The sequence below is a fragment of the Faecalibacillus sp. MSK20_93 genome (assembly GCF_020589945.1).
GTDB lineage: Bacteria > Bacillota_I > Bacilli_A > Erysipelotrichales > Coprobacillaceae > Faecalibacillus > Faecalibacillus intestinalis.
Window position 1 is genome coordinate 56597 of record NZ_JAJDKA010000002.1, and the last position, 57234, is coordinate 113830.

The window sequence follows — 57234 nt, forward strand, 5'->3', positions numbered from 1 at the left end:
CGCCGACGCCCATAGGCGGGATTGTATTTCTGTTTCTTGCCTTCCTTCTTTCGCCGTATGGACTGCAAGCGGCGGCGGGCTCCCTTCTTTGGGCGCTGGACGGAGGCAAATCCGCTCTGTACCGGTTTCTGGCAAGTTAAGCAGCCTCGGGCCATACTGGCCCGAAGTCGGGGCAGTCTGAATGGGCCGCCCTTTTCTCATGGAAAGGAGGGATGATTTCTGGCTACCACAACTTTGTTACAGCGCCATGCGGGCGAAGGCGAAACGATTGCTGAGGCTATCCGGGATTGTCTGGATTATGGCAAGGACCCGGAGAAAACAGAAAGCGGAAAGTATATCTCCGCTTATGAATGTGATCCGGCCACCGTGGCAGACGAGTTCCTTTTGGCAAAGGCCAGCTATGCCGCTATGACGGGCCGGGAACAGAAAAAAGAAAATGATGTGCTGTGCTATCAGATACGACAATCCTTCTATCCGGGCGAGATCACCCCGAAGGAGGCGAACCGTATCGGCTATGAGCTGGCTATGCGCTGGACAAAGGGGCGGCACGCTTTTATCGTTACCACGCACACCGACAAGCAGCACATCCATTGTCACATTTATTACAACTCCACCACCCTTGACTGCGCCCGGAAATTCCGAAATTTTTGGGGCTCCAGCTTCGCCCTCCGTCGGCTCTCTGACAGGCTGTGTCTTGAAAACGGGCTGTCCATTGTGGAGAACCCGAAGCCCCGGAGCAAGGGTAAGTATCGGAATTATGGAGAATGGCAGAAAGACCGGAAGGGGCCGCTTTCCTATCAGGACAGGCTGCGCCTTGCCATTGATACTGCGCTGGCGGAACGCCCCGCCGATTTGGACGAATTTCTTGCCCTGATGAAACGGGCCGGATATGAAGTCAAGAAGGTTCGGGGAGGCGGTATCAGCTTCCGGCTAACCGGGCAGGGGCAGGAACGCTTCACCCGTCTGCGTGCCTCCACGCTGGGGGACGGCTACGACTTGCAAGATGTTTTGGCCGCCATTGAGGGCAAAGAAAAACGCCCCGGGCACTCGGAGCGGAAAATCAGTCTGGCGGTGGATATTCAAGCGAAGCTGGCTGCCGGTAAGGGGCCGGGATATGAACGCTGGGCGAAGGTATTTAACATTAAGCAGATGGCCGCCGCTCTTGCCTATATACAAGACAATGGACTGACCGATTATGAGCAGTTGGCGCAGAAAGCCACCGAGGCGGCAGACCGTTTCCATGCCATTTCCGAGCAGATCAAGCAGACGGAACAGGCCATGAAAACCAATGCCGGGTTAAAGGCAGCAACGGTTCAGTATGCCAAAACACGCCCGGTCTTTGAGCAGTATAAGGCGACGAAGTACAGCCGGAAATTCCTTGCGGAGCATGAGGCCGATCTTGAACTGTACCGGGGTGCACAAGCGGAAATGCGCTCTCTGCTGGGAGGGGCGAAGCTCCCTAAAATGGATGTGCTGAAGGAGGAAGGCCGCAAGCTCACAGCAAAGAAAAAACAGCTCTATGGAGAATACCAGAAGGCACGACGGGATATGCAGGAGATCGTCACGATCAAAGCGAACATTGACACTCTGATGGGCTACACCGAACCGGGAAGAAAGCAGGAAAAGGAGCGTTAAGGTTATGAAAACAAGGAGCAAAGCGACGCTGACACTTCGGGCCATGTTGGCCCGAAGATACGGGTTTGGGGCGAGCCCCAACAAGCCGCCTTTGTGCCACTTGTGGCCACAGAGGCATTGCTTGCCACTTAGCGACAGCCCCTAAAATGACGCAAAAAAACAGAGGCCCTTATTCTGGAACCTCCGTTTCTCTGGCTTTCTTAATGCCTTCGGCTGTGGCTTCTATCACGACAAGCTCTTTTTCATTCATGGAGTTTAGAAGTACATCAATGTGCTTTCTACAAGAGCTTGACCTTGCCCCTCCGTCCGCATGAATAAACTGGTCAACTGAAACGTCAAACATAGTAATGAGTTTAACAAAAAGGTCGAAGCTGGGATATTGACCTTTGTTCTCAATATTCATAATGGTACGGGAGTCACGGTCTACTAATTCCGCAACATAGGCTTGTGTCCAGCCCTTTTCTTCTCTGGCTCGTTTGAGAGCTGCCCCGAGGCCGTGAAAGTCAAACCTTCTTTCATCTTGGTTCATTCTCATATCACCCTATATCATTGTACATTTCTGGTCAGGTTATGAGAATGTAATCAAATTTGATGTAAGGTAGTATTTTGTTTCATTTCAAAAGTGGTTCTGCCTTGCTCTAATGCAACAGAGACGGTATAATTAAAATAATATGTGAGCTTTAATTCGGAAATCTGAGAAATGATAAGGAGATAATAGTATGGAAACTGGAACACACCCACATCTTCTGATTATTGAAGATGATGTGCTGCTCAATGATATGACGAAGCGGCTTTTGACCCAACATGGTTATTGCGTAACCTCTGCATATTCTGGAAGCGAGGCGCTTCTGTTGATTGAGAAAGGCACTTTTGACTTAATTTTACTTGATTTAATGCTGCCCGGCATACCGGGGGAAACAGTATTGGAAAAGATGAAAAGCACGATGGATATTCCGATTATCGGTGTGTCCGCTAAAACGGATATAGACAGCAAAGTGAACCTCATACGAAATGGTGCAGATGATTACATCACAAAGCCATTCGACAATCAAGAGCTGCTGGTGCGGATTGAAGCAGTGCTCCGGCGCTTTCAGAAGTCTACCACCCCCAACAATAGCAAAATACTTCGCTTTAAGGACTTGTCCCTTGATACAGAAGCTATGGAGGCTAAAATCAGGAATACCCCCATTACTTTGACACGGTATGAATACCTGATTTTGCAACTTCTGATGTCCTCGCCCTCAAAGGTATTCACAAAGAACAATATTTTTGAAAGCGTGTGGAATGAAAATTTTATCGGGGACGATAATGCAATCAATGTCCACATTGGAAATCTCCGCAAGAAGTTTGCCAAGGTCAATCCAGAGGAAAAGTATATTCAGACGGTTTGGGGCCTCGGTTTCAAAATGCAGGGCTAATCCTTAGAGAAATCTTATGAAGTTTGCACACCAGTCTGCTACAATAAGACAGCATGGAAAGGGGATGATTATTTTGGAGACTGCTTTGGAAACAGCCGGGTTGACCTATGTTTTCCCGGATGGAAATGGAATTAAAAATATCGCGTTTCAGGTAAAACGCGGAGAAATCTATGCACTGTATGGCGGCCATCACGCCGGGAAATCTGTACTGTTGCAAACCATTATAGGTACACTTAGACCTCAAGCTGGTACGCTCAAATTATTTGGCAATATAGACTATCAGAAGGAGCGCCGCCGGATTGGGTTTGTACCACAAAAGCCTGTGACAATCGGCTCTCTGTCACCTGCTGATATGCTGCGTTATTTTTCTTCCGTTTTTGGAACCACAGAAATCCATGTTTTAGATATACTGCATTTGAACCTGAAAGAGAAAAAGGCGGTACGGCGATTGCCATTATCTACCCAGCGTTTAGTGAATTTGGCTGTTGCCCTTTTGGGAAATCCAGATATGATAATTTTGGACGATCCTTTTTCCGGGCTAGATAAGGGAGAATGTGAACACCTGCTTTCTGTTCTGAACTATCTGCATGAAATCAACCATACCACACTTTTAATCTCTGGACAGGATTATACGCTGCTTTCCCGGCTTGCATCCAAATATGGCGTGATGGCAGATGGCAAGTTGCTTTGTGAGCTTACGGCTGGGGAATTGAAAGAGAGCTGCCAGCGGTGCATAAAGATAAGAACTCCACAATTAGAACGGGCTATTACGATTTTAAGCCAGCAGTTCCCGGATTTTGAAGTGTTGGGTCATGACCTGATTAGAATTTTTCATTGTAATGAGCAATCCGGGGAAATCAATACGCTGCTGGTTCATTCCGGGATAGAGGTATCAGAAATCTGGCTTGCCGGTATGGAGCCGACCGACTATCTTTTGAAAATGACAGGAGGTGCAAAGAGTGATTCAGACGATGCAAAGTGAGTTGTTCCGTATTCGCAAAAGCCGCCTGTTTTGGGCCTGCCTCGTATTGGCTGCGTTTTTTGTCTTTGCGCTTGCCCTGACCTTTTATCACAATTCGGTAAATGGTATGCTTCCGGTTATATCACTGGTTTCGTTCACGGAGTTTCTGTTTTCAGATTACAGTCTGATTTTTCCATTGACGCTCTTTTTGTGCCTATACTTTACAGAAGATTTTCATACCGGTACATACAGTATCACACTTTCTAAAGGGACAAGCAGAGTACACCTATTCTTTGGAAAACTGCTGGCCTCATGGGGTGGCGTTTTATTTTTTCTGTTTGTATGCTTTGGTGTTGCGTATTTGTCAATTCTGATGATGGGAGCATCCCGGTATGACATAGAGTATTCGTTTTCTGCAATCGGAGTCTTTCTTTTGTTTCAATGCCTGTGCTTTTTAGGTTACACTGCATTTCTCAATTTGTTAAGTTACCTGCTCCGGCATCGGATCATTGTTACGATTACCGCATTTTTTATGCTGGGGGTTTTGTATTTATATCTCACAAAGATAAGTACAGCACTGGATATGGATTATTCCCTCTACAAGTATTGGGTTGTAGGGCTATCTCATAGCTTGCAGATCAATGCCTTTGGGGAGGATTTAATACCTATTTGTTTGACACTGTTAGCATATCTGTTTTTACCAACAGCCATTTCGCTCTCCCTGTTTCTAAGGTTGGACTTGCGCGATTTGGAAAGGCGGTGATGGCTACATGATGGTGTTATGTATCTTGCTTGCAATGCTTTCCCTGTTTTTGTCCCTGAAACTGATTTATCAGCGAAAGTTGGTTCAGAAAGTAAAAAAACAGATTGACTTTCTGATTGACCGTGATACGCAAACCGAAATTATGGTGGAAAAAACGGATGGGACAATACAGGATTTGGCTGCAAGTATCAATCATCTTCTGAAAAAATATCGTAGCATGGGGCAGGAAATTGAACGGAGCGATACACTGTTCCGAGATACCATTACCAGTCTTTCCCATGACTTGCGAACGCCGCTGGCAACAGCAAATGGCTATATCCAGCTCTTACAGGAACAGGATTTAACAGGGGAGCAAAAAGAATATGCAACGATTGCGGGAGAAAGAATTTCCGCTGTAAAGCTGCTTCTCGACCAACTGTTTGAATTTGTAAGGATTGAGGCCGACGAACTGAAATTGAATTGTAGAAATACGGATATACACAGTGTACTTCGGGATGTTGTCGCCTCATACTACGGCGATTTTGAACAGAAAAAATGTGTCCCCTATATCGTTATCCCAAATCCACCAGCTATCATTTGGGGCGATCCAGATGCCTTGACCCGGATTTTCTCAAATGTGGTTTATAATGCACTTGTTCACGGGGAGGGAAATTATCAAATCACCGCAGCGATAGAAGAAGCTCAAACGGTCATAACCATTAAAAATGCGTCGAGCAGTATTCAGCAAGAAGATATTCCTCATTTGTTTGACCGTTTTTACACCACCGACCAGTCACGAACAAAAAAGACAACCGGGCTGGGATTGGCAATCGCTCAAAGACTTGTGACCCGCATGGGCGGGCAAATTGTCGCTTCCTTGCAAAACGGTATCTTTGCAATTCAAGTCGTGTTTCCCATTGTCAATTCCTAAAGGGCTGCTTCGGCGGCTCTTTTTTCATCCTTAGACTTTCCTTAGACTTTTCTCAAACAAATCTTAAACCTCTTTGGTAAAGTATGAGCCATAGGAGGTATAAACAAATGGTTAAAGTAGCTTTAGTGGTTTCTATCATCGCTTTGGCGGTGTGCCTGCTCACGGCCTTGCATGGCGTATTGAGCGATGGACTAAAAGGACTAAAACAGAGATCAAAACCCATTAGTATTTCATTTTTGATTTATGCTGTGGCCTTTTTGCTTTTCATCTTTTTTCAATAACGGAGGTATTTCATGCTGCAAATCAAAAATGTAAATTTGAATGTTGGAAATACCGCATTGCTGTCCAACATCAACTTGACTTTAGAGCAAGGAAAAATCTATGGTGTACTGGGGCCAAACGGAGCCGGTAAAACAACACTGTTTAAGTCCATGCTGGGTCTGACTGCCTTTTCGGGAGAAATCCTCTCTGATGGACAGCCCGTTTCCAGTAGATGTTTTGGAAGTTTGATTGAATACCCGGCTTTTTACCCCCGGCTCACCGTAGAGGAAAATTTGAAGCTCCACGCACAATATTTAGGTCTGAAAAGACCAAACATCGAAGTGGCGCTCAAACAAGTGAACTTGCTGGATGCCCGAAAAAAGCTGTTCTCTCAACTTTCTTTGGGGATGCGCCAACGACTGGGAATTGCTCGCGCCTTTTTAGGCGATGTTCAATATTTACTGCTGGACGAACCTACCAACGGTCTTGATCCGATGGGGATAAAGGAAATACGGCTGCTTCTGAAAGAACGCTTAAAATCTCCACAACACTGTATTTTGGTATCAAGCCATAATCTGACGGAGATTGCTGCTGTCACGGATGTTCTTATTTTCATTCGTGACGGAAAAATCATCAAGATTGTAGAAAACGACTATAACGAAAAGGAACTGGAAGCCCTGTATGAGGATATTATGACTTCCGGCCAGAGGGAGGAAGCATAATGGGAGTGTTGATTAAAAATGAGTTTTACAAGTTGAAGCGGGAATGGTTTATGGTATTTCTTCTGCTGTTGTCGCTTCTTCCCATCATTACCGGCGGAGCAGGAGCAATTTTCAACAGTAGCACAACATCACTTGCTGACCTGTTCTTCTTTATGAATAACCAGTTTTCCATGTTCTTCCCAATGGTGCTCTTCATTTTGATTGGTTCGCTGTTTTATCAGGAATACAAAAACAAAACTTACATCAACTGGATTACCTACGGGTTTTCAAAGAAGAAGCTCTTTCTATCGAAAGTTACTGTCAGCGTCGTTATCGGCATCTGTTTTGCGGCTGTCTTATTTATCGCATTTGGCCTATTGGTGGCGATACTCAATGGAGCTGGCAGGTTGACCGGCGGTATTTCCCTGTTCCTCAAGCTGGCAATCGGGTTTGGAATTGAAGCCGGTGTTGTCGTTTTTGTAACGACCTGTTTAGGGGCAATCGTTATCAATCTGAGCCGCAATATTATTGTAACAAGCGTTGTCGGAGTTATATATGGCTTTGTATCTTGCCTGTTCATCGGTTCAGAAAGAGGCTTTGTCATTCCGGGTAGCTTTGCATATCGTGTGTCTATGTTCTTCTCGGATAAATCCACTTACTATGAGGTGCCTATATCGGCCACCATTGGCGGATGTATTAGCATTGTATTTTGCTTTATTGTTCTGTTTCTGGTTGGATTGATTGTCTTTTCTCATAAGAAAAAAATAGAAAATTAACTGCCGGACGACGGCAAAAGAAAAAAAGCCGTCGTAAAGCAGACACATTCTCGCGCCTATGAAACGGCGGCTTTGAGAAATCAGAGCCGCCGTTTCTTTTCGCTCCCCCCTAAACCAACGACGACCTAACACCGTGTAAATCCACGGCGGCATATAGGAGGATTGCCGCCGTGTCTATTTTTGCCTTTTTTCACAGTCCCCATGACCTGCACCAGCTAAAAAAAGCGTAGCTCCCCCTCCGGGGTATTCCGGCTATGTATGCGAAATTTGTTGGAACCTTAACTATTATGTCATTTCATGCGTCCGTGTGGCTTCATGCCGCCCGGGCGCTTTTGCGTTCTTATGGGTTAGCTTCGGGTCATGTTGGCCCGAAGTCATTCCCCGGTGCCGCTCCCCGCCGCCTTCGTTTCGGTCACTCGTCAACCAACAACCGAAACGGAGGTCAATATGGCTATTATCAATTTGCGGGACTATTACCCATTCTATACATCGGATTGCTTCATGGAAGTATCGGAAGAAGTTGCAGAAATGTTCAAAGAGTTTGATCGTAAAGAGGCTGCTTATCGGCTGCGTACATACCGCCACAAAGCCTACTATTCCCTTGATCGGGATGACGGGCTGGAGCATGAAGCTGTCTTTGTTGCCTTATCTCCCCATGAACTGTATGAGCGGAAAGTGACGATGCAGGAGCTTCACGCAGCGATTTCCAGTCTGCCGGACAAACAGGCAAAACGGATTTATGCTCATTTCATTCTAGGCATGACCAAACAGGACATTGCTCGGGCAGAGGGCGTCCATGAAAAAGTGGTTCGTGTCGCAATCGAGCGAGGTCTGCGGCGCTTAGAAAAAATTTTGAAAAATTCTTTGTAAGGCGTACCGATTTAGACCGGAAAATGAAATGGCTTATGAGAGGCAAAACAGTTCGGGTCACAGTGACCCGAGGTTCAGACAAGCCTCATGCAGATTGAAAATTGAATAAAAAGACACCCGGATACGAAGGGGAACGCGCTGTGTGACAGACCCGCCATGACCTCGGATTTCAGAGAATACAGTCTTTGTAAAACTGAGCGAGCGAACAGGTCCATGCCATAGGTGGGGCAAGGCTGGCTCCACCGGAACAGGCGCAGAACCCGGATACTTGCGTTTAGTCACAGTCCGAGCGTTGAAGCGGCCTTGCAAGCCGTGAGCCGTCGCAGGCAATGAGAACGCCTTGCCATCAGAATGGGGAGAGTTGAAATACTATGGGGCATGAAGCCTATGTCCGTCCGATGTGTCTGAAATGAAGTGAAAACCTATGGGGAGTCCCCGGCAATGCTGTCTGATGATAGGCCAACCGATCCGGCGTGGCTCCCCATCTTTTCAAAAAAGGAGCATTTTATGGGAAATGCGTTTGGAATGATCCCCGGCTTGGAAACGGACGAATGGAGCAATGACGCCTGCCGCGGCTATGTCATTATGGCAATGGAGGACTGCGGATTTTCAAAGAAGGATATACGGCGTGTTGTGGGACAGCTTTATGAAGTATTTGACCTCAACAGCGTGGAGGACGCCAAAGAAAAGTACCATTCCAGTCCTTACTGACCTCGGTCCATATCGCCCCGAAGTGGAGAAAGCTCAAAGGGCGGCACCTGCTGGGTGCCGTCTTTTGACATTTCCCCACAGGACAAGCGGGAAAGGCAGGCATATACACGCACTTTCGCAAAGGAGGTTTTCAATGACGCAAGCTGTCACTTATGAACGAGAAACAAAGTCTGTCGCATTTCAAGGGAAGATCATTGTGCTGGAAAGCCTCACGCCGGTACTTCCCCCGAAGGAGAAAGAACAGCGCAAAAAAGAAATTGAGCGTTGTCTTTATGATGTGTTCAGCAAATATGGGGACAGATTTCCCTAATCATTCGCAACATTGTTGTCCGGGGCTGCTGATGGTATAATATAGTTGTAAGGTTGGTAGCTCCATTCCAACAAGGAAAGGAGCCCAATATGGAATTTATCAGAGAAGATTGTATTTACGCAAGACAGTCAGTAGACCGCAAGGACAGTATCAGCATTGAAAGTCAGATTGACTTTTGCAAGTATGAATTGAAAGGTGGGAGCTGCCGGGTATTCAAGGACAAAGGCTATTCCGGTAAAAATACGGATAGGCCGGAGTTTCAAAAGCTGTTGGGCGAGATCCGCAAGGGAAAGGTCAGGCGGGTCATCGTGTATAAACTGGACCGTATAAGCCGCTCTATTCTGGACTTTGCAACGATGATGGAGCTGTTTCAAGAGTACGATGTGGAGTTTGTATCCTCCACGGAAAAGTTTGATACTTCGACCCCGATGGGCCGGGCCATGCTGAATATCTGCATTGTATTCGCCCAGCTTGAACGTGAGACAATTCAGAAGCGTGTCACAGACGCCTACTATTCCCGGTGCCTGAAAGGCTTTCACATGAGCGGACAGGCACCATACGGTTATCAGTTAGAGCCTACTGTGGTAGAAGGTATCCGCACAAAGAAAATGGTTGCCGACCCCGTAGCCGCCGACCATGTTCGGCTGATGTTTGAAATGTACGCTGAACCGGAAACCTCCTTCGGAGATATTACCCGATACTTCGAGGAACATGACATAAAAATTTATGGCAAATCCATGTTCCGTACATTTCTTTCCCAGCTTTTAAGAAACCCCGTTTACGCACAGGCCGACTTGGAGCTGTACGAATTTTTCAAGAGTCAGGGCGCAGCGATTGTCAATGACGCTTCTGACTTTGCCGGAACAAACGGCTGCTATCTCTATCAGGGACGGGATGTGAAGGAGGACAAGGACAGGTGCTTAAAAGACCAGATACTTGTTATCGCTCCTCATGAAGCACTCATTTCCTCTGACACATGGCTGAAATGTCGGAAAAAACTTATGGCAAATACCACCTTCCAGCAGGGACGAAAACCGAAGAACACTTGGATGGCTGGAAAAATCAAGTGCGGTCATTGTGGGTATGCTCTGAAAGCCACCCATGTACCAAACAGCACCGGGTATTTCCGCTGTACCAAACGGACGGAAAATAAAGGCTGTCCGGGCTGCGGGAAAATCCGCAAAGAAGAATTTGAGCAATTCATTTTCTCGGCCATGCAGGAAAAGTTCAAAGATTTTCAGATACTCCACGGCAGGGAGGAAAAAGTCAATCCGAAACTGACAGCCTATCAAGTGGAACTGGCACAGGTGGAGGCAGAAATTGAAAAGCTGCTGGATACGCTGACCGGAGCCAATGCGACCTTGCTTGCCTACGCCAACAAAAAAATTGAAGAACTGGACACCCGACGCCAGACCATTTCAAAGGCAATCGCCGAATTGAGTGTTGAAACCATATCTCCCCAGCAGATAAAGAAGTTATCCTATTATCTCGACAACTGGGACAGCATAGATTTTGACGACAAAAGAAAAGCCGCTGATGGCTTGATTTCTACGATCAAGGCCACCAGCGACCGTGTTCAGATAGAGTGGAAAATCTGACATTTCCGCTCTATCACCCCTCATTTCTATTTTATCTTGTTTGTACCCCTTGTACACCGATGTTTGGAATTGTTTTTGGAGAATTACAAGCACATTGTCAAAGCAAACGTGTACAAGCAATAGAATCATTATTTGAAAATACAGGAATCCACTTTCGTGCAAGTGAATATATTCAAGAAGAAATTTGGAGTAAATTTCGTTTAAATGTTTGTAATAATTTACCTCAAGCTATTTTAGGTGCAGGAGTAGGATGTTATCGAGATAGTGAACATATGAAATTTATTCAAGATGGTTTACGTCATGAACTTGAAACTATTGCACACGCTAAAGGAATTGATTTAAGTAAAGCTGATTCTTCTTCGTCGCGAGGAAGTGCTGTGCCAGCAAGTGCTCGTTATTCAACATTGCAAGATTTAGATGCTAAACGTCATAGTGAAATTGATATGTTTTCTGGAGCGTTGATTAAAATGGGGAAGGAGCTTCATATTCCTACACCTTATAATGAATATACTTATCATATGATTAAAGCACTTGAAGAAAAGAATGATGGTTTGTTTGATTATGATCAAGAAAATCAAAGAAATATGTGTTCTAAATAAGAAGATACCAAATGTTATCTTCTTTTTTTATAAAATCAATCTTTTTATTATGTAAAAAATGATTTTTTTCTTTAAAAGTTTGAACATTATGATAAAATGAACAAGGTGGAGGTGGTAATAATGATAGTAGACCCGTTATCCGGTGGACACAATGGTAATAGTGAGGATCATTTACCACCGTCGGTAAAGTTCCTCTTTAAATAAGAGGGGGAAAATAAATGATAAAACAAATGACTTCTGAAGAATTAAAAAATTTAATTCTTCATGGGAATAAAGAAATAATTAAAGAAGTTTTAGAAAATATTCACCCGGCAGATATCCTTGATATTTTACATGAAGATGAAGATTCATCAAAAGAAATTTTAGAACATTTACCAAATGAAGTTATTGGTGATATTTTAGATGAAGAAGATGATGAAGAACTTATCTTAGAATGGTTGAATTTATTTTCAAAATACAAACAAAAACAAATCTTAGATGAAGTAAGTCATGACGTTATTACGGATGTTATCGGATCAATCGAAGATGAAGATGAAAAAAATGCTTTTTTAGAGTTATTGGAAGATGACGATAAAGAAGATGTCAAACAGTTATTACAATATAACCCAGAAACTGCTGGGGGAATCATGACAACTGAATATTTAGATATTCATGCAAATAATACAGTCAAAGAAACATTGTTATTTTTGCAAACAACGGAAGAAGAACCTAGACATTATCTTTATGTTGTAGATAAAGATAATGTATTAAAGGGGGTTGTTTCTTTAGGTGATATCGTTACAAGTACCTTTGATACACAAATGCTCGAGATTACAAATCAAAATGTTAAAGCTGTTTATTATTATGAAGACCAAGAAGAAGTTGCGAAGACTTTTAGTAAATATGGATATATTTTGATGCCTGTTATAGATGAACAACATCATTTATTAGGTGTTATTGATATCGATGATGTTATGGATGTCATCGAAGAAGAAACAACAGAAGATATGAACTTATTAGGAGGTGTTGGTTCTGAAGAACGTTTAGATTCAACACTTGTAGAATCTTTTAAAAACCGTATTCCTTGGTTGATTGTCAATCTTTTTACAGCAATTATGGCTTCAAGTGTTGTTAGTGTTTTTGAAGGAACAATTGCGAAAGTTGTTGCTCTTGCAACGATTAGCCCGATTATTACAGGAATGGGTGGTAATGCCGGAACACAAACTTTAACTATTGTTGTTCGTGGTTTATCACTAGGAGAATTAGATAAAGAAAATGCTCGCAAAGTTTTATTAAAAGAAATTGGACTTGGTATTTTAAATGGTGTTATCATTGGGGCATTAGTTTCAGCAGGGGCTTGGTTCTTTGCTGGTAATCCATGGTTTGGTGTTGTAGCTGGACTCGCCATGATTTGTAACATGATCGTTGCCACACTTGCAGGTTATTTTGTACCGGTTATTTTAGATAGATTTCATGTTGATCCAGCCCTTGCCAGTGGGGTTTTTGTAACAACATGTACAGATATGTTTGGCTTCTTTGCATTTTTAGGACTTGCAACCATTTTAATGTCACATTTACTCTAATAAAAAAACATTGGAAAAAAAGCCAATGTTTTTTTATATAAGTTGATATTTTTTCATGGTTTTATAAATACCATCTTCAGCAATATCATCACATACTTCATCAGCAATTGCTTTTAAACCTTCTTTAGCGTTACCAACAGCGATACCGATATGGCAATACTCTAACATATCAGCGTCATTCATGCCATCGCCAAAGGCAAAAGTATTTTCTTGAGGAATATTTAAATGATTGATAAGTGCTTCAATGGCGCTTGCCTTGTTAACACCAACAACGGATAATTCTCCTGAGTCATCTCCAAAAGAAGGAACGGTACAATGAATAACATTGAATGCATCAGAAAAGTTATCTATAATTGTTTGAAAAGGAATATCTTTATTTTCTAAAAAACAAATTTTATTGACATCACTACGATACATACTTTCTCCCTCTATTAAAGATGTAATAAAGTGACTTGGTTGTTCAGCTTTTTTCTTTCTAGCCTTTTCGTCATTTTCTAAATCGCCATAAGTAATCATTTCTAAGCGAGATACTAAATTTTCACTAGCAAATAATCCACCATTACTTTCAAGATAGTAGTCATAATCATTTTCTTCAAAGAAATCAACGACACGATGTACATCTTTGTTAGATACTTTTTTATGATAAAGCATTTCATCACCAATGGTTACAAAGCCACCACCAGCACCAATGATGCCATCAAAACCGACATCTAAAATATGTGGGTAGATTTCAGCAAGTGATCTTCCTGTACATAAAAAACATAAATTTCCTTTTTTTCTTGTTTCTCTTACTGCTTTGATTGTTGATTCTGGTACATATTCTCTTGCAGGTCTAACATCAACGAGAGTACCATCAACATCAAAAAAGATAATTTTTTTATTCATAACTAACCTCCAACTTAATTTTATTATAGCGAAAAGAATGTATTGAAATTATTTTTTTTCATTTCGTGCAAATATTTTTGTTTTCAATAAAATAAGAGTAAAATTATAAATGGAAGGTGAATGTATGAAAGGAAATACACAGGATTTAACAAAAGGAAGTATTGTCAAAGCAATTATTTTGTTTTCAATTCCTTTATTAATAGGTAACTTATTTCAACAACTTTATAATGCAGTCGATTCTTATGTTGTAGGAAATTATGTTGGAAAAGTTGCTTTAGCGGCAGTTGGTGCAAGTACACCAATTATTAATATGTTGATTGGTTTTTTTATGGGCATTTCAACAGGGGCAGGAGTTGTCATTGCTCAATTCTTTGGAGCTGGTAATACTTGTAAAATGAAAAGAGCAATTCATAATAGTATCGCTTTAACTCTTGTTATGGGAGTTGTTTTAACGATTGTTGGTTTATTATTTAATGATCCAATTTTAAAAGCAATTGGTGTTCCTAGTGAAGTGTTTTCTGAAGCTTCAACGTATTTATCTATTTATTTTTGGAGTCTTATTTTTGTAATGGTCTATAATATGGGATCAGGTATCTTACGTTCGGTGGGAGATTCTAAAAGACCGCTTTATTTTTTGATTTTTTCAAGTGTTGTTAATATTATCCTAGACTTTTTATTTGTTAAATATTTTCATTTTGGTGTAGCTGGTGCAGGATATGCGACTTTAATTGCTCAAGCTATTTCAGCAATTATGGTCATGTATGTTTTAATGAAAACAGAGGATGATTATAAAGTTATTTTAAAGGAAATTGGTTTTGACAAAGAAATTTTATTAAAAATTATAAAAATTGGTTTACCTACAGGTTTTCAACAAAGTATTGTTTCTTTATCAAATGTCATTGTTCAATCTTATATTAATGTTTATGGAGCCTCTGTTATAGCAGGTTATTCTGTAACGATTAAAATAGATGGTTTTGTTAACTTACCTTTACAAGCTTTTAATATGGCTATTACAACTTTTGTTGGTCAAAATATAGGAGCTAAACAGTATGACCGTGTAAAAAAAGGAGCTTATATTACAACAGCATTAGCAACACTTACCATTGCTTGTTTTGTAGTAATTATGTATTTCTTTGGTCGTGATTTTATTGCTTTATTTAATCAAGAAAAAGATGTGATTGATGCTGGAAGATTGATGCAGTTAACATTCTTACCATTCTATATTGTTTTACCAATCAATCAAGTTATCAATGGAGTTTTACGTGGAGCTGGACGTTCAGCTGTTCCAATGTATGTGATGATATTCTCTTTTGTTTTCTTGAGACAAATTTATCTTTTCTTAATTACAAAAGTAACAAGTGATATTGTTTATGTCTTTTTAGGATGGCCTACAACATGGGTCGTATGTAGTTTGATTTTTATCATTTATTTTTTCAAAGTCCAATGGTTACCACAAGAAAAAGATGTCTGAACCCAATGTCATTAAGTTAATACGACATAAATTCAATCAGAAGGAATATCAATCAGATAGATTCTTCTGATTTTTATTTTGCTGTAGTTAAAAAAGAGGTCTACATTTTTATGTAAACCTCCTATAGTCACCAAGCCTTAACTTAATGACATTGCTAACTTGGCTTTTTTATTTAGCTTTTTATAAGTATTCCATTTTGTATAATATTCTTATACTTTAGATACAAAATAAAGTTTGTAATTAGAACAACACAAACAAATAATAAGGAACTTGATGCTAATAAATTAGTAAAATGAAATATAAAACCTGTGTTAATTAATTCAATGAGAAGAATGATTAAAGAAAGTTTTGTATTTTTCAAAAGATTTATCGGTACTTTATTTTTTAACTTTAATAAAATAAATAAAATATATAAAATCATAATTGCAAAAAATAAATAATAAGAAAATATTGAAATATCCAAATAAATTTTCATATTACCAAAGATTGGTTTACCTGATTCTGAAACATGTATTGTATGGGTACTTTCATAATTATTAAATATTCTTGCTGAAAAAAGATAAATCAATTCTACAACATAACTAAAATATAGTAAATATACATCCAATTTTCTTTTCATAATCTCACCGCCTCTTCGTGTAAGTAGCTATAGATAAATCGTTACTGTACCTTTTGCACTTTGTAGTCCAAATTGATAAACTGTAACTTCTACCTTGATCGTATTTCCTTTAATAACAAATCCTACTGCTGGAGTTGTTTTAACTTCATTAACATGTACATTATCCCATTTACTATTAAAGTGTTTATCATAATCTTTACTATAAACCATTTTCTTACCTGTAGTCATATTATGTTTAATTGTTAATTAAATCTTTGAATATCCATAATCATCGCAACCTACTACATAATCTTTTGTATATGTTTCAATTGCTCTTGGAGTAATACTATTATTTTCTAAAGTATTTACATTTGAATTTCCTCCAAAAACAGTTAAAAGCATCATAAACAGTACAGATAAACAATTAAATTCTTTCTTAAATAATATTATTCACCTCATATTTTCGGGTAAGCGCTTTCCTTAATTACAGTGTAGCATAAATATTTCATATGTCAACTAATACTTATTTTATATAGGTATTGAATTAAATATGCTATATATTTATAATTTTAGTAGGTGATACGATATGGCAAAAAATACAAAAGGATTTTTTAAAATGGAAATGTTGCTATTAAAAATAATTAGCGAAGGTGACTGTTATGGTTATCAAATAGTACAAACTCTAGATAAAATATCCAATGGAACAATACATATAGCCGAAGGTACAATGTACCCTATTTTATATAGATTGTTAGACGAAGGTCTAATAAGTGATGAAAAAAGGCTTGTTGGTAAAAGACAGACAAGAATTTATTATCATATCGAAGATAAGGGCATTGTACATATGCAGAAGCTATATGAAGAGTATTTAGCAATGATTAATAGTATTGAAAGAATTATGGAGAATAAATATGAAAGTGAATAGGAATGTCAATAAATATATCAAAGATTGTAAACATTTTTTTCCGTTTTTATCAAAAAATGAAAAAACCTTTTTAAAGAGATTAAAAACAAATATTATTGAAAATATTGATTTGGATAATGTAACTTATGATGATTTATGCAATGAATTTGGTTATCCTTCTGATATTATTGTTTCCTATTTTGAAGAGCAGGATGCTAATTATTTAATCAAACAATCTCGAATAAGAAATATTTTAAAAAAAGCAATCATTATATGTACTGTAGCAATCCTAGTATGCTGTTTATGGCGTGGAATACTTATTTATAAAAGCTATCGTGATTCAGAAAATTCAAAAGTCAAATATATAGAATATACAATTGAAGAGGTGGATTAATTATGAAAAAAATTTTTACATTTATAACAACAATGATTCTAACTCGATAATGGGTAAATAATAAATTAAAAGACTTCAATCTTATAGTGATTATCTATAATATATGAAGTCTTTTATTTGAATAGTACCCTAAAGTAAGAAAGAATCTAAAAATTTAATAGTTGCTAAAATGATTAAATAAAGAATAATTAAATATTCTATGTAAACCTCTTATAGTCATCAAGCCCTAACTTAATGACATTGGATCTAAGCATCTTTTTGGTTTAATATTTTATTTTTATCAATGATAGGTTTTTGATATGTTTTAGAATCATTGATATCAAATTGTTTTAAATAATCAATTACTTGATTTGTAAGATATGTTGGTGTAGAAGCTCCTGAGCTTACAGCAGCATATCTTTTATTTTTTAACCATTCAATTTCTAAATCTTCAATACTTTCAATCATATAAACGTCACATGTATGATAATCATGAGCAATACTTGCAAGTTTTCTTGTGTTGTTTGAATGAGGATCACCCACAATAAAGATAATATCAACATCATCTTCAATGTTTTTAATAGCTTCTTGACGTATTTTAGTAGCTGTGCATGTTTCTTTTTCAATTTCTACAAAAGGTAAAATTTCTTTTGCTTTTTCGCATAAATCATAAACATCATAAAGAGACATTGTTGTTTGATTAGTCATAACATATTTTTTAGTAGGATCTATTGTTTTTAAATCATCTATATTTGTTATTAAATGAATTCTTTTTTCATCAATTGAAATTGCGCCTTCTGCTTCAGGATGTCCCTTTTTACCAATATACAAAATTTCATAACCTTCATTTAATTTATCTTGAATAAGGTCATGAGTTTTAATTACATCTAAACAAGAGGCATCAATTACTTCTAAACCTTTTTCTTTCGCTTTATCAAATACTTTTTGACTTGCTCCATGAGCAGTAATAATGACTTTTCCTTCATTGATTTCATCTAATAGTTCTAATCGTGTTTTTCCTTTGATATCAATTGTTTGAATTCCTAAATCTTCTAAAGCATTTACAATATATTGATTATGTACAATCATTCCTAGAATATAAACAGGTGTTGTTTGGTGTGCTTGTTTTTTAGCTATTTCAATTGCACGAACAACGCCTTTACAATAACCTCTAGGAACAATACCTTTTACTAACATCTTTTATCACCTCAAAGATGATTATAACATATTTTCAAATATTTCATTGTTTTCTTTAGAAATTGGTTTTAATTCCTTTTCTATTTCATCAAAATCTATGTCATTTAAATGATTCATTGCTTTTAATAAAGTCAAACCTTGTTTGGTATTATCAATTAATGGTTTTACTTGATAGATAATAGGAATAACTTGATTTGCGATTTGAATACCTCGTATCGTTGTATGAAGAGTATGTTGTAAATTGAATTTTTTAGGCATTCTTTGAAAATAAGGATACATCTGAGGTTGATAGTAATAATAATTGGGGTTTTGATAAGGATACATAAAATCACCTACTATAAAATATGATGAAAAGGTAAAAAAGTGAAACTTAAAAAGATAAGAAAAAAATTACAAAGAAAAATAAAAGCCCTTACATTGAAATGGATGGTATGTTATACTAACAAATAGTGAGGTGTTTAAATGATTAGAATATTATTATGTTGTGGTGGGGGCTTTTCTTCAAGTGCTATTGCAACAAGGATGGAAAAAGAAATTAAAGAAAAAAATTTAGAAGATAAATACAGTATTGAATTTTTACCATTTGGTTTAGGATTAAAAGAATTAGACCGTTTTGATGTTGTTATTTTATGTCCACATTTGAAGGTAGAATTAGATAGAGCTTTAAAAAATCAAACAATTGATAAACCACTTTATTTACTTCCACCTAAAATGTATGGACTCATGAAATTTGATGAAATCATTGTCGATATTGAAGATGTAATGAAAATGTATCAAGAAAATCCAGTTGTACCTGTGAAATTTCCTGGAGAAGATAATTTATTACGTATTACTAGAGGTGTTGCTTATCGCCACGCACATCCCTTAAAATAGGGAAAGTTGTCGATCAATATAAGAAACCTGTTTTGCTTCTTTAATAATATCGTCTTTTTGAAAGTCTCCAATTAAAAAAGGGGACTTTTTATTATGCATTTTAACATTTTTTAAAACAGTTACACGATCGTAATTGGCATAACAATAAAGGCAACCATGTAAACACGTATTATAAACGCCAATATCATTATTTAATAAACAACGGCATCCTTGTCTAGCTTCATTTATTTTAGGTAGTTTTAATGAATGACCTAGAGCTCTTTCAATAATTTGTTGATTCATACACCCACTTGTATGAACACCTGTTGTTTTTAAAAATTCATTTTCGTGACATGAATAGATTTCAATGTTATATTTTTTTCCAATTTCTACAAATTTCTGACAAAGATAGATTTGATTTTTTTGACTTACTTCTTGAACTTCTTTAAAATTCTTTTTTGTTTTTTGATATAAATCGATAAAACTAATGACACATTGATGAGTATATCCAGTTAGTTTTTGACACATTTTTTCAAAGATTCGAAGATGATATTCAATGGTATAATAATCATTTAAAAAGATAGGGTCATAACGCCAACCAATACAATGACTTCCTATTTTTTTAGATAGTTCAATGAAGCTACGAATAATTTCGTTTTTATTGGGAACATAGGGTTCAATCGTTTGATTGTAAGGGGTGATTGTTACAAACCAGAATTGTTTATAGTCTTTGATTAAATCTAGACGTGAAAGCATTGGTTTAGGATTTTTAGTACAAAAACAAATAATATCAATGACTTGAGGATCTAAAATATATTTTGTGACTTGATGAGGGAAATAGGGATTACGAACACAGACAAAACCTTCTTGAATACGATTAAAAAACCAGTCACTAAAAAAGGCAGGAATATCTGTACGATTACCAGTATTTAAGATCATCTAATCACCTCCAACAAGAATATTATAGAATAATTATAAAAATCCATCCATAATATTTGTTGAAATGTATCAAAAATATGGTATAATAACGTGACTAAAAAAGAAAAAAGGAGGATTTTATGGCAACTTTTCAAGATTTTAAATTACAAGAATATTGTAATCAAGTAATTAAAGAGTTAGGTTTTAAAAAGCCAACCCCAATACAAGAAAAAGTCATTCCCCTTGTATTAAAAAATAGAGATATTATCGGGATTTCACAAACAGGGACAGGTAAATCACATGCTTTTTTATTACCAATCATGTCTCGTATTGATGTCAATAAAGATTGTGTGCAAGCTGTTATTACAGCACCAACAAGAGAACTTGCTTCTCAATTATTTAATAACGCTAAAACATTTACAAAATATTTACCAGAATTACGTGTTTCATTAATTGTTGGAGGAAGTGACCGTCAAAGAGCTGTTAATAAACTTTCAATACAACCACACGTGGTTATTGGAACACCAGGACGTATCAAAGATTTATCTTTAGATGCGCAAGCTTTACAAATTACAACAGCAAAAACTTTTGTAGTCGATGAAGCAGATATGACATTAGAATTTGGTTATTTAGAAGATATTGATGCTGTGGCAGGAAAAATGGCTGATGATCTACAAATGATGGTTTTCTCAGCAACGATTCCACAAAATCTAAGACCATTTTTAAAGAAATATATGCAAAGTCCAATTACTATTGAAATCGATAGTAAACTTGCTACAACAGCCAATGTTGAACATATTTTACTCGCAACAAAGCATCAAGATCGTTATGATGTTTTAAAGAAGATCATGGCAACAATTGATCCTTATATTTGTATTATTTTCGCGAATAAAAGAACAGAAGTATCAAAGATTACGCGACAATTAAGAGAAGATGGTTATAAAGTTGGAGAAATCCACGGAGATTTAGAACCTCGTGAAAGAAAGAAAATGATGCGACAAATCAATAACAATGAATATCAATACATTGTTGCGACAGATATTGCTGCACGTGGAATTGATATTGATGGTGTTTCTCATGTCATTAATATGCAATTTCCAACAGAACCTGATTTTTATATTCATCGAAGTGGACGTTCAGGGCGTGGAAACTATACAGGTATTTGTTATAGTATGTATGATACAACAGATGAAAAAAATATTGCAATTCTTGAAAGAAAAGGAATTGAATTTAAGAATATGCAACTTAAAAACGGACAATTTGTGGATTTAGGACAAAGAGAAAAACGTAAAAAACGTATTCGTCAACAAACTGAACTTGAAAAACAAGTTCAAATGATTATCCGTAAACCTAAAAAAGTAAAACCAGGATATAAAAAGAAACGTAAATATCAAGTTGAACAAGTTGTACGTAAACAAAAACGTGCGATGATTCGTGATGATATCCGTCGTCAAAAGAAAGAACGTGCCCGTCAAGCACAAATCGCTAAACGTATGGAGGAAGGCAATGATAATTGGTAGTCATGTCTCAATGTCTGGAAAAGACATGCTTTTAGGTTCAGTAAAAGAAGCTTTATCTTATGGTGCTAATACGTTTATGTTTTATACAGGCGCACCACAAAATACGAGAAGAAAAGCCATTAGTGAATTAAAGGTGGAAGAGGCAAAAGCTTTAATGAAGGAAAATAACATTGATTTAAAAAATGTTGTTGTTCATGCACCTTATATCATTAATCTTGCTAATACGGTTAAAGAAGAAACTTTTGAATTAGCTGTTAACTTCTTAAAACAAGAACTCCAAAGATGTCAAGATATTGGGACATCGATTCTTGTTTTACATCCTGGAAGTCATGTAAAAGCTGGAGAAGAAGTAGGTCTTCAACAAATCATTAAAGGTTTAAATGAAGTATTAAAAGATACACCTTATCAAGGAAAGATTGCTTTAGAAACAATGGCAGGAAAAGGCAGTGAGTTAGGAAAGACATTTGAAGAAATCAATTATTTGATTTCTCATTGTGATTATCCTGAAAAATTAGGTGTTTGTTTAGATACGTGTCATATTCATGACGCAGGATACGATTTATCAAATTTTGATGCAATTTTAGATGAATTTGATCGTATTATTGATTTAGATCGTTTACTTGTTGTTCATTTGAATGATTCTAAAAATGTTCAAGGAGCTCATAAAGATCGTCATGCAAATCTTGGCTTAGGTGAGATTGGTTTTGATATTTTAAATGGGATTGCTCATAATGAAAGAATAAAAGATGTTCCTAAGATTTTAGAAACACCTTATATTGATGGTAAAGCTCCTTATAAAGAAGAAATAGATATGTTGAAAAATCAAGAATTTAGAAATATTGAATGATGATTTTGAAACAAAGATTTCAATTTTAAACTAGTGGCAACACTAGTTTTTTTCATAATTGATTGAAATAGAATAGGTAAATAATGTTCACTACAGAGTAAAAAACGGTTTTGATCTATCACTTGATAGATTGCCTTCAAATCTTCTTCATTTAGCTCTAATGCTTGTATTTCCTTATTGCTTCTAAAATCTTCATACGATAAAAAATGTTCAATGAATAAATTTTCCATAGTTTTACGCCTCCATAGTTATATATATGAAAAAAAGATGGTTATTATGAATTAACCATCTTTAAAATTTCATCTTTGAGCGTTTGTACCATATCTTCTTGTTTAACTTTTTTAATAATTTTTCCTTTTTTGATCAATAATCCTTCTTTAACACCACCGGCAATACCAATATCGGCATTTTTTGCTTCACCTGGACCGTTAACTGCACAACCCATAATGGCTACGGTAATATCTTGATGGATATTATTTAAGAAATCTTCAATTTCTTTAGCGACTGGAATCAAATCATATTGAATTCTTCCACAAGTTGGACAAGATACAAGGGTAGGAACATTTTTAATTAACCCCAATTCTTTAAGCAATGTTTTTGCTACTTTAATTTCTTCTACAGGATGATCACTTAAAGAAACACGAATCGTATTTCCAATTCCTTGATATAATAAAGTACCAATACCTAAAGAAGATTTAATTGTTCCTCCAAGTTTTGTTCCTGCTTCTGTAACCCCTAAATGAAGGGGACAGTCAAAGGTTTCACTAGCAAGTGTATAGGCTTCAATTGTAAGCATTGTATCGGAAGATTTTAAAGAAATACAATAATCATGGAAATCTAGACTTTCCAAAATATCAATATGTTTCTTAGCACTTTCAATCATTCCTTTAGCAGTAGGACGACCATATTTTTCTAAGATATCTTTTTCTAAAGAACCACTATTGACACCAATACGAATAGGAATATGATGTTCTTTACAAGATTCAACAACGGCTTTTACCTTTTCAATACTTCCAATATTTCCAGGATTGATACGAATTTTATCAATTCCTGATTCAATCGCAATCAAAGCTAAACGATAGTCAAAATGAATATCGGCAACTAAAGGAATATGCACTTGTTTTTTAATATCTGCTATCGCATATGCATCTTCTTTGTCAAAAACAGCCATTCTAACCATTTCACAACCGGCATCTTCCAATTCTTGAATTTGTTTAACGGTTGCTTCTACATTTTTAGTTTTGGTATTTGTCATGGATTGAATAATGACATGATTATTACCACCTAATGTTAAATTTCCTACTTGAAACGCTCTTGTTTGTTCTCTTTTCATTTCTATCACCTAATACTATTATAAATTATTTTACCAGCTTTTCAAATTCATTTAACAAATCTTCAAAATAATGGAAAGCATCATCATAAAGAGCGTCATCTAAAGGATCAACACCCGCATGACTTAATAAGTCAACAGGAGATTCTTTTCCACCTGATTTTAAGAAGTTTAAATAACGTTCAACTTGTTGCGTGTCACCATTTAATATACGTTTAACGATAGCTAAAGCAACAGTCATTCCTAAAGTATATTTATAAACATAATAATCATAATAGAAATGAGGAACATAATAACAAGACCAACCTACAAGTTCATCCATTTTTACATCTTCACCAAAGTATTCTTGATTCAATTTTGCATAAAGATCAGTCATGATTTTAGAAGACATGGGTTCATTGTTTTTAGCCATTTCATGAAGACGGTGTTCAAAGTCCGCAAACATTGGTTGTCTAAAAATAAGACCAACACAATTTTCTAATTGTTCATAAATATAATAAGCTTTTTCTTCTTTAGATGAAGCATGATCCATCGTATAGTTGATAAGTAAAGTTTCATTAACGGTTGAAGCGACTTCAGCGACAAAGATACGATAATTACTATTAATATAATCTTGATTATGGCTTGATAAATACGTATGCACACTATGACCTAATTCATGGATCATAGTTGATAAAGAATTATAATCGCCAATGAAATTCATTAAAATATAAGGTTGTGTTAGGTAACTTCCGCTACTATAAGCGCCACCACGTTTACCAACAGTAGGATAGTAATCGATCCATCTTTCCTCTTTAGCACGATTAATAATAGCTAAATAATCTTTACCAAAAGGTGCTAAAGCTTGATTAATGATGTCAAAACATTCTTCAATTGTAAATTTCTTAGAAACACTTTTTACAAGAGGAACTGATAAATCATAATTATAAAGTTCATCTAGCCCAAGAATTTCTTTTTTTAAATGATTATAGCGATGGAATAAATAGCGATATTCATTATTTGCTTTATCTAAAATTTTAAAGAATAAATCCGTAGGGACATCATCATTAAAAACACTTGCTGCAAGTGGTGAATCAAAATGACGGATATCACTATAAAAAGCATCTTTTTTCATAACCCCTGAAAGCGTAGAAGCAAAAGTATTTTCAAAACGCTGATATTCTTTAAAGAAATGATGGTAGGCTTGTTTTCTAACGTCTCTATTTTTATTCTTTAAAAATTCATTAAGTGTCGCTTGATTTAATGTTTTCTTTTGACCATTGACTTCAACATCTTCAAATTCTAGGCGTAAAGAATCAAAAACTTGTTCTGCTAATTCAGAGATATTGTCTACTTTTGCAACCAATTCTTCTTGTTCTTTATCTAATAAATGAGATTTAAATGCTAAAGTATTTTCTAAAGAATACCGATAAGATTTTAAACGTTTATCTTTTAAATATTCTCTTACTGTTTCATCATTTTCAACGATTTCATTATCAACAAAAACAAGTTTAACACTTGATTGTTGAATGAGTGACATCACTGTTGCCAACATCTTTTGATATTCTTGATTTTTAGGTTCTACATCGCAGTTTAAATGCGCAAAGCAATAGGCTTTACTTACAAGCATGGACATTTCGTCACGCTTTGATAAAAAACGTAGAAACGTTTCAATGCTTTCTGTAAGCTTTCCTTGAAATGAAATCAATTCATCAAGTAATTGTTGACTGACTTCTATATCATGATAAAACTCTTGAGGATCTTGATAAATTTTAGAAAGATCCCAAGTATATTTTTCTTCTATATCTTTTCTTTCCATAAATACATCTCCTTGTAATGTAAAAATATTTTACTCTTATTTTATTTCAAAGTCTATTAACATTATAATCAAGAAAAGAAAGAATAAACAAAAAAACCAGACATTTGTCTGGTTTCAATGATTAGATTGAGTTAACTAATTTAGCTAATTTAGATTTTTGTCTAATAGCGTAGTTTTTATGATGGATTCCTTTGTTTACATAAGAATCTAATTTGCTAGAAGCGATTACTAATGCTTTTTCAGCAGCTTCTTTATTTCCAGCTTCAACTTCAGCTCTTACGTTTTTGATTGCAGTTTTTAAAGCTGATTTATAAGAAGCGTTTTTAGCTCTTTTTTTGTTATCGTTTTTATAACGTTTAATTTGTTGTTTCATATTTGCCATGATCTTTCACCTCGCTTTGCAATTTACCATTTCATTATATATAAAAAGTCAAGTAATTGCAACAATTTTGTGTAATTTGTTGGAAATAAGGTAATAATTTTTAAGGTGAGAATATGAATAAGTACAATACACATAGTGATTTGGCGAAAGAATCTTTAGAATTATTAAAGGAAGGAAAACATTATAAGCGCTTTATTGAAAAAATGGATAATTTTTCAATAGAAACCTATGAATTTTTAGAAGATACGGATTATTTGAAAAAGGGAAAGTATATCGAAATTTTTTTTAAAGAATCTTTTATGTCAATTAGTCAACATGTGACTCGACTTTTAAAAGAGATGATAGATCAAAATGATTATCCCCGTATTTTAATTATTGGACTAGGAAATCCTTATTTAACCAGTGATGCCATTGGACCACGTACCTTAAGAGACATTCGTGTGACTCATTATTTAGATGATGGTCTTAAGTTAGAAAATCATTATTATGATATTTTATCATTGACACCAGGTGTGATGTATCAAACAGGAGTTGAGACAGTTGAAGTGATTCAAGCAATGGTTGATCAGTTTCAAATTGATTTAGTGATCGCTATTGATGCTTTATGTGCAAGAGATTATCAAAAATTAGGACGTGTGATTCAAATTAATAATGTTGGGATTCATCCAGGGAGTGGTATTGGTAATCATCGTCAGGCCATTCAAGAAGAAACTTTAGGATGTCCTGTCATCGCAATTGGTGTTCCTACAGTGATTTATGCCAGTTCCATTGTAAGAGATGTTTTTCAATTAATGAAAGACTATTTTGGGGATGCTTTGGATATAAAAAATAAATTAAAGATTGGTAAAAGAAAGAAATATGAAGGAGAGCTTTCTGTAAGTCAACAACAGTATTTATTAGGGCATGTAGGAAGTCTTGAACAAGAAGAATTAGAATCGTTGCTTTATGAAATACTGACACCAGTTGATCGTAATTTTGTGATGTCTGATAAACAAATTGACGAAACGGTAGAAAAGGTAAGTGCCATTCTTTCAAAGGCTTTAAATGACTTAAGGTATAATTCTTGATTTATTTCATATATTTGAATACATACAAGGAGAGCGCCTATGAAAATAAAAGTATCTATTCAAATTATTTTCAAAATAATGATCATTGTTTTAATGATTATCTATTTACCTTCTTATAGTCATCAAAATGTGAAAGTTTTTAAAGCAATTTCAACAACGGAAGCCTTGCAGACAAGCGTACCAGTTACCTCAAGTAAGAAAATTCATCTATATAATACACATCAAGGAGAAGAATATGTTGGATATAATGTAAAAGAGGGAGCAAGTTATTTAAAGGATTGTTTAACAAAAGAAGGTTATTTTTGTGATGTTGAACAAAATGATTTTGAAAACTATAAAAATATACATCGAATTGCATATAATCAATCTTATGTTGTTTCAAAGATGTATTTAGAAAATTCTTTAAGAGAAAATGGGCAATATGATTTAGTCATTGATTTTCATCGAGATAGCCTTGATAAAAAATATTCTACACTGGTTTATAATCAAAAAAGTTATGCTAAGATTTTGTTTGTCGTAGGAAAAAGTAGTGGAAAATTTGATATGGTTAATCAATTATCTACAGAACTTTCTAACAGGGCAAATGAGAAAGTGCCAGGATTATCTAAAGGAATTATGGTAAAGAAAAATCATTATAATCAAGGGATTTGTGATCATACGATTTTAATTGAATTTGGAGGACAAAATAATACGAAAGAAGAAGTCCAAAATACAATCGAAGTGATGTCTCAAGTAATTAAGGAGTATTTACAATGAAAGAACTTTTAATTGATTTTACAATGGTCGGTTTATTATTATTTTGTATGAATGGTTTGTTGAATAATCATTATATTCAAAATGAAATGGTTTCTAAAAATATTGTTGCTTTTGAACAAAATGTACAAAAACAAAAAGAAGTTAATTCCGATGAAGGTCTCTATGATAATCAAAAAGATAATACACTTTCTTTAATTGTTAAAAAGATAAGTCAAATTTGTATCCAAATAATTCAAACAATTGTCTTGCTTATCTCTCAATTTATTAGTAATATCTTATAGAAGGAAGTGAAAAGAATGAATCAATTAAAAATCGTATTTATGGGAACAGCAACTTTCTCTGAAGCTGTTTTAAAAAACTTAATTCAACATGATTACAACATCGTCCAAGTTGTTTCACAACCAGACCGTCGTGTTGGAAGAAAAAAAGAACTTAAAATGCCTGAAGTTAAAGTTGTGGCCTTAGAACATGATATACCCGTATTTCAACCACAACGTATCAAAGATGATTATCAAGCCATTATAGATATGCAACCTGATTTAATTATTACAGCTGCTTATGGACAAATGATTCCACAAGAAGTTTTAGATTGCCCACGTCTTGGATGTATTAACGTTCATGCGTCATTACTTCCAAAATATCGTGGAGGAGCACCTGTTCATTATGCCATTTTAAATGGAGATGAAAAAACAGGAGTAACAATTATGTATATGGTAAAAAAGATGGATGCAGGAAATATCATTTATCAAAAAGAAACGCCTATTTCTAATGATGAAACAGTAGGAGAACTTTATGATCGTTTATCTATTTTAGGAGCTGAAGCGATTATTGAAGCAATGCCTGCTATTATTGAGGGGACAAATGAATCCATTCCTCAAGATGAATCAAAAGTAACATATTCTCCTGTTATTTCTAGAGAACAAGAAAAAATTGATTTCAATAAGCCAGCGGTAGAAGTTTATAACCATGTAAGAGGATTAAATCCTTGGCCTGGAGCTTATACAACGTATCAAGGAAAAACAGTAAAAATCTATCAAGGGCTTGTACATAATTGTCCAAATGCTATGACACATCACGCACACCAAGAACCTGGAACAATCGTGAAGATTTTTAAAGATGCTATTGGTGTAAAGGTACAAGATGGGGTTTATATTATTACTGAATTCCAATTAGAAGGTAAGAAACGTATGCTGGTAAAAGATTATCTTAACGGGCATAATATTTTTGAAGTTGATCAAAAGTTTGAATAGCGCTGAGGCGCTATTTTTTATATGTGACAACTTTTCGATAACCTGTTTGAAAATCAACTTCATTTTCTAAAGTTTCATGATTTTTTAAATGTTCAATATTTCTAATAACAAGCTCTGTATAATAATTACGAACACTTTGCCAAACAAAACCACCTGAACTATGAGGAGTAATTAAAACACGATCATAGCTCCATAAAGGTGAAGTTGCAGGTAAAGGTTCTTCTTCCACAACATCTAAACCAACACCATAAAGATGCCCTTGATTTAATACTTCTATTAAATCTTTATTACTGATGGCACTTCCACGACCAACATTGATTAAGACAGCATCTTTTTTCATTTTTAATAATTTATCTCTGTTAAAAATATGAATTGTTTCTTTGCTTTGTGGAAGTGATAAAATCACAAAATCGCTTTGTGGTAAAATTGTATCTAAATCATTGATTGTTGCGACTTCATCAACATAAGGAAGCTCCTTTTGGACTCTTCTTTTAATAGCGGTAATATGACAATCAAAGGCTTTTAGTCTTTTCGCAATTTCATAGCCAATATCACCATAGCCAACAATACAAACACGACTATGATAAATTTCTTTTCCTTGTTTTGAAGGAAGCCAATTTCCTTCTTTCATTTGTAAAGCATACGTTTTTAAGTTTTTACAGAAAGTAATCATCATACCAATAACATGTTCACTAATGGCAATCCCATAACTTCCACTGGCATTAGTAAGTTTAGTGGTTTTATTTAAAGTACCTTCTTTAATATATTGATCGCTTCCTGCACTATTAAGTAAGAGAGCTTGTAAATGTTCTTGATTTAAATTTAAATCAAGATGTGGATTTCCCACAATGACATCAACTTGATCAATATCTTCTTGAGTTGGTCTTCTTTTAATAAGAACAGTATCATTTATAAAATATTCTTGGATTTTTTTACTTTCGGCCTCTTGTAATGGGGCACATACTAAGATTTTCATAAATCCACCTCCAAGTACATTTTATCAAAAATTATTTTTTTCGCCAATTGGCACTAAAAGACTTGTTTTTACTTTCTTCAATACCACGATGTCCATAAGCTTCCGCCGTATCAAAAAAGTACAATCAAATTGATAAGCTTCTTGAATAGCTTCAATACCTAACTTTCTTTTGGTTGGTACTATGTCAAGATTTTTTATTATCGCTTGAATGTTAGATGAATGTCCATCCTTCTTTAAAAGAAGACTATTTTTTACCTTATGGGATTGTCTGTAAGAGAAATTCTTCTCAAAAAATGGAAGAATTTCTTTCTATGATTGAAAAGATTCTCTCGAAGTTATGAAAGTGTTTTCAAAATAAAATAAATTATAGTAAAATAAGATTAGATTGAAATAAAGGGGAAATGGCAATGAGAATGGTTGATTTAATAGAATATAAAAAGAATAATGGAGAATTCAATCAGCAACAAATTCAATTTATTATAGATGGTTATGTTGATGGAAGTATTCCTGATTATCAAATGTCAGCATTATTAATGGCAATTTGTTTTCAAGGACTTACTGCAAAAGAAACGGCAATGCTTACACAAGCGATGGAATATAGTGGAGATATTATCGATTTATCTAAAATTGAAGGTGTTAAAGTAGATAAACATTCTACCGGGGGTGTTGGTGATAAAACATCTCTTGTCTTAGGACCTATCGTTGCGGCTTGCGGTGGTAAAGTAGCTAAAATGTCAGGAAGAGGTTTAGGACATACCGGTGGAACATTGGATAAATTAGAATCGATACCAGGTTTTAATATTTATGTATCAGAAGAAGATTTTATCAAACAAGTCAATGATATTGGTTTAGCCATTATTGGACAAAGTGCCACACTTGTACCCGCTGATAAAAAAATTTATGCTTTACGTGATGTTACTGGAACGGTTTCATGTATTCCTTTAATTGCTTCATCCATTATGTCTAAAAAACTTGCCAGCGGGGCAGATACGATTTTATTAGATGTCAAATATGGAAATGGTGCTTTTATGCAAACGTTAGAAGATGCTAAAAAGCTTGCTCAAACAATGATCGACATTGGAAAACATTGTCATAAAGATACACGTGCAACTATTTCAAGTATGTCACAACCTTTAGGAAAGGCAATTGGTAATAGTTTAGAAGTCATTGAAGCAATTGAAACGCTTAAAGGAAATGGACCTCAAGATTTAGAGGAACTATGTTTAAAAGCAGGAAGTACAATGCTTGTTCAAGCAAAACTTTATCAAGATGAAAAAGAGGCGTATAAAGCATTACAAGAGGTAATTTCTAATGGAAAGGCTTTAGAAAAACTCAAAGAAATGGTTCAAAGACAGGGTGGAGATGTTTCATATATAGAAAATCCTGAACTATTTGAAAAACCAAGTGTTATAATGGAAATAACTTCAAAGGAAACAGGTTATGTCAAAGCATTAGAAGCAAAGAATTTAGGAATTGTTTCAATGAAATTAGGTGGTGGTCGCATGACTAAAGATGAAGATGTTGATCATGCTGTAGGACTTGTTTTAAATAAAAAAATAGGGGATCATGTAGAAATCGGTGAAACGTTATTGACTGTTTATGCAAGAAATAAAGTGAGTCAAGAAATCATAGAAGAAATTTATCAAAGTTATACAATTGTGGATGAATTTGTTGAAAAACCTATTTTGATTGAAGAAATCATGAAGTAAGAGGTAAGAAAAATGAAGTATGTATTTTTTGATATTGATGGAACAATTCGTGGGAAAAGTAGAGAAATTACAAAAAGAAATAAAGAAGCTATTTGTAAGTTAAGAGAAAATGGACATAAGGCTTTCTTATGTACAGGAAGAGCACCTGTTTCGATTACACAAGATATTTTAGATGTAGGTTTTGATGGTGTTATTTCAGCAGCGGGAAGCTTTATTCAAATTGATGGTGAGTATATCTATGAAAACTTTTTAGATAGTAAGCTTTTACAACAAGCTATTGTTTTATTTTCTAATGCACAAGTTGGCTTTACTCTTGAAACGAAAGATGAACTTTTTCAATCAGGTTATGCTAGAGAGTATATGGAAAGAAGACAAATCAAAGATACACAAGCCAATCCAGAATTAGCTCGTTTCTTTGAAAAACGTAATCAAGCCTTCAAACCAATTACTGAATATGATCCTGGTAAAGATAAAGTGACTAAAATTGTTTTTATTGCATATGATAAATATGCATTGCTTGATACAGTGCCTCATTTAAGTAAAGATTTTAATGTCGTTGTTTTTTCTAAACCAGAAGATGATTTTATTAATGGGGAAATTATTTCAAAGAACTGTACGAAGGCAGATGCCATTGAAAGAGTGATGGATTACTATCATGCAAATATGGAAGATACAATTGCTTTTGGAGATAGTATGAATGATTATCAAATGCTTGAAAAAGCAAATCAAGGAATTGTTTTTGAAGGAGCAAAGGAAAAGTTATTAGATATTGCTTATGATACTTTCAAAGATCCTGATCAAGATGGAATTGCCTTAAGCTTAGAAAAACTAGGCTTAATATAGAAAGGAAAGGTACGTATGGGAAATGTACTACTTGCAAGAATACTTGAATACTTTAATGGAACTCTTTTTTTAGATGATAATTATCGTTTTTGTGTATTCTTTATTGAAAATTATATAGATTTTTATAAAATGACATTAGAAGAAGTGGTTGAAAAATCAAAGATTTCTAAAGAAGCAATTTTAAATTTTTTAAGTCATTTGGGATTTGATGATTATGCTTCTTTCCAAGATAAGCTTTATGCCGATGTTATTTTAAGACAAGATCAAATTCGTTCAAGAATGCTTGGTTTAAAAATGGATGATCTTTTTAAACAAGTGCATTTATGTGATGATAAAGAAAAATTTATTGAAGATCTCGATCATATTTGTCATGATATTTCAACGTCTAAAAGAGTGGTTATTATTGGAGCACTTTATCCAATTTCTATTGCCGTTGAATTTCAAACAGATTTGATTACTTTTGGAAAGCCTGTTTTCCAATATCATTCTTTTGATACACAATTGGATCTCAATAAAGATGATTATGTTATATTTGTTTCGGCCACAGGAAGAGCTTATGATGCTTTCATGAATGATCATCAAGATTTTGATATCAATAGATCTCAATTCTTACTCATTACACAAAATAAAAAATATAAGAGTCAAATTGGGGATGAACGTGTGATCTATGTTGCAAGTTCAAGACATGATAGTATTGATTTTAACTATCGTTTGATGACAATCTTTGATATTATGCGAGTAACGTATTATAAAAAATATCATTTTATTTAAAGGGGAGGATGTTATGAATATACTACTTTCAAGAATTTTAAAATATTTAAATGGTACATTGTTTCTTGATGATGCGTATCGTTTTTGTGTATTCTTTATCCTTCATTATCAAAACTTTGGAGATTATTCGTTAGAAGAAGTTGCAAATGAATTAAAGACAACACCAGAAAGTATTTTAAACTTTTTAAAATATTTAGGTTTCTATGATTATCAAACATTTGTAGAAACTTATTATAAACATAAACGAATACGTCTTGAACAGATTGAAGAACGTATGGAAAATCTCAATATTTGTACGTATGTTGAACGCATTAAAGTTTCTAATGATAATAAAGAATTTTTAAAGAAAATAGAAGAAGTCTGTACAAAAATCCATGAATCAAAACGAGTAATTCTTGTAGGGGCTCTTTATCCTATGTCTATTGCGGTAGAATTTCAAACAGATTTAATTTCTTTTGGGAAAACAGTTTTACAATATCATACGTATGATAAAGATATGATTTTTAATGAAAATGATTATGTTATTTTTACTTCTTCTTCAGGAAGGTCTTTAGAAGGCTTTATGTATACAAGAACAAATCTTTCATTACAAAATACGACATCTTTGCTTATTACCCAAAATCCAACCTATGCAAGAAGAAAATTAACTACAGATACGATTCAAGTACCAGGAAGATTTGATGGTATTAACTTTAACTATCAAATTATGACGATCTTTGATTTAATTCGTGTGATGTATTATCAAAAATATATTGAAAAACAGGGATAACCTGTTTTTTTAAGGAGAAGCAATGAAACAAAAACTACTCAATTATCAACCTTTTAATGAACAAGAAGAAAAAGATAAAGAACTTTTACTTAAAGTGATTGAACAAAAAGATGTTCTCACATGTAAAAATACAATAGGACACTTCACTGTTTCTTGTTGGGTTTTAAATCAAAGTCATGATAAGGTTTTAATGTGTTATCATAAAATTTATAATTCTTGGTGTTGGCTTGGAGGACATGTTGATGGGCAAAAAGATTTTAAAAAAGTGGCATTAAAAGAATTTCAAGAAGAAAGTGGTTTAAAACATGTTCAGTTTTTAAAGGATGACCCTTTTTCAATTGAAGTTTTAACTGTTAATGGACATATTAAAAATGGAGTTTATGTATCCAGTCATCTCCATTACAATATTACCTATTTAATGGAAGCTGATGATCAAGAAAGATTAATTATTAAAGAAGATGAAAATAAAGGATTACAATGGTTTGACTTTGAAGAAGCTCTAAAAGCTTCTACAGAACCATGGTTGGTCGAAAATGTTTATAAAAAATTAAATAAAAAAATAGAAAAAGGTTATCATTAAACGATAGCCTTTTTCAAATTTTCTAAATCTTCTTCATTTGGATGATTTAGTGCCTCATAGTAGTTTTCAATAAGTAAATCAATATTTTTTGGTGCCTTGTCACTTTCTTTTAAAGAAAGATAACGTTGAAGAACAGAGTCAGGCATCTTTCCTTGACACATAAAACTTCCAACAACTTCATTGGTTGAATCAATGCTTTCTTTCACTTTATTTATAATACGTTTAAAATATTCTTCGCTTTTTCCGAAACCAGCAGTTCCAAAGAGAAAGATTTTTTGATGATGCAATGTTTTTAAATAATCTAAAGCTTCTTGATTGGCGTTTCCTTTATCTGTCCAAAAACCAACATAGATTGTTTTTGAATCATTGATATTGTCTTTTAAAAAATCTCCAAGGAGTTTGGTGTTTCCTGTTTGACTAAAATAATGAATCATCTTTTACAACTCCTGCAACTTTTGTAATAGGCATTGCAAAGGCAATCCCTGTATTATGTTTTTTTAAACCGCCCAAAGCTTTATCAATTGTATCAAAAACAAGATCTGTTTGTTCATCGTTAATAATGAAAAACATTGTTTTACTATCAGGACGTGCTTGTTCAAGGAAAAGTCTTAAAGAACCTAAGATATAACTTTCATCACTTTCTTGAATATAAGAAATCATTCCCTGAGAATCAAGAATCGTTCCACCACTTACTCCTGCTTTTTTTAAACTTGTTAATAAATTTTGTAAAAGTTCTGTTTTATGTAAAACAACAAATACTACTTGCATAATTGTCACCTCTCAATGTTATTGTACACTGATTTTAGTTTTTAAAAAAGATATTTCTCAAAGAGAAAATTATTTAAAAGTTTGAATGTGTTGGTAAAGAGCACCAATTAAATTAGCGTCATTTCTAAATTTACAAGGAACAATTTCAGGATGATAAACATCAAAGTGTAAATTATCAAAAATTTCATTCATATTTTTATTAATGAGTTCAATAAGTAATGGTTGGGCAGATATACCACCACCAATAGCCACTTTTTCACAATCAAAAATAATGTGTACATTAAAGATTTGAGTTGCGACTTCCTTGGCAAAAGCATCGATTCCTGCAATGACTTTTTCATTACCCTTATTAGCCATTTCAAAGATTTCAATTCCAGTATATTCTTTGTCTGTTTCAAGTGCCTCTTGAACACGTTGTAATAACCCAGAAATACCATTTCTCGTACACCAAGCATGATTCCAAGTAAAAGGATCTAAGTTGTTTGTTTTAATAAAAGAAAATTCACCCGCTGAAAAATGTTTTCCTGTATGAACTTTATGATCTTTAATCAAACATCCACCAATTCCTGTTCCTAAAATAACCACAGCGCCATCTTGAATATCTTGGAGATTTCCAAAACCAATTTCCGCATTGGCGGCACATTTAGCGTCATTACCAATTGTAATGTTTGTTGGACAACGCTTCTTTAAAACTTCTACAGTTTCTAATTTATCAATATAACGTAAAGCACCACCAGTATATTGATAGCCTCTTTCAGGATCAATGATACCAGGCATAGAAAGAGCCATACCATCTATCTGATCTTGAAATTGATCATAGATTTTTCCAATTGTTTCAATAAAGTTTTCAAGGGTGTCCATAGGAGTTGGTACACTTGATTTTTCTAAAATAGTTAAATCTTCTTGCAATAGCGCATATTTGATGGCACTGCCACCAACATCTAATGTTAAATATGTTTTCATAAACTTCCTCCCATACATTATTATATAATAGAAGAAATGAAATAGGTATCATTTTTGTTTATTCATATCTTTTAAACAAGGCCCTTCTATAAGTTTTCCATAACAATCAAAAACAGATTGATGACAGGGACAATGCCATATTTGATTTTTTTCATCAAAAGAAAGTAGACCTTTTAAATGAGGACAGTAGGGAGAAAAATAATGATAAATGCCTTGCTTATCTAAATAAACAGCATAGAGTTTATGATTGATTTTCATTAATCCTCCTTGACCTCTTTGTAAATTTTTCTTGGTACGAAAATGAAATTTGACATAACCAAGATAAAGGTGATGAAGCATTTGTTTCAAATATATTTTAGAATAGCTTAAAGAATAATAATGACAAGAAAATAAGGAAAGATAGGCATTATCGTTATTTAAATAAAGATCTTTAATGATTTTAGACGCTAAAAAAGAATTTGTCATACCCCATTTTTGAAAACCATAAATAAAATATTCATGTTCTTTATAACGCCCCATATAAGGAATACCTCTTAAAGGAATCGTATCTTGTGCAAACCAGTCCTTACTCTTAGAATTAATAACTAAAGCATGATTTTTTAAAGGACGATAACTTTCTGTAAAATCAATAGAGAGGGTACATTGATTTCCTGTTCTTTGTTTTAAATCAACACTTTCTAAAGATTGAAACATTTTTAAAAAGTAGAAACCTTTTTTTATAAAAGGATAACGCGAGGCATGAATGAGATCTTGACAGATAATACGATGTCCTTGTACATAGACAAGAAAATCGTTTTTTCTTTTTATGATTTTATCAACACGACTATGTTCATAAAATTGAACATTTTTCTTTTGACAACATTTCACAAGATGATAGAGATATTTTAAAGGATGAAAGATATATTGATGATGCAAACTGATTGTTTTTAAATGTTTTTGATTGTCAAAAACAGTTTCACCAAAGAGGTGTAAATAATGTTGTTCTTTTTCAAGCATTCCAACATTTTTTAAATCATCGGTATATAAAGACATCGTACATTCTTTTAAACAACAATCGATTTTTTCTTTTTCAATTAAATCTTTAATACCTTTCATTGCTTCTTTTTGACTTTGATAGTAGAGATAAGCTGTTTCAATATTATAATGTTTTACAAGTTTTTGATAAATAAGATCTTGTAAAAGAGTAATTTTAGCCGTTGTATGTCCACTGGTATGACTACCTAAAAGATTCTTTTCAACAATAGTTATTTGTTTACCTGTTTCTTTTAATTGATAAGCGCATGAAATGCCGGATAGACCACCGCCAATAATAAGAATATCGGTTTTTATATCTTTATTTAATTGTTTAAAACAAGGATGTTGACTTGTCTTTTGCCAATAAGATTCATTCATAAAATCACCTGCTTTATTATGAAACAAAAACGCATTTTTTATACAGAAAATGATATAATAATCAAAAGGATAAAAAAGATTTATAAATTTTGGAGGTATACATGAATATAACAGTTTATTTAGGGGCAAGTAATGGAAATGATCAAAATCTTATTTTAGCAGCAAGAAAACTTGGAAAGTGGATTGGCGAAAATGGACATACACTTGTTTATGGAGGCTCTAAATGTGGTTTAATGGGAGAATTGGCGGAAAGTGTATTAAAGGCAAAAGGAAAAGTCATAGGTGTGGAACCACAATTTTTCATTGATGCCGGTTTTGATTATCCTAAAATAACACAATTAATTGTGACACAAGATATGAGTGAAAGAAAAACAAAAATGATTGAATTAGGGGATGCTTTTATTGCTTTTCCAGGAGGAACAGGAACTTTAGAAGAAATTACAGAAGTCATGTCTAAAGTCTCATTGAAACATTTAAAGACACCTTGTATGCTTTATAATTTAAATGGATATTATGATGATTTAAAGAAACTTTTAGATAAGATGATTACTTTTGATTTATCCTCTAAAGAAAAACAAGAAGGTATTTATTTTGTGGAAAATTTAGAGGAGATAAAAGAAATATTAAAATAAGAAAATCGATGAAAATGATTTTCTTTTTTTACAAAATCAACTACAATAAAGGCATTGGAGGATTATTATGAAAGTACTAGCAAGTGATTATGATGGAACATTATTATTTAATGAAAAATTTAAAGAAGGAGATTTAAAGAAAATCAAAGAGTTTCAAAAAGCGGGTAATTTATTTGGTTTATGTAGTGGAAGACCTTTTAAAGGCATCTATGAATTTTGTAAGCCTTATATTGATTTTGATTTCTATATTCTATGTACAGGAGCACTTGTACTTAATAAAGAAAGAGAAGTTATTTATAAAAGTACGATTTCTAAACATTTATTACATGAATTTTATGATCGTTATCAAAAAGATTATGATATTTTTATTCAAGCCAATATGCAAATCTATACATTTTTAAAAGAAGACTTAGGTTCAATGGTTAGACAAGTTATTACTTCTTTAGATGAAGTAGAAGGAGATATTTATGGTTTATCCATGAATGCAAAAACAGATGAAAACGCTAAAAAAGTGTGTCTTGATATTGAAGAACATTTTCCTGAATTAACTGCACATCAAAATAAAGAATATATTGATATTACTGAAAAAGGATGTTCTAAAGGTTTAGGAATTTTAAAATTAAAAGAATTAATGCATTTAGAGGAAGTTGCCGGAATTGGGGATTCGTATAATGACATTCCTATGTTAGAAACCGTGGATCATTCTTTTACTTTTCCAACATCACCAGAAAGTTTAACATCGATTGTTGATGATGTAGTTGATAGTGTGGAAGAAGCGCTTGATATTTTAATGAAAGAATAATGAAAATATTACAACAACTTAAAGAAAATCATTATACCGAATCAGAACAACAAGTCATTGATTATTTATTAGATCATTTAGAAGATTTAACTTTACTTCCAATCAATGATCTGGCAAAAAAGAGCTATACTTCAAATGCCACGATTATTCGTTTATGTCATAAAGTAGGCTATCAAGGGTATCGACAATTTAAATTGGCTTTATTACAGGAACTTGAAGCTAATAAATATATGATAAGTCAAGTAGACTATACAATCCCATTTCAAGTCAATGAAACAAGTGAACAAATCATTCAAAACATGTTTTCTCTTTATCAAGAAAGTATTCAACAAGTCTATCATCATTTATCTATTGAGACCTTAAATAAAATAGCAACATTGATGGTACAAAAGAAAAGAGTTTTTATTTATGGCTATGGCGATAGCCAAATAACAGCAGCAAACTTTATTAATAAACTTGCAAAGCTTAACTTATTTCCTGTCTTAGCAACTCAATATGGGGAAGAAATCTATATTTCCAAACAATTACAGCCAGGAGATTTTGCTTTGTTTATCTCTTATAGTGGAGAAAATACATCCCTTTTAGAATGTATGAAAATCTTAAATCAAAAAGGAATTCAAACAGCTTTGGTTACTGCTAATCTTCAAAGTCCACTTGTTGTTTATAGTCAATATCAGATTATGATTCCTGACTATGAAAAACAAAACAAAATTGCAACCTTTTATTCTCAACTTGCTTTTATGTACATCTTAAATAATTTACATGCCCTTATTTATCATCTTAAAAATAAGTGAACCAAAAGTTCAGTTTAACTGAGCTTTTTTTCATTTACCTTGAACCTTATTTCCATAATGAGATGCATCTCTTAAAAAGAGAAAGAAGGTATGTTATAACAAAATTGAGGTGAAATAGATGACAAAAGAAGAAGTCTTACAATTAGAAAAAGAACTTTCTTTTCAAGAATTCAATAATCATGATGCCTATCAATTAGGACAAATCATTGTAGATCATATTGAAAAAAATCATTTAAAAAATGTTAGAATCCGTATTGTTTTAGATGGAGATATTGTTTTTCAATATTTGATGGATGGTAAAAAAGGAGTCATTTGGCTTGATCGTAAACAAAAAACAGTTGAAAAATATGGACATAGTAGTTATTACATCTATTTAGAAAATGAAGAAAATAAAACGTATCAAGAAGATGAAAAAGATGAAAGTCTTGTTATTTGTGGAGGAGGTTTTCCTTTAATTATTCATGATGAATTAAGAGGAAGTATTCTTGTTTCAGGGCTCGTCCATGATGAAGATCATCAAGTCATCGTTGATTGTTTAAGGAAACTAAAAGATGAAGGCACTTGCAAGTGATATAGATGGCACACTTGTTTTTAATCAACAAATAAAAAAACAAGATAAAGAGGCTATTGAAAAGTATCAAAAAAAACATCTTTTTGGAGTATGTAGTGGAAGACCTCGATGTGCCCTATTTGATTTAGAAAAGCTAAAATTAGATTTCTATATTCTTTCTTCAGGAGCAATGATCTTAGATAAAGGTTTCAATATCATTCAAGATTTTTCAATGAAAAAAGAAATCGTTCAACAAATCTTTAATGAATATAAAAAGAAAGCACATATCATTTTACAAACAGGAAATGCAGATGTCTTTTATGCAACCCTTAAAGAAGATTATAATCCTAAATTAAAAGTCATTTCTTCTTTTAAAGAAGTAGAGCATGAAATAATTTATGGCATATCTCTTGTTTTTAAAGATGACAAAATAACCAAGAAAGCATGTCTTGAAATTAATCAAAAATATCAAGAAGTTGAAGGTTTTCAAAATAGAAATTCAATTGATATTGTAAGAAAAGGCTGTTCAAAAGGAACAGGGATCAAAATCATTAAAGATTATTATCACTTAGAAAAGGTAGCAGGAATAGGGGATTCCTATAATGACTTACCGATGTTAAAAGTCGTAGATACAGCCTTTACTTTTAAAACATCCCCTCAAGAAATACAAAAACAAGTACATTATTGTGTTAATGATATTGCTGAAGCAATAGCGTTATTGGAGGTAGAAAAATGAATTTTGGAATTATAGGTTATGGAAACATAGCGCGTAAGTTTGTTAAAAGTATTACTTATACTAGTGGGGGAAAAGTGCATGCCATTGCCTCACATTCTTTAGATGAAAACGACAGTTACTTACAAAGTCATCCTTTAGTTAAACTTTATCGTGATTATGAGGAACTTTTAAAAGCTGAAGATATTGAGGCCGTTTATATTGCAGTTCCTCACTATGAACATAAAAAATGGATTATAGAAGCCATTAAACATCATAAAGCGGTTTTATGTGAAAAACCACTTGTCTTAAAAAGTGAAGATATTGATGAAATTAATCAATATGTTAAAGAATATCAAGGCTATTGTTTAGAAGCTTTTAAAACAAAATTTAATGTAGGTTTTGATTATTTAAAAGAAGATTTAAAGTTGATTGGAAAATTAAAATCAATTGAAGCAAACTTTTGTTTTGATGGGACAGATAAAAAAGATTCTTACTTGTTTGATCCAAAACAAGGTGGGGCTTTAAATGATGTAGGAAGTTATGTCGTTGGTTTTGTCCTTGCTTTAGTGGATGCACCAGTTGAAAGTGTTGAATCTCATATTGAAAAAGAAAATGAGATTGAAATGAATTTTAAAGCAACTTTAAATTTTAAAAATGAAGTTCAAGGAAAAGTAGAAGGTTCAATTAATTATAATAAAGAACGTTATGCTTTAATTAAAGGGGATAAGGGAGAAATCTATGTCCCAATGTTTAACCGTGTGGTTGAATACACAATTCATTTAGAAAATGAAGTCATTCAAAAAACATATCCAATTGAAGGAGATGACATGACTTTAGAAATACAAGCTTTAATTAATCATAATCAATCAACACATACTTTACAAGATTCAAAAAAATTACAAGAAACAATTGAAAGAATTAGAGAGGAAGCAAAATAATGAAACTAGGAATTTTAGGAACAGGAATGATCGTTAAAGATGTTCTTACCATGTATCATGAACTTGGCGTTGAAAAGACTTATCTTTTTTCAACAAAAAAATCAAAATCACAAGCATTAGAACTAATTGAAAAATATCATTTAGATAAAGTTTACACAGATTATGATGAATTACTTCAAAGTGATGTTGATACAATTTATTGTGCTTTACCTAATCATCTACATTATGAATTTTCAAAAAAAGCTTTAGAAAATGGTAAAAATGTAATTATTGAAAAACCAATTACAGCGAATAGTAAAGAATTAGAAGATTTAATTGAAACCGCCAATAAAAAGAATCTCATGATTTTTGAAGCTATGAATTTACATTACACACCTGCTTTTCTTTCATTAAAAGAAGATTTAAAGAAATTAGGAGATATTAAAATTGTTTCATTTAACTATTCGCAATATTCATCAAGATATAATGCTTTTAAAGAAGGAACAATTTTACCAGCTTTTGATTTTCATAAAGCTGGTGGAGCTTTAATGGATTTAAATGTTTATAACATTCATGCTTTAATCGATTTGTTTGGGAAACCTGTTTATCATAAATATATGGCAAATATTGAAAGAAATATTGATACAAGTGGGATGATGATTTTTGATTTTGAACATTTTAAAGCGTTATGTATTGGGGCTAAAGATTGTAAAGCGCCTTTAATGAATACGATTCAAGGAAACTTAGGAGCAATCGTTGTTAAATGTCCGTTAAGTCAAATGACAGAATATGAAATCTGTTATAACGATGGGACAAGTGAAGTAAAATCTTTTGAAAAGAAACATCGTTTAATTTATGAATTTAAAGAATTTATAAGAATGATTAAAGAAAATGATGTTAAAAAACAAAAAGAAATGTTAGAACTTTCATTATTGATTTCTAAATTAATGGAAGAAGGAAGAATGCAAGAAGGGATCGTGTTTGATAATGATAAATAATAAAATTGTTTTAGGATATATTGGAAATGGAAAAAGTACCAATCGTTATCACTTACCATTTGTGATGCAAAGACCGGATAAGTTTATTGTTAAAACAATTTATAATCCACGTATTCATCATGATATATGGGATGAAATTGAAGGAGTCAACTATACTGAAAATCAAGATGATATTTTCTTAGATGATGAAATTGATATGGTGGTTGTATGTACAGGACATCATTATCATTATGAATATACTAAAAAAGCACTTGAACATAATAAACATTGTTTATGTGAAAAGCCTTTTATGGAAAATAGTGAACAAGCTAAAGAAATCTTTGCACTTGCAAAATCAAAAGGACTTTATTGTTCAGCTTATCAAAATAGAAGATATGACAGTGACTTTTTAACTGTACAAAAAGTGATTGAATCAGGGAAATTAGGAGATTTATTAGAATTAGAAATGCATTTCGATTACTATCGTCCTGAAATACCTGAAAGTGTTGATCATTTTGATCCAGCAATGTCTTATTTATATGGACATGGTTGTCATACTTTAGATCAAGTCATTTCTTACTTTGGAAAACCTGATGATATTCATTATGATGTAAGACAACTTTTAGGAACAGGTCGAATGAATGATTATTTTGATCTTGATCTTTATTATGGAACATTAAAAGTATCCGTTAAATCAAGTTACTTTAGGGTAAAATCAAGACCTTCTTTTATTGTTTATGGTAAAAAGGGAATGTTTGAAAAATATAGTAAAGATCGACAAGAAGAACATTTAAAACTTTTCCATATGCCTACTAATAGTGATTTTGGAAAAGATTTACCAGAACATTATGGAACCCTTACTTATTATGATGAAGATGGTATTTATCATGAAGAAAAAGTTCCAACAGTTGACGGCGACTATGCACGTGTGTATGATGGTATCTATGATAGTATTGTAAATGGTAAGGAACAAGTCATCCAACCATGGCAAACAATTCTACAAATGGAAATGTTAGAAACAGGAGTAAAGGATTTAAAATAGTATGAAAAAATATTTTTTCTTTGATATTGATGGAACACTAACTGATTTAAAAACACATCAAATTGTCCCAAGTGCGAAAATTGCTTTAGAAAAGCTAAAACAAGCAGGACATTTTGTTTGTTTGAATACAGGAAGAGCCCATTATAAAGCAGAAAAGACAAGAAAAGAATTTAATTTTGAAAATATGGTCTGTAATGGGGGCAATGGAATTGTATTAGATGGTATTTTAAAAGAAAATATCCCCTTAGATAAACAAGGAGCTTTAAAAATCATTCAAGAAGCTAAAGAAAAAGGGATTGGTTATTTAGTAGCAATCAATGATAGTCAAGAAGTCTATGGTGAAAATGATTTATTTATTCAACAAGTAGGCTATCGTAAAGAACCAACAACTTATATCTTAGATCAAGATTTTGATTATACACAAGTAGAAAACTTTTATAAAATCTATCTTGCTTTAGATGAAAAAGAAGAAGCTTCTTTTCAAAACAAAGATCAATTAGGTTCATTACGTTTTGAAAAAGAATACTTAATGTTTCAACCAGATAATAAAAAAGGCGGTATTTTCAAAATGATGGAAATACTCCAAGCACCTATTCAAGATGTAGTTGTCTTTGGTGATGATTATAATGATCTTGATATGTTTGATAAAGATTTATGGACAGGTGTCGCTATGGGAAATGCCTGTGATGCTTTAAAAGAAAAAGCAACTTACATCACAGATAAAAATGTTGATGATGGTATTTATAATATCTGTGAAAAAATGGGTTGGTTTTAATAAAAAATGAAGGAACCGAAATTATGGTTCCTTTTAACATAGAAAAATATATTTTCTATACTTTTTTATTTTGATTGACGATGCTCTGCAACCTGAATCAATTGTCACATTATTTTTAGCCCGTGCCAGGCTAGGGGTCCAATCACCTTCCCATGGTTTGACTATCTACATCAATGATTGTGTAGGTAAGCCAGTAGAATTGCATGCGCTATCTACCACACACTAGAACTAATAAGTAGTCATCCATCAACACTTATTTTTCACAAGAGTTTTATAATAAATTTGTTTCATTTTCAATCATTGTGTTGTTGTATTTAACCTCTTGATCATAAAAACAAACCTGTTAATCAAGATGAATTTACTCTATAAAACCTCCTTTATATAATGAAATTATAAAAAAGGAGGTTTGTATCATGTTGGAATTAAAGAATATAACAAAAAGATATGATGAGAAAATTATCTTTGAAAATTTAAATGTTCAATTTAATAAGACCAATACAATCAATGGGATTATTGGAAAAAGTGGTAGTGGAAAAACGACGTTATTTAATATCCTATTTGGTTTAGATAATGATTACGAAGGTATATATACAATAGATAAACAAGATGTTAAATCATTCGATTTAAAAAAATGGGATGAAATGAGAAGAAATGAAATACACATCGTTTTTCAAGATTTTAAGCTCATTGAAAATTTTACAGTCTTAGAAAACTTAATACTCACACTTAATTGTAAAGAAATAGAAGCTTTAGACGCTTTAGGAAAACTAGATATTTTAAGTTTAAAAAATACAAAGGTAAAAAATATCAGTGGTGGTGAAAAACAAAGACTTGCTATTGCAAGAGCGCTTATAAAAAATCCCAAAATATTGTTATTAGATGAGCCAACTGGAAATCTCGATGATGTTCATGCTGCAATGATTATGAAGACAATTCAATCATTAAGAAATGAACAGATGATGATTTTTATTATTAGCCATGATCAACGTGTGATGGATTATTGTGATAATATTTATGTTTTAGAAAATAAAACATTAAAATTAGAAAAAGAAAATAAAGAAAATATTGTTTCATATCAAAAGAAATCATCAGCCTCCAAGGCTAAAATTCATCATATTAAATATATTTTAAAGACAATTCAAAGAAATATCAAAGATATCATTATAAATTATATACCTGTATCTATTATTTTTATGTTGTTTATGACAATTTTTTTATTCTTTTATAGTGTTTCCATTAATGATCTTTATGAATTTTATTCAGGTATTGATAATAAAACCATTTATGTATCAACAACCCATTATACAAAACAATATTTAAATGATTGTGCAAAAAATAATTATGTTATCATTTCTAATGATGGAGCTCGCATTAGCTTTTCAAATAAAGATTTAAAAGACGTTCAAAATATTTCAGGAGTTAAAGAAGCAAAATTATATAATGGTAATGTAGAAACAAGCGTTGATGATAAGGGTAATGAATTAAATCTGGTGTTATATAAAGATTCTTTTTCAAATAAAATTAAGAAAACAAAAAGTTATGTTCATTTTCCAGATAAAGTTCAAATGGAGTTTAAAACATTAACAGTACCAAGCTCTTATATGAAACATTATAATCCAAAACATATAGATCTTCTTTATGGTACTTACCCAGAAAAAAATGAAATTCTTATTCCTGATTTTCTAGCTTACAATTATCTTAAAAATGAAAATCTAAATGCTCTTATTAATCAATCAATAGAATTACCAATTATTAATGAAAAAAGAAACCAAATAAATCAAAAATATAAAGTATCTGGTATTTATAAAACAAATTATGAAAATAATATTGGCTTAACAGAATATATTTATACAAGTTATCAAAATTATGATTTTTTAGAACTTTTTCAAACTCTAGAAAGTTATAAAAATCATGTAAATGATTTTAATCAAGAAAATAAATCCCATGATATCCATAAAACTGTATTCAGAGATTATGATTCTTACTTAAAAGCTATTGGAACTGGTCTTGATGATATGACCATTGTTTGTAAGTCACAAAAAGATGTAAAAAATGTCACGAAAGAATTAAATAGATTATTTCCTCATCTACGCTTAATGTCTCAATATGAATTTAAAAATGGTGAATTTAGAGAGTCTTATATTCAAACGGTTTTGATTAATGTAGGAATTATTATTTTAGTAGCTGTGATTCTTGGTATTGTTATTTTGTTTTTAAATAAGGGTTATATAAAAAAACGTAATCGTGAACTTGCAGTTTTATATGCCTTAGGAAGAAGTAAAAGAGATGTGATAGTCATTATTTTGTTAGAACATCTATTGATTTCAACAATTGCTTTTATTATGGGATATCTTGGTTTATCAATGATAAGAATGTTTTATTTAAGATATGTTTCAACATTTAATTTTTTATCATTGATGTTTAATGGGAAAGTTATTTTTTATATTTATTTGTATATTGTTTTAATGACTTTTATCTCTGTTGTATTTTCTGTTCATGGCATTAATAGAAAAAAATTAAATGAATATTTAAAATAGTTTAAAACAGTGACGAGAGTTATAGATTTTAATGAGAATAACTCTCGTTTTTTGTATCTTGTACACGTAAAAGATACCTTATATAATAAACGTAAGAGGTTAAATTATGAAATTAAAAAATAAATTATTTATAATATTTATTATAACTTTATTAGTTTGGTTTTTAAGAATTATAAATGTATTACAGTATGACAATAAACTTGCTTATCCAATTGTATTGGTTACTATGATTGCGCTTTTTAGTTATATAACGATTTATATTCAAGAAAACATAGATGATAATTATCATCAACATAAAATCTATTATCAAAATTTAAATATTTTAAAATATGTCTTATCTATTTTAGTTATTATTTTACATTTAAGACCATTTATTCATTATTCTAATGAACTTGACTTGGCTTTTAATAATATTGTATCAAGGATTTGTGTACCTTTGTTTTTTATCATTACAGGCTACTTTGTTGCTAAAAAAGAAAAAGATAAAAGTAATTATATAGACACTTATATTAAACGTACGATACCACTTTATTTAATGTGGAGTTTGATTTATATACCAATCATTTTAATGACAATGATTCAATATCTAACGCAAATCAATGAATATATTATAAAAATGAATATTTCTATGCCGTTAATTATTTTATTGATCATTGTTTTATTACCAATTGTATTGATTGTTATGCTATGTTATAGCGGAGTATATTACCATTTGTGGTATTTTCCAGCTTTAATGTTATCTTTATTTGTACTTAAAAAATGGAAAGAAAAATATAAATTAAATTATTTATTTATAATATCTTTCTTCTTATTATTATTTGGAGCAACAGAAACATATTATGGATTGCTTCCACTTTCTATTAAAGAACTTGTTACATATTATTTTAATATCTTTTTTACAACACGTAATTTTCTATTTTTTGGATTATTCTATGTGGTTTTGGGATATAAGATGGGGTTAAAAGATAATGTTTATTCAAAAAATTGTTTTGTTAAATTAATTGTTTCATGTTTTTTCTTGATTTTTGAAGCTATTATTTTACATGATTTCCATAGATTAGATAGTAATATATTGCTTTCATGTATTCCAGTTACTTATTATTTATTTATTTCTGTGATTTATATAACAAATCATATAAATTTAAAAATAAAATGGAGTCAATATTCTAAATATTATTATTTATTACATCCCATGATGATTTTTATTGTATCTTTTATTTTTAAAGAAATTGGTCAATATCTTTTATTAAATATTGTTGTTGTATTAATGCTGACACATATTTTATCATTTGTGATGATAAAAAAGACATAAAACACTCATAGTAAATTTATATATTAAAATCTATGCCTTATTAGAATGTTCATGATTGATTTGGACGAGTATAATAAGGCCTTTATTATAAAAGGATTTGTCTGAGACAAATCCTAAATATTAAATATAATAAGTAAACTTATATAATTTGAATCAATTTCTTTGATATTTAATTCATAAGTTATATGAGAAAGTATTTTGTTTAAATCGTGATAAAGTAAATCTTTTTTGATTACAATATAAGGTAATGTTATTTTAAAAAGTACAGAATTATTTTTTTCTTTTGCTTTTATAATAATTATTTTATTTTGATTTATTAAACATGCTTTAATTGCTAGATTTAATAAATAGTCAAATAATTCAAATTGTGTATATAAATCTAAATAATTAAAAGTTGTTTCAACAGTTGTTTTAATATCAATATTATTTTCAAGTAATGTATTTAAATGATTATTGATGACATAATTTAAAACAAGTGATTGACTATAAATAGCATTAAATTCTTTATAGGTTGTTTGAGTTAATTGATTTAATATTTCTTTAGCATTTTCATAATTTTGATTATCAAATTGAATATTAAGTTGATTACATGTATGAAGTAAATCATGTAAGAATTTAAAATTATAATCATAGTGTTGTTGTAATAATTCATATTTTGAATTAAATAATTCTTTTTGTTTTTTCAAAGAAATATAGTTGGTTGTAAGTAGCGTAATGATAAATAGCAATAAATTTAACACAGGAATACTTAGTAAATCAAACAAATCTGTTGTACTAGTAGATAAAAAATAACTACAATCAATATCTCCAAACCAAAGAATTGTTAGAATAGGAAATATAAAAATGAATTTGATATATTTTAATGAATATAAACGTTTTAGATTTTTTAAAATGTAAATATAAATACTTATAAAAAACAAAATAAATAACGCAGCTAGAATAATTTCATAATTAAAAAATGTTTGAATATGAAAAATAAGTAATTCTAATGATATTTGAATAATATAAAACGGTATAATAATGAGTGTTTTTTGAATAAATGATCCTTTATATAATAAAAAGCAAACAATAAAATATAAAAATAAAATAAATATATACTTTGATTCAATAGTTATAAAAATTAAAGGTATAAAAAATAAAACAAAAATAAGCAAAGATTTTGTTTTGTTGTATTTTGGTGATAAAAAAGAATTTGTAAGATAAGTTAACAAAAGAAATGAAATGATATTAGAAAGAATAATCATAATGTATCCTGTAATAAATCAATATATTTTGCTTCAAATTCTTTTTTATAATGTCTAGATAAAGGAATCATTTCACCATTAGTCATTTCTATATCTTTTTTATAAAGAGCATTAACATATTTTAAATTAACTAAAAATGCTTTATATGGATAAGCAAAACTATAAATGTTTAGCTTATCATACCAATATTTTAATGTACAATTTGTCATGATTATTTCACCGTTTAATTTATGAATCATGGATTTACGATCAATAAATTCAATATAAAGAATATCTTTGATATAAATCTTAGAATCACATATTTTTTTATCAAAAAAATAGTTTTTATCTTTTATATAATGTTTTATAACACCATTCATTTCTAAATCAAATTCTTGTTGATGAATAGGTTTAATAAAATAACGCTCTGCTTGTATTTTATAACCATCAATAGCGTATTTAGAATAATTTGTTGTAATGATAATATGACAATGATGCTGTATTGTTTGAAGTTGTAGACCTAAGTCAATACCATTTTCTTGACCAAGTTCGATATCTAAAAATAAAAAGTCATAGTGATTGATATCATGCAATAATTCATCTTTATTCTGACATGTTGTGATTTGATAAGAAATATCTTTGTTTTCAAAAAATGAATTGAGACAGTTCGTTAAATGTTCTCTATCTTGTCTATTATCATCAAATATAAGTATCTTCATTTATTTTCTTTCCTTTCACTTTATTATTTTATCAAATAATAGAGTTATTTACTATTATGGAAGGTTTAACACGTTATAATCTTTATACTTTCTTTATACTTTTTTCTTTATTTTTTTATTAAAAAGTAAAAGTATTTGAAATATACTTTTATCCAGAAAGAAGGATGTTAAATGAATAATACAGTAATAAAATTAAGAGATATTTCTAAAAAAAGAGGACAAACAGAAATATTAAATCATTTAAATATGACGGTTTATCAAAAGGATATATATGGTTTTATTGGACAAAATGGGGCAGGTAAATCAACGACTATGAAAATCATTATGTCATTAATTAAAGAGACACAAGGACAGTTAGAGTTATTTGATACTTTAGATAATCAAATAAATAGATCAAGAATAGGAGCGATTATTGAAAATCCAGCATTTTATCCTTATATGACAGCCTATGAAAATTTAAAATATTATATTCAATATAAAGGAATTGTTGAAATAAATAGTATTGAAAAAGTATTAAAGATGGTTGGCTTAGAAAATGCTAGGAAAAAGAAATACAAAAATTATTCTTTAGGAATGAAACAAAGATTAGGGTTGGCTCTTGCTTTAATTAATCATCCTGATTTACTGATTTTAGATGAACCATTAAATGGTTTAGATCCACAAGGAATTGTAGAATTAAGAGAAATATTAAGTCATCTCAATAAGAAATACGGTATTACAATGCTTATTTCCAGTCATATTTTAGATGAATTAGAAATGATAGCGACTAGATATGGTTTTATTCATCAAGGACAAATGATTGAAGAAATTACGGCAGAAAAATTACAAGAAAAGCTTAAAAAATATATTTCTTTAGATGTTGAAAATATTGGTCTTGCATCGATAACTCTTGAACAAAAATTACATACAGAAAATTTTAAAGTGATGGACGATCATACAATCTATCTTTATGATTTTGTAAATGAAAGTTCTCAAGTAGCAACAACTTTAATTCAAGAAGGGGTCATTCTTAATAAAATGAATATTTCAAATGTCAGTTTAGAAAATTATTATTTATCATTGATTAAAGGAGTGGAAAGTCATGTTTAATATTATAAAAGCTGATTTTTATAAATTATGGAAGAGTAAGATCTTACTTTGGATTACATTAGGATTTTTAGGTATTCTTTTATTAGGAAATGGTTTAGCTCAAGGTGGAGATGGCGTGATGACTTTGATGTCAGATAGTATGAATTATAATCTTGTTCATTTTGGAAAAAAAGGAACACAAATGATGATAGAACTTTTAAAAGGATCGAATGTTATACTTTTCTTTTTAATACCTATTGTTATTAATGTTTTTATTTCTGACTTTAAATATAAAACAATTAAAAATACAGTCTCTTATCAATACTCACGAACAACGATTTATCTTTCAAAAATGCTTATATGTGCTTTGTTTGCCTTGATATTACCTATTTTATATGTCGTTTTAGGTTTAATGATGAGTATTTTATTTAATGGCTTTGTAAGCATTCGATTGAGTGAGTTAATAACTGTTTTAAAGATTATCTTATTACAATTACCTCTTTATATTGGCTTTATTGGAATGATGATTTTTATAGGAATTTTATTTAAAAGTAATATGGCAACGACACTTTTTACAATTTTATATCAATTTATGATGATTTTCATTTCAGCAATAGCAATCTCTATTCATCTATCAGAAATTGATCCAGTAACATGTTTAGATCACCTAGCTTATTTAAATAATTTAAGCACAAGCATCATTTATAAAACAGAATTTGTTGGTTTTATTTTTATACTGATTTCTTTGATTTTAGGAATTTATGTGTTTTGTTATCGAGATATAGCCTAAAATAAGGTATAATGCTAGAAAAAAGAAGGTGGAAAGATGAATTGTGTTTTGATTGTAGAAGATGATAGTGATATTAATAATTTTATTAATGATTATTTTGTGATAAAAGGCTATTCAACAATTCAAGCTTTTTCAGGAACAGAAGGTTTATTGAGATTAAAAAATGAAAGAGATATTTGTTGTGTTATTTTAGATTTAATGTTACCCGGTCTATCAGGTGAAGAAATTATACAAGAAGTACGAAAAGTAAGTGATGTGCCTATTATTACTGTATCCGCTAAAAATGAAGAAGAAGCAAAAATTGAAGTTTTAAAGTTAGGAGCAGATGATTTTCTTTTAAAACCTTTTAATTTAGAAGAATTACAACTCAAAGTGGAAAGAAATATCCAAAAATATCTGAACCAACAAGTTTCTTATAAAAAGAATGAAGAATTTAAAAATATAATCTTAAATCAAGATACAAGAGAAGTTTTTGTTGATGGGCGGAATGTTTATTTTACCTCTAAAGAATTTGATATTCTTATGTTGCTTATACAAAATCCTAATAAAGTAATTAGTAAAGAAAAGATATTCAAAGAGGTTTGGCATGAAGATTATTGTATTGATACCCAAACAGTAACCGTTCATATCAAAAATATTCGTAAGAAAATAAAAGAAATCAATCCCACAACACCAACCATTGAAACAGTTTGGGGAATAGGCTTTAAGATATGTTGATTTTATATATTATGATTGTTTTATTAAGTATATTATTACTATTTTTAGGAGTGCATCTTCTTTTTTTAAAAAAGGAAATACGACATATTAATTTACAGTTCTTAAAAATTATGAAACAATCAACGAATGCACATATTACCAAAGAATACATTGATAAAGATACAATACAACTTATTCAAACCATCAATCAATTCATTGATCAAACAAGACAAATAGAAATGAAAAGTAAAGAATCCAATGAAGTTCTTAAATCTACAATTTTGAATATGTCACATGATCTACGAACACCTTTAACTTCTATTCAAGGTTATTTACAACTTATTAATATGGAAGAAATAGATGCTAAAAAAAGAAAAGAATATATAAAAATTATTGAAGCAAGAATTGATTCTTTAAAAAATATGATGGAAAGTTTTTTTGAATTAGCTAAAGTTGAATCAAATACGTTTCCTATAGAATTAAAAGTCATCAATACATATGATCTTTTTGTAGATACTTTAGGAATGTATTATGATTTGTTTCAAGAAAAACAAATCATTTTAGATTTAGATTTAATTGAAAATACTTTTATTATTGTTGATGAAAAAGCTTTAAAAAGAATATTTAATAATCTTATATCGAATATTGTTAAACATGGGTGTCATAAAGCTTCTATCAAAAATGAAATCAAAGAAGATGAACTGTTTTATGTTTTTAAAAATAATACTTATGATATTAATGATAAAAATATAAATAAGCTGTTTGATAAATTTTATACGACATCTAACAGTCGAACAGAAAAGAGTTCAGGGTTAGGACTTGCAATTACTAAAGAGCTTATTCATAAAATAAATGGTGAAATAGAAGTTAAGTATCATCAAAATGAGATATGTTTTATTTTAAAGTTTAAATTATATAAGAATAAATTATAAATCAAAGATGACAAATATGTTCATCTTTTTTTCGTGCCATAAAAGTTACTTCCATGCCAGAAAGATATCTATTAAAAAGAAAATCCATAAAATAATAAGTGTAGAGAGGAAATATAAAAAATATTTCAAAAAACACTTGAGTATGAAGTGACTCTATAGTCTATGTTAAAGGTGTCAAAGGAGGAAATGACTTATGGAAAAGAGTAAAAAGACATTAAAAATGATTGGAATTTGTATTATTGGACTTGTAATTGTGGTGGCAGTAAATATGTTGAAGAAACCAGAGGATCCATTTAAAAATGCAGATGGTGCTAAACTTGGATATCAACATGTTGAAGAAAGCAATATATTGAATAGTAAAGATTATGATTCATATTATGTTTATTTCTATGAAACAGGAAATGAAAAATGTAAAGATACAAATGAAGTGGTTAAATCTTATGTTAGAGGAAAATCAAGTATTTATGTATTCAATATGGAAGAAGCAAAAGATATCAAAACAGGAAAAGATTTTGATTATAAAAACATTACAGATTATAAAGATATCACAGTAAAACAAGTACCAATGCTCATTCATGTAGAAAATAAAAAGATTGATCATGTTTATTACAAAGCAAGTGATATTAAAAAAGTACTTGATTAATGCAGTACTATGGAAAAATGACTATTTTGATAAGAAAAATAAAGATATTTTATACAATATTTCTCCCTGTTTAATAAAGCAATTGAAAAATAATAAATAGTATCATGCACATATAATGTATAGTTAGGATAGTCATTTATCAAATATTAGTGTTAAATTGAATAAAAGAAGAATGGTCCACTCATTAAATAGACATGGGTGGATCATTGTTTTATACTTAATATAAGAGGATGTAAGAGAGGTAGACAAATGCGTTGTTTAGTTGTTGATGATGATCGAGAATTTAGTTATCAATTAAGTACTTATATTGATAACTTTTTAAAGGGTATTTTTAAAAGTTATCAAGTAGCAGAAATAAATGAAAAGTTTGATGATTTTTCTCAATATCAGGGTATTGATTTATTATTTATTGATATCGATTTAAAAGATTTAAATGGTATCAACATTATAAAAAGATTACAGATGAATAATGTTGATTATCCAATTATTTATGTATCATCAAGACAAGAACTAGTTTTTTCTTCTCTTACGACACAACCATTCTATTTTGTAAGAAAACAAAATTTAGAAGATGATTTAAAAGAATTATTTAAGCTATTAAACATTTATTACAAAAAGACAATGAAGATGATTACATTTGATTATTATGGAAGAAAGACAAGTATCTTTTTAAAAAATATACATTATATAACTTCTTTTGGTCATGATATCAGTATTGTGTGTGACCAAGAAACGTATACTTATCGCTCAAGTTTAAAGGATGTTTTAAACTTGATAGATAGTCCTGTTGTTGTACAAGTTCATAGAAGCTATGCGGTATCTATGATGTACATTAAAGAAGTGGATAAGAACAATATTATATTAAAAGATGAAACATGCATTACACTTAGGAAAAAATATGTAGATGAATTCATGTTTCAATATAGGGAGTATTTGATATCATGAGTTTATTTGATTTGGTTATAAATATTATTGAGAGTTCTATCATGTGTTACTTTATTTATAAGTATTTTGATTTTAAAAATATTGAAAAATTATGGTTATTTATTTTAATTGATTTTACCTCAATAACATTATGTAATTATTTTATTAACGAGAGTAGCATTCTTTTAATTGTGGTAATAAGTGTTTTGGTTGCTTGTTTAAAAATATTTGGTGAAAAAATAAGAATTGAAAGTATCGTTATATGTTTTTTATCATTGATTATTGATATTGTTTGTAATGTGATTTCTTTAATTATTGGTCGAATTATAAATTATTCTATAGGTATGCAATTTGTTCAAATGCCAGCAATGATTGTCTTTTCAAAAATATTGTATTTCATAGTTGTACTTGCTTTTTTAAAGAAAAAAACATCTTATAAGAGTCAATTGAATCCCCAAAGATGGTTGACAATTATTATTGTTATTTCAATATTGTCTATTGTTGCTTATATTCTTGGGACAAGTTATGTTTTTGATAATGTTAGCGTACTTGCAAATTTATTTTGTACTGCCTTGATTTTTATAGCTATTATATTAATTCTTAATATTTATGGAAAACTCTTGAAAGAAAATGAAGAGTCTACACGTATTCGTTTAAAAAATGAAGAAATAAGATACAAGAAAGAAAATGAAAAAGTACTTTCTAAAATGTCTGAAGATATCTATCAATTAGAACATAATTTAAGATATATCTTAATGCAGGTAAAACTAAATGAACAAAATAAGAAGTATGATGACAATATTGAACTAATAGATCAGTACATTCGTAATTTTGGAAAGTTTAAAGCTATTATTAATACAGATAATCCTTATTTTGATTATTTCATGAATCAAAAAATCAATGATTTAAGTAATAATGGAATAGATGTTCATACATCAATTAATATTTCACATTCAGATTATTATTTGGACAGAGAGTATGTAGAGTACTTAATTAAAGTAATTAATTTATTTAAAAAAGAAGCTATACAAATAACAATTAATATTTATGAAAAACAAGGATTTAATATTATCGAAGTTCTGATTTCAAAAAATATGAAACTAACATTTGATAATTCTATTAAACAATTGGCACAACATTTAGATGCTCAATATAAAGTGACACAAGATAATGAGTTATGTGTTTTTAAAAG

General features: G+C 31.5%; 67 protein-coding genes (2 of these 67 only partly in view). 48 read left to right on the top strand and 19 right to left on the bottom strand.

Annotated features, from left to right (window positions below):
• On the top strand, positions 1–140 hold the 3' portion of the coding sequence (locus LJD34_RS01115) for a CD1845 family protein (RefSeq protein WP_023042378.1). It extends 151 nt beyond the left edge of the window; 140 of the gene's 291 nt are visible here — the last part of the coding sequence; its start codon lies off the left edge, out of view; it ends in the stop codon at positions 138–140.
• 94 nt (positions 141–234) lie between these two features.
• Entirely contained in the window at positions 235–1635 is a 1401-nt protein-coding gene (locus LJD34_RS01120; protein WP_227358982.1) for a relaxase/mobilization nuclease domain-containing protein, read from the top strand.
• A gap of 169 nt (positions 1636–1804) precedes the next feature.
• Here the strand turns inward: LJD34_RS01120 and LJD34_RS01125 are convergent, their stop codons facing one another.
• Positions 1805–2170, bottom strand: coding sequence for a helix-turn-helix transcriptional regulator (locus tag LJD34_RS01125; protein ID WP_004064252.1), 366 nt, complete (start codon positions 2168–2170; stop codon positions 1805–1807).
• Between the two features lie 184 nt (positions 2171–2354).
• Here LJD34_RS01125 and LJD34_RS01130 point away from each other — a divergent pair, with 184 nt between their 5' ends.
• The 13 genes from LJD34_RS01130 to mgtE all read left to right on the top strand — a co-directional run bounded on the left by LJD34_RS01130 (position 2355) and on the right by mgtE (position 13075).
• Positions 2355–3053 carry a response regulator transcription factor gene (locus LJD34_RS01130; protein ID WP_004064254.1) on the top strand — a complete coding sequence of 233 codons (699 nt, stop codon included), beginning with the start codon at positions 2355–2357 and terminating at the stop codon, positions 3051–3053.
• A 16-nt stretch (positions 3054–3069) separates the two neighbouring features.
• The gene (locus tag LJD34_RS01135) at positions 3070–4035 is read left to right on the top strand and encodes an ATP-binding cassette domain-containing protein (RefSeq protein WP_227358983.1); all 966 of its coding nucleotides are present in this window, start codon (positions 3070–3072) and stop codon (positions 4033–4035) included.
• Positions 4013–4777, top strand: a complete 765-nt coding sequence (locus LJD34_RS01140; RefSeq protein ID WP_028087201.1) for an ABC transporter permease — start codon at positions 4013–4015, stop codon at positions 4775–4777. The genes LJD34_RS01135 and LJD34_RS01140 overlap by 23 nt, the downstream gene beginning before the upstream one ends.
• Positions 4778–4784: 7 nt before the next feature.
• Complete coding sequence (locus LJD34_RS01145; protein ID WP_002570969.1) at positions 4785–5687, top strand: sensor histidine kinase; 903 nt, start codon at positions 4785–4787, stop codon at positions 5685–5687.
• Positions 5688–5794: 107 nt separating this feature from the next.
• Entirely contained in the window at positions 5795–5968 is a 174-nt protein-coding gene (locus LJD34_RS01150; RefSeq protein WP_035393653.1) for a hypothetical protein, read from the top strand.
• Positions 5969–5980: 12 nt separating this feature from the next.
• Complete coding sequence (locus LJD34_RS01155) at positions 5981–6670, top strand: ABC transporter ATP-binding protein (protein WP_005930891.1); 690 nt, start codon at positions 5981–5983, stop codon at positions 6668–6670.
• Positions 6670–7425, top strand: coding sequence for an ABC transporter permease (locus LJD34_RS01160; protein ID WP_099357300.1), 756 nt, complete (start codon positions 6670–6672; stop codon positions 7423–7425). The genes LJD34_RS01155 and LJD34_RS01160 overlap by 1 nt, the downstream gene beginning before the upstream one ends.
• Positions 7426–7872: 447 nt before the next feature.
• The gene (locus tag LJD34_RS01165; protein ID WP_004064265.1) at positions 7873–8295 is read left to right on the top strand and encodes an RNA polymerase sigma factor; all 423 of its coding nucleotides are present in this window, start codon (positions 7873–7875) and stop codon (positions 8293–8295) included.
• 441 nt (positions 8296–8736) lie between these two features.
• Entirely contained in the window at positions 8737–9006 is a 270-nt protein-coding gene (locus LJD34_RS01170) for a hypothetical protein (RefSeq protein WP_004064267.1), read from the top strand.
• A 133-nt stretch (positions 9007–9139) separates the two neighbouring features.
• The gene (locus LJD34_RS01175) at positions 9140–9316 is read left to right on the top strand and encodes a hypothetical protein (protein WP_227079956.1); all 177 of its coding nucleotides are present in this window, start codon (positions 9140–9142) and stop codon (positions 9314–9316) included.
• Between the two features lie 89 nt (positions 9317–9405).
• On the top strand, positions 9406–10914 hold the full coding sequence (locus LJD34_RS01180; RefSeq protein WP_227358984.1) for a recombinase family protein: 1509 nt from the start codon (positions 9406–9408) through the stop codon (positions 10912–10914).
• A gap of 59 nt (positions 10915–10973) precedes the next feature.
• The gene (locus LJD34_RS01185; RefSeq protein ID WP_227358985.1) at positions 10974–11513 is read left to right on the top strand and encodes a ketopantoate reductase family protein; all 540 of its coding nucleotides are present in this window, start codon (positions 10974–10976) and stop codon (positions 11511–11513) included.
• Positions 11514–11731: 218 nt separating this feature from the next.
• Positions 11732–13075, top strand: coding sequence for a magnesium transporter (mgtE, locus tag LJD34_RS01190; RefSeq protein WP_147579619.1), 1344 nt, complete (start codon positions 11732–11734; stop codon positions 13073–13075).
• A 33-nt stretch (positions 13076–13108) separates the two neighbouring features.
• Here the strand turns inward: mgtE and LJD34_RS01195 are convergent, their stop codons facing one another.
• Complete coding sequence (locus tag LJD34_RS01195) at positions 13109–13960, bottom strand: Cof-type HAD-IIB family hydrolase (protein WP_119363568.1); 852 nt, start codon at positions 13958–13960, stop codon at positions 13109–13111.
• A gap of 124 nt (positions 13961–14084) precedes the next feature.
• On the opposite strand from LJD34_RS01195, the gene LJD34_RS01200 reads away from it, so the two are divergent.
• Positions 14085–15431 (top strand): MATE family efflux transporter, encoded by a 1347-nt coding sequence (locus tag LJD34_RS01200; protein ID WP_227358986.1) that lies wholly within the window; start codon positions 14085–14087, stop codon positions 15429–15431.
• Positions 15432–15603: 172 nt separating this feature from the next.
• Here LJD34_RS01200 and LJD34_RS01205 read toward each other — a convergent pair whose 3' ends face one another.
• Genes LJD34_RS01205 through LJD34_RS01215 form a run of 3 tightly spaced genes read right to left on the bottom strand, consistent with a single transcriptional unit; the run spans position 15604 to position 16434 of the window.
• Positions 15604–16050 (bottom strand): hypothetical protein, encoded by a 447-nt coding sequence (locus LJD34_RS01205; RefSeq protein WP_227358987.1) that lies wholly within the window; start codon positions 16048–16050, stop codon positions 15604–15606.
• A gap of 27 nt (positions 16051–16077) precedes the next feature.
• The gene (locus LJD34_RS01210) at positions 16078–16260 is read right to left on the bottom strand and encodes a hypothetical protein (RefSeq protein WP_227358988.1); all 183 of its coding nucleotides are present in this window, start codon (positions 16258–16260) and stop codon (positions 16078–16080) included.
• Positions 16261–16296: 36 nt separating this feature from the next.
• Positions 16297–16434: a hypothetical protein gene (locus tag LJD34_RS01215; protein WP_227358989.1), complete on the bottom strand. Its 138-nt coding sequence runs from the start codon at positions 16432–16434 to the stop codon at positions 16297–16299.
• A gap of 181 nt (positions 16435–16615) precedes the next feature.
• On the opposite strand from LJD34_RS01215, the gene LJD34_RS01220 reads away from it, so the two are divergent.
• Together LJD34_RS01220 and LJD34_RS01225 are read left to right on the top strand one after the other, a co-directional pair.
• On the top strand, positions 16616–16954 hold the full coding sequence (locus tag LJD34_RS01220; RefSeq protein ID WP_227358990.1) for a PadR family transcriptional regulator: 339 nt from the start codon (positions 16616–16618) through the stop codon (positions 16952–16954).
• The gene (locus tag LJD34_RS01225; RefSeq protein ID WP_227358991.1) at positions 16941–17327 is read left to right on the top strand and encodes a DUF6120 family protein; all 387 of its coding nucleotides are present in this window, start codon (positions 16941–16943) and stop codon (positions 17325–17327) included. The genes LJD34_RS01220 and LJD34_RS01225 overlap by 14 nt, the downstream gene beginning before the upstream one ends.
• A gap of 246 nt (positions 17328–17573) precedes the next feature.
• On the opposite strand, the gene LJD34_RS01230 is transcribed toward LJD34_RS01225, so the two are convergent.
• Both LJD34_RS01230 and LJD34_RS01235 read right to left on the bottom strand, forming a co-directional pair.
• Positions 17574–18503, bottom strand: a complete 930-nt coding sequence (locus LJD34_RS01230; protein ID WP_227358992.1) for a 4-hydroxy-3-methylbut-2-enyl diphosphate reductase — start codon at positions 18501–18503, stop codon at positions 17574–17576.
• A 21-nt stretch (positions 18504–18524) separates the two neighbouring features.
• Positions 18525–18827 (bottom strand): hypothetical protein, encoded by a 303-nt coding sequence (locus LJD34_RS01235; RefSeq protein ID WP_107029031.1) that lies wholly within the window; start codon positions 18825–18827, stop codon positions 18525–18527.
• Positions 18828–18965: 138 nt separating this feature from the next.
• On the opposite strand from LJD34_RS01235, the gene LJD34_RS01240 reads away from it, so the two are divergent.
• The gene (locus LJD34_RS01240; RefSeq protein WP_107029032.1) at positions 18966–19376 is read left to right on the top strand and encodes a PTS sugar transporter subunit IIB; all 411 of its coding nucleotides are present in this window, start codon (positions 18966–18968) and stop codon (positions 19374–19376) included.
• Here the strand turns inward: LJD34_RS01240 and LJD34_RS01245 are convergent.
• Positions 19368–20294 carry a DUF1848 domain-containing protein gene (locus LJD34_RS01245; RefSeq protein ID WP_227358993.1) on the bottom strand — a complete coding sequence of 309 codons (927 nt, stop codon included), beginning with the start codon at positions 20292–20294 and terminating at the stop codon, positions 19368–19370. The two genes, LJD34_RS01240 and LJD34_RS01245, sit on opposite strands and share 9 nt — an antisense overlap.
• Positions 20295–20413: 119 nt before the next feature.
• Between LJD34_RS01245 and LJD34_RS01250 the strand changes: the two genes are divergently transcribed.
• Together LJD34_RS01250 and LJD34_RS01255 are read left to right on the top strand one after the other, a co-directional pair.
• Complete coding sequence (locus LJD34_RS01250) at positions 20414–21793, top strand: DEAD/DEAH box helicase (protein ID WP_117574840.1); 1380 nt, start codon at positions 20414–20416, stop codon at positions 21791–21793.
• Positions 21780–22640: a deoxyribonuclease IV gene (locus tag LJD34_RS01255; protein WP_227358994.1), complete on the top strand. Its 861-nt coding sequence runs from the start codon at positions 21780–21782 to the stop codon at positions 22638–22640. The genes LJD34_RS01250 and LJD34_RS01255 overlap by 14 nt, the downstream gene beginning before the upstream one ends.
• On the opposite strand, the gene LJD34_RS01260 is transcribed toward LJD34_RS01255, so the two are convergent.
• The 4 genes from LJD34_RS01260 to rpsT form a co-directional block, all read right to left on the bottom strand.
• Positions 22616–22870 (bottom strand): hypothetical protein, encoded by a 255-nt coding sequence (locus LJD34_RS01260; protein ID WP_032090365.1) that lies wholly within the window; start codon positions 22868–22870, stop codon positions 22616–22618. The genes LJD34_RS01255 and LJD34_RS01260 overlap by 25 nt on opposite strands.
• Positions 22871–22914: 44 nt before the next feature.
• Positions 22915–23973 carry a flavodoxin-dependent (E)-4-hydroxy-3-methylbut-2-enyl-diphosphate synthase gene (ispG, locus tag LJD34_RS01265; protein ID WP_119363562.1) on the bottom strand — a complete coding sequence of 353 codons (1059 nt, stop codon included), beginning with the start codon at positions 23971–23973 and terminating at the stop codon, positions 22915–22917.
• A 25-nt stretch (positions 23974–23998) separates the two neighbouring features.
• Positions 23999–25768: an oligoendopeptidase F gene (gene pepF, locus LJD34_RS01270; protein WP_227358995.1), complete on the bottom strand. Its 1770-nt coding sequence runs from the start codon at positions 25766–25768 to the stop codon at positions 23999–24001.
• Between the two features lie 121 nt (positions 25769–25889).
• Positions 25890–26150, bottom strand: coding sequence for a 30S ribosomal protein S20 (rpsT, locus tag LJD34_RS01275; protein WP_022002730.1), 261 nt, complete (start codon positions 26148–26150; stop codon positions 25890–25892).
• A gap of 113 nt (positions 26151–26263) precedes the next feature.
• Here rpsT and gpr point away from each other — a divergent pair, with 113 nt between their 5' ends.
• Genes gpr through fmt form a run of 4 tightly spaced genes read left to right on the top strand, consistent with a single transcriptional unit; the run spans position 26264 to position 29223 of the window.
• Entirely contained in the window at positions 26264–27217 is a 954-nt protein-coding gene (gene gpr, locus LJD34_RS01280; RefSeq protein ID WP_227358996.1) for a GPR endopeptidase, read from the top strand.
• A gap of 39 nt (positions 27218–27256) precedes the next feature.
• The gene (gene spoIIP / locus LJD34_RS01285) at positions 27257–27973 is read left to right on the top strand and encodes a stage II sporulation protein P (RefSeq protein WP_032090361.1); all 717 of its coding nucleotides are present in this window, start codon (positions 27257–27259) and stop codon (positions 27971–27973) included.
• The gene (locus LJD34_RS01290; protein WP_022002727.1) at positions 27970–28254 is read left to right on the top strand and encodes a hypothetical protein; all 285 of its coding nucleotides are present in this window, start codon (positions 27970–27972) and stop codon (positions 28252–28254) included. Before spoIIP ends, LJD34_RS01290 begins: the two co-directional genes overlap by 4 nt.
• A 15-nt stretch (positions 28255–28269) precedes the next feature.
• Positions 28270–29223 (top strand): methionyl-tRNA formyltransferase, encoded by a 954-nt coding sequence (gene fmt / locus LJD34_RS01295; protein ID WP_022002726.1) that lies wholly within the window; start codon positions 28270–28272, stop codon positions 29221–29223.
• A 10-nt stretch (positions 29224–29233) separates the two neighbouring features.
• On the opposite strand, the gene LJD34_RS01300 is transcribed toward fmt, so the two are convergent.
• A complete protein-coding gene (locus tag LJD34_RS01300; protein ID WP_227358997.1) occupies positions 29234–30199 on the bottom strand; it encodes a D-2-hydroxyacid dehydrogenase in 966 nt (321 codons plus the stop codon).
• 407 nt (positions 30200–30606) lie between these two features.
• On the opposite strand from LJD34_RS01300, the gene LJD34_RS01305 reads away from it, so the two are divergent.
• The 5 genes from LJD34_RS01305 to LJD34_RS01325 are packed head-to-tail and all read left to right on the top strand — an operon-like array spanning position 30607 to position 34871.
• The gene (locus tag LJD34_RS01305) at positions 30607–31908 is read left to right on the top strand and encodes a pyrimidine-nucleoside phosphorylase (protein WP_227359019.1); all 1302 of its coding nucleotides are present in this window, start codon (positions 30607–30609) and stop codon (positions 31906–31908) included.
• A 12-nt stretch (positions 31909–31920) separates the two neighbouring features.
• The gene (locus tag LJD34_RS01310; protein WP_032090357.1) at positions 31921–32751 is read left to right on the top strand and encodes an HAD family hydrolase; all 831 of its coding nucleotides are present in this window, start codon (positions 31921–31923) and stop codon (positions 32749–32751) included.
• A 15-nt stretch (positions 32752–32766) separates the two neighbouring features.
• Positions 32767–33522 (top strand): hypothetical protein, encoded by a 756-nt coding sequence (locus LJD34_RS01315; RefSeq protein ID WP_032090356.1) that lies wholly within the window; start codon positions 32767–32769, stop codon positions 33520–33522.
• A gap of 13 nt (positions 33523–33535) precedes the next feature.
• Positions 33536–34291, top strand: a complete 756-nt coding sequence (locus tag LJD34_RS01320) for a MurR/RpiR family transcriptional regulator (protein WP_032090355.1) — start codon at positions 33536–33538, stop codon at positions 34289–34291.
• 22 nt (positions 34292–34313) lie between these two features.
• Complete coding sequence (locus LJD34_RS01325) at positions 34314–34871, top strand: NUDIX hydrolase (protein WP_227358998.1); 558 nt, start codon at positions 34314–34316, stop codon at positions 34869–34871.
• Here the strand turns inward: LJD34_RS01325 and bilS are convergent.
• The 4 genes from bilS to LJD34_RS01345 form a co-directional block, all read right to left on the bottom strand.
• The gene (bilS, locus tag LJD34_RS01330; RefSeq protein ID WP_032090353.1) at positions 34868–35305 is read right to left on the bottom strand and encodes a flavodoxin family protein BilS; all 438 of its coding nucleotides are present in this window, start codon (positions 35303–35305) and stop codon (positions 34868–34870) included. The two genes, LJD34_RS01325 and bilS, sit on opposite strands and share 4 nt — an antisense overlap.
• The gene (locus LJD34_RS01335) at positions 35289–35639 is read right to left on the bottom strand and encodes a hypothetical protein (RefSeq protein ID WP_032090352.1); all 351 of its coding nucleotides are present in this window, start codon (positions 35637–35639) and stop codon (positions 35289–35291) included. Before LJD34_RS01335 ends, bilS begins: the two co-directional genes overlap by 17 nt.
• 69 nt (positions 35640–35708) lie before the next feature.
• Entirely contained in the window at positions 35709–36602 is an 894-nt protein-coding gene (locus tag LJD34_RS01340; RefSeq protein WP_106986840.1) for an ROK family protein, read from the bottom strand.
• Positions 36603–36650: 48 nt separating this feature from the next.
• The gene (locus LJD34_RS01345) at positions 36651–37994 is read right to left on the bottom strand and encodes an FAD-dependent oxidoreductase (protein WP_227358999.1); all 1344 of its coding nucleotides are present in this window, start codon (positions 37992–37994) and stop codon (positions 36651–36653) included.
• A 101-nt stretch (positions 37995–38095) separates the two neighbouring features.
• Between LJD34_RS01345 and LJD34_RS01350 the strand changes: the two genes are divergently transcribed.
• The 11 genes from LJD34_RS01350 to LJD34_RS01400 all read left to right on the top strand — a co-directional run bounded on the left by LJD34_RS01350 (position 38096) and on the right by LJD34_RS01400 (position 49047).
• A complete protein-coding gene (locus LJD34_RS01350; protein ID WP_119363549.1) occupies positions 38096–38626 on the top strand; it encodes a TIGR00730 family Rossman fold protein in 531 nt (176 codons plus the stop codon).
• Between the two features lie 67 nt (positions 38627–38693).
• Positions 38694–39428, top strand: a complete 735-nt coding sequence (locus LJD34_RS01355) for an HAD family hydrolase (protein WP_119363548.1) — start codon at positions 38694–38696, stop codon at positions 39426–39428.
• Positions 39428–40222 carry a MurR/RpiR family transcriptional regulator gene (locus LJD34_RS01360; RefSeq protein ID WP_227359000.1) on the top strand — a complete coding sequence of 265 codons (795 nt, stop codon included), beginning with the start codon at positions 39428–39430 and terminating at the stop codon, positions 40220–40222. The genes LJD34_RS01355 and LJD34_RS01360 overlap by 1 nt, the downstream gene beginning before the upstream one ends.
• 118 nt (positions 40223–40340) lie before the next feature.
• On the top strand, positions 40341–40793 hold the full coding sequence (locus LJD34_RS01365; RefSeq protein WP_227359001.1) for a heme-binding protein: 453 nt from the start codon (positions 40341–40343) through the stop codon (positions 40791–40793).
• Positions 40774–41508, top strand: a complete 735-nt coding sequence (locus LJD34_RS01370) for an HAD-IIB family hydrolase (RefSeq protein ID WP_227359002.1) — start codon at positions 40774–40776, stop codon at positions 41506–41508. The genes LJD34_RS01365 and LJD34_RS01370 overlap by 20 nt, the downstream gene beginning before the upstream one ends.
• Positions 41505–42425 (top strand): Gfo/Idh/MocA family protein, encoded by a 921-nt coding sequence (locus LJD34_RS01375; RefSeq protein ID WP_227359003.1) that lies wholly within the window; start codon positions 41505–41507, stop codon positions 42423–42425. The genes LJD34_RS01370 and LJD34_RS01375 overlap by 4 nt, the downstream gene beginning before the upstream one ends.
• Positions 42425–43402 (top strand): Gfo/Idh/MocA family protein, encoded by a 978-nt coding sequence (locus LJD34_RS01380; protein ID WP_227359004.1) that lies wholly within the window; start codon positions 42425–42427, stop codon positions 43400–43402. The genes LJD34_RS01375 and LJD34_RS01380 overlap by 1 nt, the downstream gene beginning before the upstream one ends.
• Positions 43392–44423, top strand: coding sequence for a Gfo/Idh/MocA family oxidoreductase (locus tag LJD34_RS01385; protein WP_227359020.1), 1032 nt, complete (start codon positions 43392–43394; stop codon positions 44421–44423). The genes LJD34_RS01380 and LJD34_RS01385 overlap by 11 nt, the downstream gene beginning before the upstream one ends.
• Position 44424: 1 nt before the next feature.
• Positions 44425–45198 (top strand): HAD-IIB family hydrolase, encoded by a 774-nt coding sequence (locus LJD34_RS01390; protein WP_227359005.1) that lies wholly within the window; start codon positions 44425–44427, stop codon positions 45196–45198.
• 413 nt (positions 45199–45611) lie between these two features.
• Positions 45612–47735, top strand: coding sequence for an ATP-binding cassette domain-containing protein (locus tag LJD34_RS01395; protein ID WP_227359006.1), 2124 nt, complete (start codon positions 45612–45614; stop codon positions 47733–47735).
• A 106-nt stretch (positions 47736–47841) separates the two neighbouring features.
• Entirely contained in the window at positions 47842–49047 is a 1206-nt protein-coding gene (locus LJD34_RS01400; protein ID WP_227359007.1) for an acyltransferase family protein, read from the top strand.
• Between the two features lie 113 nt (positions 49048–49160).
• Here LJD34_RS01400 and LJD34_RS01405 read toward each other — a convergent pair whose 3' ends face one another.
• Positions 49161–50291 (bottom strand): hypothetical protein, encoded by a 1131-nt coding sequence (locus tag LJD34_RS01405; protein ID WP_227359008.1) that lies wholly within the window; start codon positions 50289–50291, stop codon positions 49161–49163.
• Positions 50288–50989 carry a LytR/AlgR family response regulator transcription factor gene (locus LJD34_RS01410; RefSeq protein WP_227359009.1) on the bottom strand — a complete coding sequence of 234 codons (702 nt, stop codon included), beginning with the start codon at positions 50987–50989 and terminating at the stop codon, positions 50288–50290. Before LJD34_RS01410 ends, LJD34_RS01405 begins: the two co-directional genes overlap by 4 nt.
• A 171-nt stretch (positions 50990–51160) precedes the next feature.
• On the opposite strand from LJD34_RS01410, the gene LJD34_RS01415 reads away from it, so the two are divergent.
• The 7 genes from LJD34_RS01415 to LJD34_RS01445 form a co-directional block, all read left to right on the top strand.
• Positions 51161–52078 carry an ATP-binding cassette domain-containing protein gene (locus tag LJD34_RS01415; protein WP_227359010.1) on the top strand — a complete coding sequence of 306 codons (918 nt, stop codon included), beginning with the start codon at positions 51161–51163 and terminating at the stop codon, positions 52076–52078.
• Positions 52071–52847 carry an ABC transporter permease gene (locus LJD34_RS01420; RefSeq protein WP_227359011.1) on the top strand — a complete coding sequence of 259 codons (777 nt, stop codon included), beginning with the start codon at positions 52071–52073 and terminating at the stop codon, positions 52845–52847. Before LJD34_RS01415 ends, LJD34_RS01420 begins: the two co-directional genes overlap by 8 nt.
• Before the next feature lie 36 nt (positions 52848–52883).
• Positions 52884–53564, top strand: coding sequence for a response regulator transcription factor (locus tag LJD34_RS01425; protein ID WP_227359012.1), 681 nt, complete (start codon positions 52884–52886; stop codon positions 53562–53564).
• Complete coding sequence (locus LJD34_RS01430) at positions 53558–54475, top strand: sensor histidine kinase (RefSeq protein ID WP_227359013.1); 918 nt, start codon at positions 53558–53560, stop codon at positions 54473–54475. The genes LJD34_RS01425 and LJD34_RS01430 overlap by 7 nt, the downstream gene beginning before the upstream one ends.
• A 193-nt stretch (positions 54476–54668) precedes the next feature.
• Positions 54669–55118 (top strand): hypothetical protein, encoded by a 450-nt coding sequence (locus LJD34_RS01435; RefSeq protein WP_227359014.1) that lies wholly within the window; start codon positions 54669–54671, stop codon positions 55116–55118.
• Between the two features lie 249 nt (positions 55119–55367).
• Positions 55368–56063 carry a LytR/AlgR family response regulator transcription factor gene (locus tag LJD34_RS01440; protein WP_227359015.1) on the top strand — a complete coding sequence of 232 codons (696 nt, stop codon included), beginning with the start codon at positions 55368–55370 and terminating at the stop codon, positions 56061–56063.
• Positions 56060–57234, top strand: the 5' portion of a protein-coding gene (locus LJD34_RS01445) for a hypothetical protein (RefSeq protein ID WP_227359016.1). The gene runs 19 nt beyond the window's last position; 1175 of the gene's 1194 nt are visible here — the first part of the coding sequence; its start codon is at positions 56060–56062; its stop codon lies beyond the right edge, outside the window. Before LJD34_RS01440 ends, LJD34_RS01445 begins: the two co-directional genes overlap by 4 nt.

Coding starts and splice junctions, on each gene's coding strand:
- LJD34_RS01125 (WP_004064252.1), bottom strand. CDS start 2,170: ATGAGAATGAACCAAGATGAAAGAAGGTTTGACTTTCACGGCCTCGGG.
- LJD34_RS01130 (WP_004064254.1), top strand. CDS start 2,355: ATGGAAACTGGAACACACCCACATCTTCTGATTATTGAAGATGATGTG.
- LJD34_RS01135 (WP_227358983.1), top strand. CDS start 3,070: ATGAAGTTTGCACACCAGTCTGCTACAATAAGACAGCATGGAAAGGGG.
- LJD34_RS01145 (WP_002570969.1), top strand. CDS start 4,785: ATGATGGTGTTATGTATCTTGCTTGCAATGCTTTCCCTGTTTTTGTCC.
- LJD34_RS01150 (WP_035393653.1), top strand. CDS start 5,795: ATGGTTAAAGTAGCTTTAGTGGTTTCTATCATCGCTTTGGCGGTGTGC.
- LJD34_RS01155 (WP_005930891.1), top strand. CDS start 5,981: ATGCTGCAAATCAAAAATGTAAATTTGAATGTTGGAAATACCGCATTG.
- LJD34_RS01160 (WP_099357300.1), top strand. CDS start 6,670: ATGGGAGTGTTGATTAAAAATGAGTTTTACAAGTTGAAGCGGGAATGG.
- LJD34_RS01165 (WP_004064265.1), top strand. CDS start 7,873: ATGGCTATTATCAATTTGCGGGACTATTACCCATTCTATACATCGGAT.
- LJD34_RS01170 (WP_004064267.1), top strand. CDS start 8,737: ATGCTGTCTGATGATAGGCCAACCGATCCGGCGTGGCTCCCCATCTTT.
- LJD34_RS01175 (WP_227079956.1), top strand. CDS start 9,140: ATGACGCAAGCTGTCACTTATGAACGAGAAACAAAGTCTGTCGCATTT.
- LJD34_RS01180 (WP_227358984.1), top strand. CDS start 9,406: ATGGAATTTATCAGAGAAGATTGTATTTACGCAAGACAGTCAGTAGAC.
- LJD34_RS01185 (WP_227358985.1), top strand. CDS start 10,974: ATGTTTGGAATTGTTTTTGGAGAATTACAAGCACATTGTCAAAGCAAA.
- mgtE (WP_147579619.1), top strand. CDS start 11,732: ATGATAAAACAAATGACTTCTGAAGAATTAAAAAATTTAATTCTTCAT.
- LJD34_RS01195 (WP_119363568.1), bottom strand. CDS start 13,960: ATGAATAAAAAAATTATCTTTTTTGATGTTGATGGTACTCTCGTTGAT.
- LJD34_RS01200 (WP_227358986.1), top strand. CDS start 14,085: ATGAAAGGAAATACACAGGATTTAACAAAAGGAAGTATTGTCAAAGCA.
- LJD34_RS01205 (WP_227358987.1), bottom strand. CDS start 16,050: ATGAAAAGAAAATTGGATGTATATTTACTATATTTTAGTTATGTTGTA.
- LJD34_RS01210 (WP_227358988.1), bottom strand. CDS start 16,260: ATGGTTTATAGTAAAGATTATGATAAACACTTTAATAGTAAATGGGAT.
- LJD34_RS01215 (WP_227358989.1), bottom strand. CDS start 16,434: ATGATGCTTTTAACTGTTTTTGGAGGAAATTCAAATGTAAATACTTTA.
- LJD34_RS01220 (WP_227358990.1), top strand. CDS start 16,616: ATGGCAAAAAATACAAAAGGATTTTTTAAAATGGAAATGTTGCTATTA.
- LJD34_RS01225 (WP_227358991.1), top strand. CDS start 16,941: ATGAAAGTGAATAGGAATGTCAATAAATATATCAAAGATTGTAAACAT.
- LJD34_RS01230 (WP_227358992.1), bottom strand. CDS start 18,503: ATGTTAGTAAAAGGTATTGTTCCTAGAGGTTATTGTAAAGGCGTTGTT.
- LJD34_RS01235 (WP_107029031.1), bottom strand. CDS start 18,827: ATGTATCCTTATCAAAACCCCAATTATTATTACTATCAACCTCAGATG.
- LJD34_RS01240 (WP_107029032.1), top strand. CDS start 18,966: ATGATTAGAATATTATTATGTTGTGGTGGGGGCTTTTCTTCAAGTGCT.
- LJD34_RS01245 (WP_227358993.1), bottom strand. CDS start 20,294: ATGATCTTAAATACTGGTAATCGTACAGATATTCCTGCCTTTTTTAGT.
- LJD34_RS01250 (WP_117574840.1), top strand. CDS start 20,414: ATGGCAACTTTTCAAGATTTTAAATTACAAGAATATTGTAATCAAGTA.
- LJD34_RS01255 (WP_227358994.1), top strand. CDS start 21,780: ATGATAATTGGTAGTCATGTCTCAATGTCTGGAAAAGACATGCTTTTA.
- LJD34_RS01260 (WP_032090365.1), bottom strand. CDS start 22,870: ATGGAAAATTTATTCATTGAACATTTTTTATCGTATGAAGATTTTAGA.
- ispG (WP_119363562.1), bottom strand. CDS start 23,973: ATGAAAAGAGAACAAACAAGAGCGTTTCAAGTAGGAAATTTAACATTA.
- pepF (WP_227358995.1), bottom strand. CDS start 25,768: ATGGAAAGAAAAGATATAGAAGAAAAATATACTTGGGATCTTTCTAAA.
- rpsT (WP_022002730.1), bottom strand. CDS start 26,150: ATGGCAAATATGAAACAACAAATTAAACGTTATAAAAACGATAACAAA.
- gpr (WP_227358996.1), top strand. CDS start 26,264: ATGAATAAGTACAATACACATAGTGATTTGGCGAAAGAATCTTTAGAA.
- spoIIP (WP_032090361.1), top strand. CDS start 27,257: ATGAAAATAAAAGTATCTATTCAAATTATTTTCAAAATAATGATCATT.
- LJD34_RS01290 (WP_022002727.1), top strand. CDS start 27,970: ATGAAAGAACTTTTAATTGATTTTACAATGGTCGGTTTATTATTATTT.
- fmt (WP_022002726.1), top strand. CDS start 28,270: ATGAATCAATTAAAAATCGTATTTATGGGAACAGCAACTTTCTCTGAA.
- LJD34_RS01300 (WP_227358997.1), bottom strand. CDS start 30,199: ATGAAAATCTTAGTATGTGCCCCATTACAAGAGGCCGAAAGTAAAAAA.
- LJD34_RS01305 (WP_227359019.1), top strand. CDS start 30,607: ATGAGAATGGTTGATTTAATAGAATATAAAAAGAATAATGGAGAATTC.
- LJD34_RS01310 (WP_032090357.1), top strand. CDS start 31,921: ATGAAGTATGTATTTTTTGATATTGATGGAACAATTCGTGGGAAAAGT.
- LJD34_RS01315 (WP_032090356.1), top strand. CDS start 32,767: ATGGGAAATGTACTACTTGCAAGAATACTTGAATACTTTAATGGAACT.
- LJD34_RS01320 (WP_032090355.1), top strand. CDS start 33,536: ATGAATATACTACTTTCAAGAATTTTAAAATATTTAAATGGTACATTG.
- LJD34_RS01325 (WP_227358998.1), top strand. CDS start 34,314: ATGAAACAAAAACTACTCAATTATCAACCTTTTAATGAACAAGAAGAA.
- bilS (WP_032090353.1), bottom strand. CDS start 35,305: ATGATTCATTATTTTAGTCAAACAGGAAACACCAAACTCCTTGGAGAT.
- LJD34_RS01335 (WP_032090352.1), bottom strand. CDS start 35,639: ATGCAAGTAGTATTTGTTGTTTTACATAAAACAGAACTTTTACAAAAT.
- LJD34_RS01340 (WP_106986840.1), bottom strand. CDS start 36,602: ATGAAAACATATTTAACATTAGATGTTGGTGGCAGTGCCATCAAATAT.
- LJD34_RS01345 (WP_227358999.1), bottom strand. CDS start 37,994: ATGAATGAATCTTATTGGCAAAAGACAAGTCAACATCCTTGTTTTAAA.
- LJD34_RS01350 (WP_119363549.1), top strand. CDS start 38,096: ATGAATATAACAGTTTATTTAGGGGCAAGTAATGGAAATGATCAAAAT.
- LJD34_RS01355 (WP_119363548.1), top strand. CDS start 38,694: ATGAAAGTACTAGCAAGTGATTATGATGGAACATTATTATTTAATGAA.
- LJD34_RS01360 (WP_227359000.1), top strand. CDS start 39,428: ATGAAAATATTACAACAACTTAAAGAAAATCATTATACCGAATCAGAA.
- LJD34_RS01365 (WP_227359001.1), top strand. CDS start 40,341: ATGACAAAAGAAGAAGTCTTACAATTAGAAAAAGAACTTTCTTTTCAA.
- LJD34_RS01370 (WP_227359002.1), top strand. CDS start 40,774: ATGAAGGCACTTGCAAGTGATATAGATGGCACACTTGTTTTTAATCAA.
- LJD34_RS01375 (WP_227359003.1), top strand. CDS start 41,505: ATGAATTTTGGAATTATAGGTTATGGAAACATAGCGCGTAAGTTTGTT.
- LJD34_RS01380 (WP_227359004.1), top strand. CDS start 42,425: ATGAAACTAGGAATTTTAGGAACAGGAATGATCGTTAAAGATGTTCTT.
- LJD34_RS01385 (WP_227359020.1), top strand. CDS start 43,392: ATGATAAATAATAAAATTGTTTTAGGATATATTGGAAATGGAAAAAGT.
- LJD34_RS01390 (WP_227359005.1), top strand. CDS start 44,425: ATGAAAAAATATTTTTTCTTTGATATTGATGGAACACTAACTGATTTA.
- LJD34_RS01395 (WP_227359006.1), top strand. CDS start 45,612: ATGTTGGAATTAAAGAATATAACAAAAAGATATGATGAGAAAATTATC.
- LJD34_RS01400 (WP_227359007.1), top strand. CDS start 47,842: ATGAAATTAAAAAATAAATTATTTATAATATTTATTATAACTTTATTA.
- LJD34_RS01405 (WP_227359008.1), bottom strand. CDS start 50,291: ATGATTATTCTTTCTAATATCATTTCATTTCTTTTGTTAACTTATCTT.
- LJD34_RS01410 (WP_227359009.1), bottom strand. CDS start 50,989: ATGAAGATACTTATATTTGATGATAATAGACAAGATAGAGAACATTTA.
- LJD34_RS01415 (WP_227359010.1), top strand. CDS start 51,161: ATGAATAATACAGTAATAAAATTAAGAGATATTTCTAAAAAAAGAGGA.
- LJD34_RS01420 (WP_227359011.1), top strand. CDS start 52,071: ATGTTTAATATTATAAAAGCTGATTTTTATAAATTATGGAAGAGTAAG.
- LJD34_RS01425 (WP_227359012.1), top strand. CDS start 52,884: ATGAATTGTGTTTTGATTGTAGAAGATGATAGTGATATTAATAATTTT.
- LJD34_RS01430 (WP_227359013.1), top strand. CDS start 53,558: ATGTTGATTTTATATATTATGATTGTTTTATTAAGTATATTATTACTA.
- LJD34_RS01435 (WP_227359014.1), top strand. CDS start 54,669: ATGGAAAAGAGTAAAAAGACATTAAAAATGATTGGAATTTGTATTATT.
- LJD34_RS01440 (WP_227359015.1), top strand. CDS start 55,368: ATGCGTTGTTTAGTTGTTGATGATGATCGAGAATTTAGTTATCAATTA.